The 57671-nt window shown below is 73.4% G+C and carries 44 protein-coding genes and 1 pseudogene (2 of these 45 cut by a window edge); 27 read left to right on the top strand and 18 right to left on the bottom strand.

Annotated features, from left to right (window positions below; genetic code table 11):
- Positions 1-1154, bottom strand: partial view of an ABC transporter ATP-binding protein gene (locus AC6EXY_RS09200; RefSeq protein ID WP_101830561.1) — the 5' portion only. Its footprint begins 766 nt before the window's first position; the window shows 1154 of its 1920 coding nt (coding positions 1-1154); the start codon lies at positions 1152-1154; its stop codon lies beyond the left edge, outside the window.
- A gap of 62 nt (positions 1155-1216) precedes the next feature.
- Positions 1217-2950, bottom strand: a complete 1734-nt coding sequence (locus tag AC6EXY_RS09195) for an ABC transporter ATP-binding protein (RefSeq protein ID WP_101830558.1) — start codon at positions 2948-2950, stop codon at positions 1217-1219.
- 1142 nt (positions 2951-4092) lie between these two features.
- Between AC6EXY_RS09195 and AC6EXY_RS09190 the strand changes: the two genes are divergently transcribed.
- Positions 4093-4995, top strand: coding sequence for a hypothetical protein (locus tag AC6EXY_RS09190; RefSeq protein ID WP_499816579.1), 903 nt, complete (start codon positions 4093-4095; stop codon positions 4993-4995).
- Between the two features lie 81 nt (positions 4996-5076).
- Here the strand turns inward: AC6EXY_RS09190 and AC6EXY_RS09185 are convergent, their stop codons facing one another.
- Entirely contained in the window at positions 5077-5478 is a 402-nt protein-coding gene (locus AC6EXY_RS09185) for a YccF domain-containing protein (RefSeq protein WP_101830208.1), read from the bottom strand.
- Positions 5479-5856: 378 nt separating this feature from the next.
- On the opposite strand from AC6EXY_RS09185, the gene AC6EXY_RS09180 reads away from it, so the two are divergent.
- Positions 5857-7239, top strand: coding sequence for a cystathionine beta-synthase (locus AC6EXY_RS09180; RefSeq protein WP_101830219.1), 1383 nt, complete (start codon positions 5857-5859; stop codon positions 7237-7239).
- A gap of 293 nt (positions 7240-7532) precedes the next feature.
- Here the strand turns inward: AC6EXY_RS09180 and AC6EXY_RS09175 are convergent, their stop codons facing one another.
- Complete coding sequence (locus AC6EXY_RS09175; RefSeq protein WP_101830220.1) at positions 7533-8384, bottom strand: LysR family transcriptional regulator; 852 nt, start codon at positions 8382-8384, stop codon at positions 7533-7535.
- Positions 8385-8566: 182 nt separating this feature from the next.
- Here AC6EXY_RS09175 and AC6EXY_RS09170 point away from each other — a divergent pair, with 182 nt between their 5' ends.
- The 6 genes from AC6EXY_RS09170 to AC6EXY_RS09145 all read left to right on the top strand — a co-directional run bounded on the left by AC6EXY_RS09170 (position 8567) and on the right by AC6EXY_RS09145 (position 14839).
- Positions 8567-9298: an SDR family oxidoreductase gene (locus AC6EXY_RS09170; protein WP_499816578.1), complete on the top strand. Its 732-nt coding sequence runs from the start codon at positions 8567-8569 to the stop codon at positions 9296-9298.
- A gap of 136 nt (positions 9299-9434) precedes the next feature.
- Positions 9435-10619: a cystathionine gamma-synthase gene (locus AC6EXY_RS09165; RefSeq protein WP_101830210.1), complete on the top strand. Its 1185-nt coding sequence runs from the start codon at positions 9435-9437 to the stop codon at positions 10617-10619.
- Positions 10620-10926: 307 nt separating this feature from the next.
- On the top strand, positions 10927-11916 hold the full coding sequence (locus tag AC6EXY_RS09160) for a hypothetical protein (RefSeq protein WP_499816577.1): 990 nt from the start codon (positions 10927-10929) through the stop codon (positions 11914-11916).
- A gap of 719 nt (positions 11917-12635) precedes the next feature.
- On the top strand, positions 12636-13685 hold the full coding sequence (locus tag AC6EXY_RS09155) for a carbohydrate kinase family protein (protein ID WP_499816576.1): 1050 nt from the start codon (positions 12636-12638) through the stop codon (positions 13683-13685).
- 60 nt (positions 13686-13745) lie between these two features.
- Positions 13746-13958 carry a hypothetical protein gene (locus AC6EXY_RS09150; protein WP_101830214.1) on the top strand — a complete coding sequence of 71 codons (213 nt, stop codon included), beginning with the start codon at positions 13746-13748 and terminating at the stop codon, positions 13956-13958.
- A gap of 329 nt (positions 13959-14287) precedes the next feature.
- Positions 14288-14839 carry an NADPH-dependent FMN reductase gene (locus tag AC6EXY_RS09145; protein WP_207770152.1) on the top strand — a complete coding sequence of 184 codons (552 nt, stop codon included), beginning with the start codon at positions 14288-14290 and terminating at the stop codon, positions 14837-14839.
- 100 nt (positions 14840-14939) lie between these two features.
- Here the strand turns inward: AC6EXY_RS09145 and AC6EXY_RS09140 are convergent, their stop codons facing one another.
- From AC6EXY_RS09140 to AC6EXY_RS09130, 3 genes are all read right to left on the bottom strand, one after another.
- A complete protein-coding gene (locus AC6EXY_RS09140; RefSeq protein WP_165818221.1) occupies positions 14940-16157 on the bottom strand; it encodes a hypothetical protein in 1218 nt (405 codons plus the stop codon).
- 113 nt (positions 16158-16270) lie between these two features.
- Entirely contained in the window at positions 16271-17962 is a 1692-nt protein-coding gene (locus AC6EXY_RS09135) for a hypothetical protein (protein ID WP_499816575.1), read from the bottom strand.
- A 69-nt stretch (positions 17963-18031) separates the two neighbouring features.
- Positions 18032-19780 (bottom strand): acyl-CoA dehydrogenase family protein, encoded by a 1749-nt coding sequence (locus AC6EXY_RS09130; protein ID WP_480014305.1) that lies wholly within the window; start codon positions 19778-19780, stop codon positions 18032-18034.
- A gap of 1049 nt (positions 19781-20829) precedes the next feature.
- Here AC6EXY_RS09130 and AC6EXY_RS09125 point away from each other — a divergent pair.
- From AC6EXY_RS09125 to AC6EXY_RS09110, 4 genes are all read left to right on the top strand, one after another.
- On the top strand, positions 20830-24924 hold the full coding sequence (locus AC6EXY_RS09125) for a bifunctional diguanylate cyclase/phosphodiesterase (protein WP_499816574.1): 4095 nt from the start codon (positions 20830-20832) through the stop codon (positions 24922-24924).
- Between the two features lie 122 nt (positions 24925-25046).
- Positions 25047-26000, top strand: a complete 954-nt coding sequence (locus tag AC6EXY_RS09120; protein ID WP_101832392.1) for a ribokinase — start codon at positions 25047-25049, stop codon at positions 25998-26000.
- 186 nt (positions 26001-26186) lie between these two features.
- Complete coding sequence (locus AC6EXY_RS09115) at positions 26187-26573, top strand: response regulator (RefSeq protein ID WP_243407627.1); 387 nt, start codon at positions 26187-26189, stop codon at positions 26571-26573.
- Complete coding sequence (locus AC6EXY_RS09110; protein ID WP_101832393.1) at positions 26570-27262, top strand: histidine kinase; 693 nt, start codon at positions 26570-26572, stop codon at positions 27260-27262. The genes AC6EXY_RS09115 and AC6EXY_RS09110 overlap by 4 nt, the downstream gene beginning before the upstream one ends.
- A gap of 50 nt (positions 27263-27312) precedes the next feature.
- Here AC6EXY_RS09110 and AC6EXY_RS09105 read toward each other — a convergent pair whose 3' ends face one another.
- The 3 genes and pseudogenes from AC6EXY_RS09105 to AC6EXY_RS09095 all read right to left on the bottom strand — a co-directional run bounded on the left by AC6EXY_RS09105 (position 27313) and on the right by AC6EXY_RS09095 (position 31689).
- Positions 27313-29289 carry a PAS domain S-box protein gene (locus AC6EXY_RS09105; protein WP_101832394.1) on the bottom strand — a complete coding sequence of 659 codons (1977 nt, stop codon included), beginning with the start codon at positions 29287-29289 and terminating at the stop codon, positions 27313-27315.
- A gap of 111 nt (positions 29290-29400) precedes the next feature.
- Positions 29401-30711, bottom strand: a pseudogene (locus tag AC6EXY_RS09100) (NAD(P)/FAD-dependent oxidoreductase); the annotation flags it as partial.
- 57 nt (positions 30712-30768) lie between these two features.
- Positions 30769-31689: a phosphatase PAP2 family protein gene (locus AC6EXY_RS09095; protein ID WP_243407628.1), complete on the bottom strand. Its 921-nt coding sequence runs from the start codon at positions 31687-31689 to the stop codon at positions 30769-30771.
- 873 nt (positions 31690-32562) lie between these two features.
- Here AC6EXY_RS09095 and AC6EXY_RS09090 point away from each other — a divergent pair.
- Positions 32563-33324, top strand: a complete 762-nt coding sequence (locus AC6EXY_RS09090; protein WP_499816573.1) for an SDR family oxidoreductase — start codon at positions 32563-32565, stop codon at positions 33322-33324.
- A gap of 66 nt (positions 33325-33390) precedes the next feature.
- Here AC6EXY_RS09090 and AC6EXY_RS09085 read toward each other — a convergent pair whose 3' ends face one another.
- The 3 genes from AC6EXY_RS09085 to AC6EXY_RS09075 form a co-directional block, all read right to left on the bottom strand.
- Positions 33391-33720: a hypothetical protein gene (locus AC6EXY_RS09085; RefSeq protein WP_243407657.1), complete on the bottom strand. Its 330-nt coding sequence runs from the start codon at positions 33718-33720 to the stop codon at positions 33391-33393.
- A 575-nt stretch (positions 33721-34295) separates the two neighbouring features.
- On the bottom strand, positions 34296-35183 hold the full coding sequence (locus AC6EXY_RS09080; protein WP_101832539.1) for a TIGR03854 family LLM class F420-dependent oxidoreductase: 888 nt from the start codon (positions 35181-35183) through the stop codon (positions 34296-34298).
- A 63-nt stretch (positions 35184-35246) separates the two neighbouring features.
- Complete coding sequence (locus AC6EXY_RS09075; RefSeq protein WP_243407658.1) at positions 35247-36470, bottom strand: thioesterase domain-containing protein; 1224 nt, start codon at positions 36468-36470, stop codon at positions 35247-35249.
- A gap of 120 nt (positions 36471-36590) precedes the next feature.
- On the opposite strand from AC6EXY_RS09075, the gene AC6EXY_RS09070 reads away from it, so the two are divergent.
- The 11 genes from AC6EXY_RS09070 to AC6EXY_RS09020 all read left to right on the top strand — a co-directional run bounded on the left by AC6EXY_RS09070 (position 36591) and on the right by AC6EXY_RS09020 (position 48663).
- Positions 36591-36734, top strand: a complete 144-nt coding sequence (locus tag AC6EXY_RS09070) for a hypothetical protein (protein ID WP_165818446.1) — start codon at positions 36591-36593, stop codon at positions 36732-36734.
- The gene (locus AC6EXY_RS09065; RefSeq protein ID WP_423748095.1) at positions 36731-37453 is read left to right on the top strand and encodes a hypothetical protein; all 723 of its coding nucleotides are present in this window, start codon (positions 36731-36733) and stop codon (positions 37451-37453) included. Before AC6EXY_RS09070 ends, AC6EXY_RS09065 begins: the two co-directional genes overlap by 4 nt.
- Before the next feature lie 217 nt (positions 37454-37670).
- The gene (locus tag AC6EXY_RS09060; RefSeq protein WP_115537971.1) at positions 37671-39506 is read left to right on the top strand and encodes a hypothetical protein; all 1836 of its coding nucleotides are present in this window, start codon (positions 37671-37673) and stop codon (positions 39504-39506) included.
- A gap of 115 nt (positions 39507-39621) precedes the next feature.
- Positions 39622-40779, top strand: coding sequence for a TAXI family TRAP transporter solute-binding subunit (locus AC6EXY_RS09055; RefSeq protein WP_499816572.1), 1158 nt, complete (start codon positions 39622-39624; stop codon positions 40777-40779).
- A gap of 86 nt (positions 40780-40865) precedes the next feature.
- Positions 40866-42215: a serine/threonine-protein kinase gene (locus AC6EXY_RS09050; protein ID WP_101831750.1), complete on the top strand. Its 1350-nt coding sequence runs from the start codon at positions 40866-40868 to the stop codon at positions 42213-42215.
- Between the two features lie 133 nt (positions 42216-42348).
- Complete coding sequence (locus tag AC6EXY_RS09045; protein WP_101831749.1) at positions 42349-44361, top strand: serine/threonine-protein kinase; 2013 nt, start codon at positions 42349-42351, stop codon at positions 44359-44361.
- 34 nt (positions 44362-44395) lie between these two features.
- Complete coding sequence (locus AC6EXY_RS09040) at positions 44396-45223, top strand: class I SAM-dependent methyltransferase (RefSeq protein WP_341477220.1); 828 nt, start codon at positions 44396-44398, stop codon at positions 45221-45223.
- Positions 45224-45453: 230 nt separating this feature from the next.
- Positions 45454-45936, top strand: a complete 483-nt coding sequence (locus AC6EXY_RS09035; protein WP_243407477.1) for an OmpA family protein — start codon at positions 45454-45456, stop codon at positions 45934-45936.
- A complete protein-coding gene (locus AC6EXY_RS09030) occupies positions 45933-46835 on the top strand; it encodes a hypothetical protein (RefSeq protein WP_243407476.1) in 903 nt (300 codons plus the stop codon). Before AC6EXY_RS09035 ends, AC6EXY_RS09030 begins: the two co-directional genes overlap by 4 nt.
- Positions 46822-47574: a hypothetical protein gene (locus tag AC6EXY_RS09025; RefSeq protein ID WP_499816571.1), complete on the top strand. Its 753-nt coding sequence runs from the start codon at positions 46822-46824 to the stop codon at positions 47572-47574. The genes AC6EXY_RS09030 and AC6EXY_RS09025 overlap by 14 nt, the downstream gene beginning before the upstream one ends.
- A 12-nt stretch (positions 47575-47586) precedes the next feature.
- Positions 47587-48663, top strand: coding sequence for a hypothetical protein (locus tag AC6EXY_RS09020; RefSeq protein ID WP_101831745.1), 1077 nt, complete (start codon positions 47587-47589; stop codon positions 48661-48663).
- Here the strand turns inward: AC6EXY_RS09020 and AC6EXY_RS09015 are convergent.
- Positions 48641-49819: a 1-acyl-sn-glycerol-3-phosphate acyltransferase gene (locus tag AC6EXY_RS09015; RefSeq protein ID WP_499816570.1), complete on the bottom strand. Its 1179-nt coding sequence runs from the start codon at positions 49817-49819 to the stop codon at positions 48641-48643. The two genes, AC6EXY_RS09020 and AC6EXY_RS09015, sit on opposite strands and share 23 nt — an antisense overlap.
- A 64-nt stretch (positions 49820-49883) precedes the next feature.
- Positions 49884-50750 carry a patatin-like phospholipase family protein gene (locus AC6EXY_RS09010; RefSeq protein WP_499816569.1) on the bottom strand — a complete coding sequence of 289 codons (867 nt, stop codon included), beginning with the start codon at positions 50748-50750 and terminating at the stop codon, positions 49884-49886.
- Between the two features lie 340 nt (positions 50751-51090).
- Between AC6EXY_RS09010 and AC6EXY_RS09005 the strand changes: the two genes are divergently transcribed.
- From AC6EXY_RS09005 to AC6EXY_RS08995, 3 genes are all read left to right on the top strand, one after another.
- Complete coding sequence (locus AC6EXY_RS09005; RefSeq protein ID WP_499816568.1) at positions 51091-52224, top strand: RNA-guided endonuclease InsQ/TnpB family protein; 1134 nt, start codon at positions 51091-51093, stop codon at positions 52222-52224.
- Between the two features lie 95 nt (positions 52225-52319).
- Positions 52320-52883, top strand: a complete 564-nt coding sequence (locus AC6EXY_RS09000) for a tetratricopeptide repeat protein (protein WP_499816593.1) — start codon at positions 52320-52322, stop codon at positions 52881-52883.
- Positions 52884-52953: 70 nt separating this feature from the next.
- The gene (locus AC6EXY_RS08995) at positions 52954-54048 is read left to right on the top strand and encodes an LLM class flavin-dependent oxidoreductase (RefSeq protein WP_499816567.1); all 1095 of its coding nucleotides are present in this window, start codon (positions 52954-52956) and stop codon (positions 54046-54048) included.
- Positions 54049-54301: 253 nt separating this feature from the next.
- Here the strand turns inward: AC6EXY_RS08995 and AC6EXY_RS08990 are convergent, their stop codons facing one another.
- From AC6EXY_RS08990 to AC6EXY_RS08980, 3 genes are all read right to left on the bottom strand, one after another.
- Positions 54302-55159: an SDR family NAD(P)-dependent oxidoreductase gene (locus AC6EXY_RS08990; protein ID WP_243407826.1), complete on the bottom strand. Its 858-nt coding sequence runs from the start codon at positions 55157-55159 to the stop codon at positions 54302-54304.
- Positions 55160-55931: 772 nt separating this feature from the next.
- Positions 55932-56117 (bottom strand): PIN domain-containing protein, encoded by a 186-nt coding sequence (locus AC6EXY_RS08985; protein ID WP_243407305.1) that lies wholly within the window; start codon positions 56115-56117, stop codon positions 55932-55934.
- A 264-nt stretch (positions 56118-56381) separates the two neighbouring features.
- Positions 56382-57671, bottom strand: the 3' portion of a protein-coding gene (locus AC6EXY_RS08980) for a RecQ family ATP-dependent DNA helicase (RefSeq protein WP_101830875.1). The gene runs 852 nt beyond the window's last position; the window shows 1290 of its 2142 coding nt (coding positions 853-2142); the start codon falls outside the window, past its right edge; the stop codon is at positions 56382-56384.

Genomic DNA, 57671 nt, shown 5'->3' with positions numbered 1-57671 from the left:
TCGACCGGGTCCGGCTCCTGCTCGGGGGTGTCGAGCAGCTCGAACACCCGCTCCGCGGACGCCACGCCGGACTGCAGCAGGTTCGCCATGCTGGCGACCTGCGACATCGGCTGGCTGAACTGCCGCGAGTACTGGATGAACGCCTGCACGTCGCCGATCGACAGCGAGCCCGAGGCCACCCGCAGCCCGCCGATCACCGCGACGAGCACGTAGTTGATGTTACCGATGAACATCATCGCCGGCTGCATCAACCCGGACAGGCTCTGCGCCCGCCAGCTCGCCGCGTAGAGCTGCTCGTTGTACTCCTGGAAGGCCCGTGCGGACTCCTCCTGGCGGCCGAACGCCCGGACCAGCGTGTGGCCGGTGTACATCTCCTCGATGTGGGCGTTCAGCCGCCCGGTGACCCGCCACTGGGCGACGAACTGCGGCTGGGCCAGCTTGCCGACCCGCGCCGCCACGATCACCGACACCGGCACGGTGATGACCGCGACCAGCGCCAGCAGCCAGGAGATCCAGATCATCACCGACAGCACGCCGACGACGGTCAGCACCGACACCACGAGCTGGGACACACTCTGCTGCAGGCTCTGGCCGAGGTTGTCGATGTCGTTGGTGACCCGGCTGAGCACCTCGCCTCGCGCCTGGCCGTCGAAGTAGCGGATCGGCAGCCGGGAGATCTTTCGCTGCGTGTCGGTCCGCAGCTGGCTGACGACCCGCTGGATCGCCAGGTTCGTCAGCCGCGCCTGGATCACGCCACACAGCCCGGCCGCCGCGTAGATCACGACGACGAGCAGCAGGACGCGGCCGATCGCGTCGAAGTCCATCCCCCGGCCGGGCGTGACGTCCAGGGAAGCGAGCAGGTCCGCCTGGGTACCGTGCCCGCTGGCCCGCAGCGACGCGACGGCCTCCGCCTTCGACTGGCCGGCGGGTAGCCGCCGGCTGAACACCCCGGCGAACACCAGGTCGGTGGCATGGCCGAGCAGCCGCGGCCCGGTCACGTTGAGCCCGACGGCGGCGACCGCGAGCAGGCCGGCCGCCGTCAGCGCCAGCCGCTGCGGCCGCAGCAGGACCAGCAGCCGCCGCGTGGAGCCGGCGAAGTCCGCGGACTTCTCGACGGCGCCCTGGCCGACGAACATCCGGCCGGGGCCGGCCATCGGGGCCGGGCCGCGCCGCGGGGCCGGCACGGGCGGCCGCTTCGGTCCGGGAGCCTGCGTATTCACGCCGCCTCCTGCTCGGTGAGCTGCGAGAGGACGATCTCGCGGTAGGTCGGGTTGTCCGCCATGAGCTGGTGGTGGGTGCCGACGCCGACGACCTCGCCGCGCTCCAGCACGATGATCTCGTCGGCGTCGCGGATCGTCGCGACCCGCTGGGCGACGATGACGACGGTGGCGTCGGCCGTCTCCTGGGCGAGCGCGGCGCGCAGCCGCGCGTCGGTGGCGTAGTCGAGCGCCGAGAAGGAGTCGTCGAACAGGTAGATCTCGGGTCGGTGGACCAGCACCCGGGCGATCGCGAGGCGCTGACGCTGGCCGCCGGACACGTTGGTGCCGCCCTGGGCGATCGGGCTGTCGAGCCCGTCCGGCAGCGCCTCGACGAAGTCCCGGGCCTGAGCGATCTCCAGGGCGCGCCAGAGCTCCTCATCGGTGGCGTCGGGATTGCCGTAGCGCAGGTTCGACGCGATCGTGCCGGTGAACAGGTACGGCCGCTGTGGCACGATGCCGACGGTGCGGGCGAGCACGGCCGGGTCGAGCTCGCGCACGTCGACCCCGTCGACGAGGACGGCGCCCTCGGTCGCCTCGGCGATGCGCGGGACGAGGCCGAGCAGGGTGGTCTTGCCGCTGCCGGTGCTGCCGATGACCGCCGTCGTCCGGCCCGGGCCGGCGTTCAGGTTCACCCCCCGCAGCACCGGGACCTCCGCCCCCGGGTAGCGGAACCCCACCCCGCGCAGCTCCAGCTGCCCGTGCCCGCGCAGCTCCCGCACCGGGTGTTCCGGCGGGCGCAGCGACGACTCCGTCTCCAGGACCTCCTGGATGCGCTCGGCGCACACCTCCGCCCGCGGGATCATCATGAACATGAAGGTCGCCATCATCACCGACATGAGGATCTGCATCAGGTAGCTGATGAAGGCGGTCAGCGCGCCGATCTGCATGCCGCCGGAGTCGATGCGGTGCGCCCCGAACCAGAGCACCGCGACGCTGGAGAAGTTCACGATGGTGAGCACCAGCGGGAACATCAGCGACAGCAGCCGCCCGAAGCGCAGCGCGACGTCGGTCAGGTCGTCGTTGGCCGCCCCGAAGCGGCGCCGCTCGTGGTCCTCCCGGACGAACGCGCGGATCACCCGCAGGCCGCTGATCTGCTCGCGCAGGATGCGGTTGACCGTGTCCAGCCGCTCCTGCATGCCCCGCCCCAGCGGGCGCATCCGCCGCACGATCAGCCCGATCACGACCAGCAGCACCGGGACGATCGCGACCAGCAGCAGGGACAGCACCGCGTCCTGGTTCACGGCCAGGACGATGCCGCCGAGGCACATGATCGGCGCCGAGACCATCAGCGTGCAGCTCAGCAGGACCAGCATCTGCACCTGCTGGACGTCGTTGGTGGCCCGGGTGATGAGCGACGGCGCGCCGAAGCGGCCGACCTCACGCGCCGAGAACGCCTGCACCCGGTCGAACACGGCGGCCCGCAGGTCCCGCCCGACGGCCATCGCGGTGCGCGAGCCGTACAGCACCGCGGCACCGGCGCAGGCGAGCTGCAGAACGCTGACCCCGAGCATGATCGCACCAGTGCGCAGGATGTAACCCGTGTCGCCGACGACGACGCCGTGGTCGATGATGTTGGCGTTCAGCGTGGGCAGGTAGAGCACGGCGAGGGTCGCCACCAGCTGCAGCGACACCAGCGCGGCCAGGGGTCTGCGGTAGCGGTCGAGATACGCCCGCAGTAGCCGGATGAGCATGCGGTCCTCTCCTGGGCGGTCAGATGGCCGTGCGGCGTCCACCCGGCGGTCCGGGACGGCGCGGACCACCGTCCACCGTCCTGACGCCGACAGGCGGCGGCACCCCCCGGTCCCTGGGCATGCGACGGCCGAAAGGAGTCATCGGCCGGGGCGGCCCGGAGGGCGACGAGTCCCGGACGCGCTGCGACCTTACGACTTCAACCCAACGTGAGGTCAAACCGATTTCGACCGAGCGTCACCAACTCGAGGATGCGGCGAGTGCCCTCCAGCGTGTCACTCTCACCGCACCGATCCCATCCGCCTCGCCCGGTCCCGCCCACCCGACGCAGCCGGTCAGACACCGCCGGCCAGACGCAGCCAGCCAGACGCAGCCGAGCCGACGCGAGCGACCCGGCGCCGGCGGCCGGAACCTGCCGTGGCGGCACGATCCGGCCGCCGGATCGCCAGCAGTTTCTCGATTCCGGCCGCGCGAGGACCCCATCGGTGATTCACTTCCCGTGGCGACATGGCTCCTCGCGATCATCGGGCGCGATCGCCGGACCCGCCCGCCGAGCCGGTCGCCGGACCGATCACCACCCATGACGGCCCAGGGCGGCGAGGACGGGCGATGGCGATCCGGTCACCGAACAGCGGCGACGGGGAGCCCGATCACACCCGGGCACGTCGACAGCACCACCACCCTGATCACATTTCAGTGGCCCGAATACGGCAAGGTACGCGAATTCCGGCTGCTCGCCGAGCGAGCGTGCACATCGTCGATGCCGGATGAACCGCACGCCAGGGTCGCGCCGCGCCGCCAATACGCACCGCCGTTCGGCCTCCCCCGGCTTCGGTCCGCACGTTGTGCCCTCAACAAACCACGGCCGCGCCCGCCGAAGATCCACGGAATTTCTGTCCACAACCCCGTAGACAGGATGGTTGACACTGACCCCGGTTCGCGCGTACTCGTAGTTGCGCGCCTGCCGGTCCCCCCGTCGAAAGGAACCAATAGTGTCGGTGCGAGCATCACGTCGACGGATGGCCCGGTCGTCGTGCCGGATGGCCTGCGGATGGCGGTGAGCGGTGACGATGCCGCATGGGGGATGCGGATCGACGCCAGTTCGCCCGCAGGCGCACCACCACGACGATCGGACGGTACGTCGATGACGCTTTCCGGAGCCAGGCCCCGCGGACCGAAACCGGAACTCGATAACAAGAGTCAGCTCGCGCTCCTCCACCATCTCCACGCGCTCAACCACCCCTATCGGGTGAGTTACGAGATGGTGGTCCGCAAGGTCTGGTCCGACAGCGGCGACGTCAAGATCCGGCGGGCCCGGGCGCGTGATCTCAGCCGCCAGTTCCGCGGCGAGAAGCGGATCGAGTGGGACGTCATCGAGAACTATGTCGAGCTCCTCTACCCGGAGGACCAGACCCAACGCGCCGCGCAGCTCGAACAGTGCCGTCCCCTGCACCTGGAGGCCTTCGGTGAGCCGGACGCGGAGGGTGTGCGGCGGCAGGCGGTCGACCCGGAGTACGTGGCGGAGCTCGAGCGTCAGCTCGACGAGTCCCGGATGCGCGCCACCTTCGCCACCGCGCTGCTGGTGATCGTCCGGTCGGAGAACGCCGTGCTGCGCGGCAAGAACGTCTCGTTCGACTGGTTCCAGACGGGGGCGGACGGCGAGGAGATCGGTGATCCGGTCACCGCGCCGATCCGCCGGCAGGGTCACCGCAACGGCTACCACCATCGACGCGCCGGCCGCCCGATCGTCGCGCTGAGTGATCTGATCGGCGAACAGCCCACGGACTCCCACCGTTCCGGGGCCGCTGCCCGCCCGTCCTCGGGGGCCGTCTCCGCCTTCGCGGGTCCGGGTGGCCCGGGGGCGGGCGCGGCGGCGGGATCCGGCCCGGGCGGCGGGCCGGAGGGGGCACGCCGGCGGTCCGGCGAACCGTCCCGCGCCGGTGCGGCCGAAGGCTCCCGCGGGCGTCGGGGCGGGCGCGGCGGCGCGGGCGAGGCCGACATCCTCGCCGCCGGACCCGAACGGCGCCGCCGCGGCCGAGGACGCTGACACGCACCGTCCGCACGTCAGGCCCGGCGTCCCGCGACCTGTCCCGCCGCCCCGGACCGGCGGCGAGACGGGACGCGCGGGTCAGACGAAGGAGCCGGGGCTGTCCGCGTCCACGATCTCCTTGCCCAGCGGCAGCAGCGACACCGGGATGAGCTTGAAGTTCGCCAGGCCCAGCGGGATGCCGATGATCGTCAGGCACATCGCGATGCCGGTGGTCAGATGCCCGAGGGCGAGCCACCAGCCGGCGAAGATGATCCACAGCACGTTGCCGACCAGGGAGGCGTCGCCCGCGTCCGGCCGCTGCACGACCTTGCGGCCGAACGGCCACAGCGCGAAGTTCGCCATCCGCAGCGCCGCGATCCCGAACGGCACCGTGATGACGAGGAAGAACAGCAGGAAGCAGACCAGCGCCGCCAGCGCATAGCCGATGGCGAGCCACAGGCCCCCGAAAATCAGCCAGATGATGTTGAGCAGGAGACGCACCGCCCACCCACCTCCCCATTCGCAGGACCTCATCCGACCCACGCGACCACGCATGCTCCGCGCGCGGGGGTTGACCCCGCCCGGCCCGGTCCATGAATCATCGCGCGGCGGCGGTCGTGCCGCCACGGCGCGGGAACGTCGCCCAGTGTCGGCCACGCGTCACCCGAAGTCGGTCACCCCGGCGCGACACGGCACCACGGCAACACGCCACCATGGCACCATGGCGACACCGCACCACGGCACCACGGCAACACGGCCTATGACCCCGCTGCGTGACACAGCCGGCGCGACGGGTCGCCAGTCGCTACCGTCGACGGAGGAGGACGCCGGCCTGCCCAGGCCGCCGACCGACCCACGGCTGATTGGTGGATGAACCGGATGCAGGTGTTCGATCACGTCGTCGACCTCGTCGGGGATACGCCGCTGGTCCGGTTGACGCCGGGTATCGAGCGGACGTCGGCACAGGTGCTGGGCAAGCTCGAGTACCTCAACCCGGGCGGCTCGGTGAAGGACCGGGTGGCGCTGACGATGGTCGCCGCCGCCGAGGAATCCGGCCTGCTGCGCCCGGGCGGCACGATCATCGAGCCGACCAGCGGCAACACCGGAGTCGGCCTCGCGCTGGTGGCCGCGCGCCGTGGCTACCACTGCGTGTTCACCATGCCCGACAAGATCAGCGAGGAGAAGCGGGCGGTCCTGCGGGCCTACGGCGCGGAGGTCGTGGTCTGCCCGACAGCGGTGCCGCCCGACGATCCACGCTCCTACTACGAGACGGCCCGCCGGCTGGTCCGCGAGACGCCGGGCGGCTGGAGCCCCGACCAGTACTCCAACCCACACAACCCGGCCGCGCACGTGGCCTCGACCGGACCGGAGATCTGGCGGGCGACCGACGGTCGGGTGACGCACTTCGTCGCCGGCATCGGCACCGGCGGCACGATCAGCGGTGTCGGCCGCTACCTCAAGGACGTCTCCGACGGCGCCGTGCAGATCATCGGCGCCGACCCGGAGGGTTCCGTCTACTCGGGCGGCAGCGGCCGACCGTACCTGGTGGAGGGGGTCGGGGAGGACATCTGGCCCACCACCTACGACAAGACGGTGGTGGACCGGGTGGAGGCGGTCAGCGACCGTGACTCGTTCCTCATGACCCGCGAGCTCGCCCGGCGCTGCGGCCTGCTGGTCGGGGGCTCGTGCGGCCTCGCGGTGGTCGCCGCGCTGCGGGTCGCCCGCGAACTGGGCCCGGACGGCGTGGTCGTCGTCCTGCTGCCGGACTCCGGCCGCGGCTACCTGTCGAAGATCTTCAACGACGAGTGGATGTACGAGTACGGCTTCCTCGAGCCGCCGGCGGAGGGCCCGACGGTCGGCGACGCGCTGCGCCACAAGTCCGTGCAGACCAGCGGTCCGCCCGACCTCGTGCACGTCCACCCGGACGAGACGGTCGGCGCCGCCATCTCCTACCTGCGGGAGTACAACGTCTCGCAGATGCCGGTCGTCCGGCACGAGCCGCCGCTGCGGGCCGCGGAGGTCGCGGGTTCGGTGCTGGAGCGCCAGCTGCTCGCCGCCGTCTTCGCCGACCGCGCCGCCGTCGACGCCCCCGTCACCGACCACATCTCTCCGCCGCTGCCCACCGTCGGCATCGGCGAGCTGCTGTCGCGCATCGTCGCGGTCCTCGGCGACGAGCCGGCCGTCCTGGTCCACGACGAGGGCAGCCCCATCGGCATCCTCACCCGCGCCGACCTCCTCAGCTTCCTCGCCGCCACCCCCTGACCCTCCCCTCATCACGGAGAAGCCTCACGTGGCCGACTCCACCCGCACCCCCACGCGCTTCTAACAAAAGTATTGCTGGAATCCTCGGCATGAGCGGCGGCGACGTCTCGCCAGTGGACCAGGACCCGAGAGTCTCGGTCTCGGTGTCCTCTTCCACGCGAGCGTGATTGCCTCGGTGCGAGATCGCGTGGGTCCGCGCGCCGTCTCCGGGTACGTCGAGGCGGCCGTGCGCCGCCAGATCGAACAGGACAACCTTCGAGAACTGATCGAAGCCAACGCGCCACGAATCCAGGTCACCGCCGGGTGGCGGTGTGGATGAGGGCGGCGAGGGGGCGGGAGCGGCTGTGGGGCGGCCAGGCGATCAGGGTGGTCACCGCGGGCGCGTCGGGCACCGGGACGGTGGCGAGGTCGGGGCGCAGGTTCGTGCGGCAGGACTCCGGCAGGATCGCCGCGCCCCGGCCGAGCGCGATCAGCTGGTAGAGCTGCGTGGTGTCGTGGGCCGGCGGGCCGGGGCCGTCGGCGTACCGGCCGTCGGCGTCGGGCCAGCGGGGCAGCGGCAGATCGAGCAGCGACGCGGCCTCGGCCATGCTCACCCGCGGCCGCGTCGCGAGCGGATGTCCTGCGGGCAGGACCAGGACCTGCCCTTCCGTGTACAGGTCCTCGGTGTCGAGCCCCGTCGTGTCGTCAAACGGCAGATGCAGCAGCGCGACGTCGGCCCGGCCGTCCCGTAGCAGCCGCGACTGCTGGGCGATCCCGCACAGAACCACGTCGACGGGCACCGCGCCGGGCTCGGCGGCATACGCGTCGAGCAGCTTCGCCAGCAGCTCGCTGGACGCGCCGGCCTTGGCGACGAGCACCAGGCCAGGGCCGCCGGTCGAGGTGCTGGCGGCCCGGCGGGTGCGGCGCTCGGCGGCGTCAACCGCGTCGAGGGCCGACCGGGCCTCGCGCAGCAGCACCGCGCCGGCCTCGGTCAGCGCGGCGGAGCGACTGGTGCGCGCCAGCAGCCGGACGCCGCCGAGCCGGCGTTCGAGCCGGGCGATCGCCCGTGACAACGGCGGCTGCGCGATGCCGAGGCGCAGCGCAGCCCGCCCGAAGTGCAACTCCTCGGCGACGGCGACGAAGTACCGCAGCTCCCGCGTCTCCAGACCGCCCGCCGCCGCGAGACCGTCCGTCTCCGCGGGGCCGTTCGGCTGCGCGGGACCATCCGTCTCCATACCTCCACGGTATCGACGTGCTGGAGGAGGAGTTCCCATCAATACCCGGAAGACATCAACGCGTACCTGCTTGGTGTTGGAGAGCGGCCCGCGCCGCTCACAAGATTGACGGCATGAGTGAACAGACGATCGCGCTGGTGACCGGCGCGAACAAGGGAATCGGCTATGAGATCGCGGTGGGCCTGGGTGCTCTGGGCTGGGCCGTCGGCGTCGGTGCCCGCGACGGCGCGCGCCGCGAGGCCGCCGTCGAGAAGCTTCGTGCGGCCGGCGTCGACTCCTTCGGCGTACCGCTCGACGTGACCGACGACGCCAGCGTGGCGGGTGCCGCGACGCTGGTCGAGGAACGCGCCGGCCGTCTCGACGTCCTCGTCAACAACGCCGGCGTCACCGGTGGCGGGCAGCAGATGCCCAGCACGATCGACCTCGACATCGTCCGGACGGCCGTCGAGACCAACGTGCTCGGCACGATACGCGTCACGAACGCGCTGCTGCCGCTGCTGCGCCGCTCGCCGTCGCCGCGGATCGTGAACATGTCCAGCGGCGTCGGCTCCCTCACCCGGCAGTCCGCGTCGACGGACGAGTCCACGGTCGGACCGATCTCGGCCGCGTACTCGCCGTCGAAGACGTTCCTCAACGCCGTCACCGTCCAGTACGCCCGGGAGCTGCGCGGCACGAACATCCTCATCAACGCCGGCTGCCCCGGCTACTGCGCGACCGACCTCAACAACCACAGCGGCTGGCGCACCCCCGAGCAGGGCGCGGCGATCGCGATCCGGCTCGCGACGCTGCCCGACGACGGCCCCACCGGCGGCTTCTTCGAGGACGCCGGCGTGATTCCCTGGTGAGCAGCTGCCAGAGGATCATCAACGTCGGACCGGCGCGCGGTGGGATCACATTGGTATCGTGATCTCGTGTCGGCCGGGCGCGCCGCCGGCGGGGGGCTGCCGGCCGGGCTGGTTCGGTGGCCGTAGCGTGACGGTCATGGATGACGAGCTGCTCGCGGCCGGGTTCGAGACGATCGCGATCCATGCCGGGCTGGAGCCCGATCCGCTGACCGGCGCGGTGGTCCCGCCGTTGTACCTGTCCTCGACGTTCGTCCAGGACGGCGTCGGCAACCTGCGTGCCGGCGACTTCGAGTACGGCCGTTCGGGCAACCCGACCCGGGCGGCCCTGGAGACGAACCTCGCGGCGCTGGAGGGGGGGCGCGCCGGGCTCGCCTTCTCCGCCGGTATGGCCGCGACCGACACCCTGCTGCGCGCCGTGTGCCGCCCGGGTGACCACGTGGTGATCCCCGCCGACGCGTACGGCGGTACCTACCGGCTCATCGCCCGGGTGCTGGGCGACTGGGGGGTCGAGCACACCAGCGTCGACCTCACCGACCCGGAGGCCACCCGGGCGGCGATCCGGCCCGGCGTGACCCGCCTGGTGTGGTGCGAGACGCCTACCAACCCGATGCTCACGATCGCCGACATCACCATGCTCGCCGGCCTCGCCCACGACGCGGGCGCGCTGCTCGCCGTCGACAACACCTTCGCCTCCCCCTACCTGCAGCAGCCGCTGTCGCTCGGCGCGGACGCGGTGGTGCACTCGACCACCAAGTACCTCGGCGGGCACAGCGACGTGGTCGGCGGCGCGGTGGTCGTGAACGACGCGACGCTCGCCGAGAAGCTGCGCTTCCTGCAGAACGCGGCTGGCGCCGTACCGGGTCCGTTCGACTGCTGGCTGGTGCTGCGCGGGATCCGGACGCTGGCGGTGCGGATGGACCGGCACTGCGCGAACGCCCGTCACATCGCCACGGCGCTGGCGACCCATCCGGCGGTCGGGTCGGTGCGCTATCCGGGGATGCCGGGCCATCCCGGCTACGGGGTGGCGGTGAAGCAGATGCGGGACTTCGGCGGAATGGTGTCGTTCACGGTGCGCGGCGGCGAGCGGGCGGCGATCGACCTGTGCGGGCGGACCAGGCTTTTCACCCTCGCCGAATCGCTGGGCGGGGTCGAGTCACTGATCGAGCATCCGGCGAGCATGACGCACGCCTCGGTCGCCGACTCGCCGCTGGCGGTGCCCGCCGATCTTGTGCGGCTCTCCGTGGGCATCGAATCCGCGGATGATCTCGCCGCGGATCTGCGGGCCGCCCTCGATGGCGTCGCTGCGGGCGGTAACGGGTAACAGCCGGCAAGTAGGGAGGGTCCGGACCGTCCGGGCGATCAGACGGTCCGGAGCAGGCATGATCTGAAATGCCGGTGAGCAAAGACCAGTCCGGATAGGCAGCCCCATCCGGAAGGAACCCCCCACTTCGGGGCGGTAATGGCCGACGAAAGTCCCGATCTTAACGGTCGGGCCGACATAGCGATGCTTAAACGGTTATCGTTGGCTAACTGCGTTGGGATCCCGGGCGGAGAAACATCATGGCTGCACGTTCGGGTATGCCGGGCCCGCCCCCGGTCCGCCAGACCGCGACCGTCAGGAGTACCGCATGGACGCCTCGGCGGACCGCCGGACGCTGGTCACCACCGGGGCGATCGCCTGCGCCCTCGCCGCTGTCGGGGCGGTCGAGGTGACCTCCGCGACGACCGACAGCAGGGTCGCCCTGGAACAGGTCGAGTTCGGCCTGGAAGCGCTCGCCCGCCGCTGGGAGACGACCCCGCCGGCCGAGATCGTCGAGCGTCTGGGCGTCCTCGAGCACCATGCCCGCACGATCGGCCGGTGGCGGCTCGGCTCAGCCCTGCGGCTGGAGTGGGTGCGCGCCCACGGCCGGATCCTGCTCATGACCGCCGTGGCACAGGGGGACAACGGCCAGCCGGCGCGGGCGACCACCTCGGCTCGGGCAGCGCTGGTCCTCGCCAGGCACGTGCGGGACACCACCACCGCCGCCCACGCCGGGGTCGTGCTGGCCGAGCTCGCGGCCTACTCCTTCCAGAGCACGGGCGACGGCCTGGCACTGGCCCGGGCCGCCCGGGCGACGGCGCCCCGCGCGCACACCGCGATCCTCGCGATCACGACCGAGGCGCACATCATGGCCGCCCGCCAGATGCCCACCGACAGCGTCGTCGCCGCCCTGCGCTCGGCGGACCTGATCGCCGCGAAACTACCTCCCGGCGCGCCGGGATACAGTCTGGACGGCATTCATCCGGGATATCTGCCGACATTCGGCGGGGCGGCGCTCGTAGCCGCCGGCGCGTTGGACGAAGGGCAGCACCGACTGTCCGAGGCCGCCGATCTGTTCGACCGGTCCGCGGCCTCCGGAGCGCTCGCCGCGATTCGGCTCTACCAGGCCTCCGCCGCGATGCGCGGACGTGATCTGGACGAGGCGGAAATCCTCGCCACCAGGGCGCTGGCCGCGTCCGCGGTGCGGCCGAGCAGCTGGTTGTCGAACGGCATTCTCAGCCTGGCCCAGCGAGCCAGAGGCCAGGGCGCGGACTGGTCCGGCCTGGTCATCCAGGCGCGGGAATGGTCACCGGTGTGACCGGCGCCGGACGCCCGGCGCACGTCGGCGAATCCGGCAGCGACGGCGACTCCGCCGGCATTGCCGAACACGATGCCACAGACCACCTCGACGACACGGGTGGCTTCGGCGGCTGCGGTGAATCCGCCGGCCCGGCGCCGGGCCCGCGCCGCGGCCGGGACGCCGCCACCGGGCCACGGGGCCCGGCGGGTTCCGGCCGGGCGGCGGTACGCCCTGGCCCGCACCGCGCGGGCACCCAGCAACACGGCCGTCACCAGCGCCAGAACGGCCGCGAACGACAGGAAACACAGGAAATCGGAATGATGGGCAGCATTCACTGATCCGGTGTCGACCGGCCGTGAAGGTGCAATGTTCGGAACGATCGACAGTGGCGGCGGGGTCGCCCGTGCGGCGACCGGATGGGGAATGGACACGGCGCCACGGTATCGGTCGCCGAACAATGCCCTGCGGGCCGGGCCGGGCAGAAAACACGACACCACCCGGCCGGCGGAACAATAATGAAGTCCCGACCGGACAGCGGAACGGCAGGAGCCGAATAGAAGGACCACATCCGGGTCACGTGACGCACTACTCACCCGGGGCTCATCCGTGGTCTGAATATCTACGCTGCCGACGGCGTCGGCACCAAGTGCACACCGACTGCACGTCCGGGGCGCGACCGGCCACGCCCCGGCGGCCCCGGCGGGACGGCCCGCGCCGCGGCACACCCGACGACTACCGTGAGCCCCGTGGGCGACGCGGGCACGACGACCACCCCGTCCACCGGGAGTGTGGTGGTCGTCGGCGCCTACTGTGCCGACTGCATCGTCGCCACCGACGTCCTGCCCGGCTGGGGCGACGACCTCCGGGTCGACGGCGTGCGGACCAGGCCGGGCGGCAAGGGGCTCAACCAGGCGGTGGCCCTGGCCCGCCGCGGCGTACCGGTCCGCGCCGTCGGCGTCGTCGGCGCGGACAGCACCGGGCGCGACCTGCTGGCCGACCTCACCGCCGAGGGCGTCGACGTCACCGCGATGACGGTGCGCCCCGGCGCGGCGACGCCGGTGTGCGTCGTGCTCGCCCACTCGGACGGCCGCACCGCGTTCCTGTACCGCTGGGCGCCGGAGGCGGAACTCGCCCTCGCGGACCTGACGGTGGCCCGGGCGGCCATCGTCGACGCCCGGGCCGTCATCGTGACCTTCGACCCACCGCCGGCCACGGTTCGCGCGACCGTCGACGCCGCGCTGGACGCCGGCGTGCCACTGCTCATCCATCCGGCGCCGCCGACGCCGGGCGCCGCCGCGGAGCTTCTCGACCTGCCCTGGCACCGCGTCGCCGCCCTGACCCCGAACGAGACGGAGGCACGCCTGCTGCTGCGCGCCGCCGGCGATCCCGCCGCCGACGGTCCCGGGCCGGCCCTCGCCGGCGCGCTCGGTGCCCGGCTCGGCGCCCCGCTGGTCTGCGTCACCCGGGCCCACCACGGGGTGGCGGTGTGGGACGGCGCCCGTGGCTGGGAGCGCCCCGCCCATCCGACGACCGTCGTCGACACCACCGCCGCCTCCGACGTCTTCACCGCCGCACTGGCCCACGTGTTGTTCGCCGGCGCAACCCGGTCCGCGGGCCGGGTCGGGCGGGCCGGTCTGGTGGAGGCCGCGGTCGAGGCGGGGCTCGCCGCCGCCGCCTGGACGGTCCGCCACCGGGGAGCGATCGACGCGCTGCCCCGCCTCGCCGAGCTGTCGTCCCCCGCCGGCGGAACATTCGTCACAGGAAGGAACGCGTCAACGGACGTGTAGCGGGACAGATTGCGGGTAATCCACCGGCAGCCACGGATCTCCCCGCATAAAGGAGCCATCATGACCACCCGGGTTCGGGCCAGAACCTACAGCAGCGTCAGCCTCGGAACGCTTCTCTATCTCATCGTCGGAGTGGTCATCACCGCGAGCCAGCACTACTGGGATTTCACCAGCTGGGACGGCCACGCCCTGAGCAGCTTCTTCACCGCACTTGTCGCGACCCTGCTGTGGCCGCTCGCCATCTTCTACACGTTCGCGCTGCACGCACGCTGACCGACGGCCGACAGGAGGCCCGCGTCCCCGTTCACCCCGGGGTCACCCGCCGGCCCGCGCCATTCCGTCAGCGGATATTCGCCCGATTGCCAGCCGCGGCGTCGACCATCCTCGCCATCTCGCTCCTCCGTGATGTGTGCGATGGTCGGCCCGCGGCTGGCAACAATGCGGCAACGGATCCGCCACATCATCGTCACGCGGCTGCCACGCAACGGAAGTGATGCGTCCGGGTCCCCTGGTGAAAGGTGTCGTGCCCCGGCGTGGGCGCGAATAGGCGGATAGACTGCGGCGGGCCAGGCCAGGGCCGGCAAAACCAGGGAGGCAGCCCGATGGAACCGTGCCGGATCGTCAGCGTCATCGGGAACCCCAAGCCCGCGTCCCGCACCAGGCAGGTCGCCGAGGAGGTGGCCGCCCGGGTCGTCACCGCGCTCGCCGCCACCGGCTATCCGGCGCAGACCGAGGTCATCGAGGTCAGCGAGCTCGGCGCCGGGCTGCTCGGATGGGGCGACCCGGCTGTCGCGGCGGCGCTGGGAACCATCCGCGGCGCCGACGTCCTGGTGGTCGCCACCCCGACCTACAAGGCGACCTACACGGGCCTGCTGAAGCTTCTGCTCGACCAGATCGGCGGCGGGGAGCTCGCCGGCCTGCCGACCATTCCCGTCCAGGTCGCGGCCGCACCGCAGCACGCGCTGGCCGTGGAGGTACACCTGCGGCCCGTCCTCGTCGAGATCGGCGCCGCCTGCCCGACCACCGGGATCTTCGTGCTCGACTCGCGGCTCGCCGACCTTCCCGCCCTGCTCGACGCCTGGGGCTCGGTGAACCTGCCCGCGGTCAGCGCGCTCGTCGCGGCCCGCCGCGCGATCGCCGCCCCCTCCGCCTGACCGCTTCCGCTTGGGCGCTTCTCCCTGGGCGTCGCGCTGGGCCAGGCGCGCCACCGGCCCGCCCGCTCTTCTGGTCGGCGGCGGCCCTGCCCCGGGGGCCTCAGCCGCCGCAGCTCGCGCCGCCGGAGCCGAACGGGTCGGCGACGACCAGCGGAGCGGGGCCACCGGCGGCCGAGCAGCCGCCCACCGCCCGCGCCGCCCCGCCGGTGGGCCCGCTCTCCGGCTGGTCCAGGTCGACCCGCACTTCGGGCGGCCACCCCGCGCCGAAATCCGACCGGCCCCACGGCGCACCGGAACGTCCACCCACACCACCGCCGGACCCGGTGCCCGCACCACCGCCGAGCCGGGTGCCCACGCCACCGCTCCGGTCCGCCGCGACACCCCCGGATCCCGTGGCGGGACGCGGCCCGCTTCCCCCGCGCCCGCCGACCGCACCCGCGGCTGGCCCGCCCGCCGGACCGGTCGGCGCCGCGGTGACCGGAACACCCGCGCCCGCACCCCGGCGGCTGACCGCTCCCGTTCCGCGGCCCTCGGTCGACCCGCCCGCGCCGCCGTACCCCGGCGACCCGCGATAGCCCGACACCCCACCGCCATGTCCGGATCCACCGCCATATCCCGACGGCCCGTCCGACCCGCCATAGCCGCCATAGCCGCCATAGCCGGACATCCCGCCGTACCCAGACGACCCACCGTTGCCGGAGGTCCGGCCGTACCCGGACGACCCACCGCGGCCGGGGGTCTCGCCGTACTCGGACGACGTGCCATGGCCGGCGGTCCCGTCATCGCCCTGCTCCTCGCCGCGGCCGCCCGAGTCGCCGGGCGCCGCGGACCAGTACGGCGCGGACCAGTACGGCGCGTCGGGCCGCTGCTGGTCTGTGGCGTCGCCCAGCTCGGCGGACGGTCCCGCGGGGCCCGCCGCTCCACCCAGCGGGCCCGGCGTCGTGCCGTCGGCGGGCTGACCGAGCGGAGGGGAGGGGACGGCACCGGCGATCCCGTCGGCGCCGTAGATCGCGTCGGGATACGGCGGCAGCGTCGGCACCGGGGACTCCAGGTCCGCGCCGGGCCGGTTCCCGGCGGACGGCGACGCCCGGGGCGCGTCGCGCGTTCCGGTGAGGGCATCCGCGCGCAGGGCGACATCGTCACGGTCGACCCCGACTGGAACGGCGAAGCCGAAGCCGATGACGGCGACGGCGAAGCCGCCCGCCGCGACCATCAGCCCACGGCGCCGGTCATGGATCCCGATCCGGTCGACGCGCCCGCGCAGGGTTCCGAAGATCCCGACGAACATCACCATGACGGCCATCAATGCCATGATCATGGCGAACTCCGGCATCGGGCCCCCAGGTCGCGACGACTGACCGAGCCCCCGAACGTTAACTCACCGAGAGTTACTTGGTCGATACCCTGCGGACCTTGCGGAGTGTCGGCGGCTCACCAGGCGACGGAGCCCGCATACGCGGGGGTGTACACGGGGCTGTTGCCCGCCCACCCGCCTTCCGCACCGGGCCAGGCACTGCCCTGCTCTCTCACGCCGTATACGCCCGGGCCGTCGTACCCGCCCGGGCCAGACCCGGTCGAGCCGCCGCCCGCCGAGCCGTACCCGACGTCGGCATAGCCGGGGTCGGTGCTGACGGCCCGGCCTGGCCACCACGGGTCGGCGCCACCGCCGGAGGTCGGCGAGCCGCCCGCCGTCTCCCGCGGCGTCGCCGTGGCCGGCACCCGCTGCGGCGGAGAGACCGGCGTCCATGGCCCGCCATCCGACCCCCCTGGGGAGGAGTCACCGACGGACGAGCCGGTCGTCGACGACCCGCCGAGGCCCGGGAGGGTGGGGCGCCCCGGAGAGCGCGGACGCGTGGGTCCGGTGGACGGGCGGTCGTCGTCGTACCGGCCCGACGACGCGCCCGTGGAGGGATGGCGCCCCTTGCCGTCACCGGAGCCGGAGTCACTCCCACCGCCCGGCGACGCGGAATCTCCGGAGCCCTCCGAATCGGCCGCACGGCTCGGCGTCCCCGGACGGCCGCTCGGATGACTGGGGTTGCTCGAATGGTTCGAGCCGCCGGGCCTGCCCGGACTGTTCGGCTTACCGGAGTTGCCCGGCCTGCCCGAAGAACCAGGCCTTCCCGGATTGTTCGGCTTGCCGGGGGCGTCCGGCTTGCCGCCGTCACTCGGCTTGCCAGGAGAACTCGGCTTGCCAGGAGAACTCGGCTTGCTGGGAGTACTCGGCTTGCTGGGAGTACCCGGCTTGCTGGGAGTACCCGGCTTCCCAGGAGAACTCGGCTTCCCAGGAGTACCCGGCTTGCTGGGAGTACCCGGCTTCCCAGGAGTACCCGGCTTCCCGGGAGAACTCGGCTTCCCGGGAGAACTCGGGTTGCTGGGAGAACTCGGACGTTCCGGGGTTCCTGGCTGGCCGGTTCCGCCAGGACGGCTCGGCTCCTGGGTGTGACCCGGCACGCCCTCGCCGGATCCAGAGCCGCCGCCACTGGAACCGGCGGGCGGCTGGGCACCGCCGGCTCCCCCGCCCCGCGGCGGCGACGGACGCACCGTCGATCCGCCTGGGCGCGGCGGGCTGGGGTGGGCGGCGGAGGTCCGGCCGTCGGAGGCCGGCGGCGCGCCGCCCGGCGTGGGAGCCGTCCCCGCCGGTCGGGAGACACCGGACGTCCCGCCACCGTCCGAGGAGCCCGACCCGTGGCCGCGAGACCCGGTCGATCCGCCCGCCACCTGGGTGTCGGCCAGCTCCTCCGGCGTCTCGCGATGCTCCTGGCGGCCGCCACCACCACCGGCACCACCGGCCGGATCCAGCGGGCTGGAGCCGTCGGGATGGCCGGGGGGCGCCCCGCCGCCGTCGCGCACGGGCAGGCCGGGCCGCCCGAGACGGCCGGGAGTGGCCGAGGCCGGCGGCACGAGGATGATGCCGTTCGAGGCCGGCTCCCGGTCGCCGCCGTCGCCGGTGCCGACGCCGTGCGCGGCGAGCAGGCCGAACGCGACAAGCGCCACCGACCCGGCGCCGGTGACCATCCCGGCGCGACGGCGGTCGTGAATCCAGGCCCATTCGGCCTGCCCGCGGACAAGCCCAAGAACTCCGGCGGTCAGTATCAGCCCGGCGACCGCCAGGCAGAAGAACATCATGGAAACCCCCCGGGCGCAGTCGCCGACCAGACTAGGGGCGATCCATTGCTGTTTGTTGCACGGGAACTACGAAGCGTTTCTATCCTGATCTGACACGTGACGGATATCGCCGACCGAATCGGCAGGTGCACCCACCGACGCAATCCGATCGAGGATACCTGGGATATCAATCCCGGCAGGCAACGTGCCGAAAGCGAGACCGCCGTCACCGGCGATCCGGGTCGCACAGAATGCGTCGGCGACCGCGGCCGGCGCGTGCCGGACGAGCAGGGAACCCTGCATGACGAGCGCGAGTCGCTCGACGACCCGCCGCGCCCCGCCCGGATCGCCCGCCGCCGTCGCGAGCCCGCCGCGCAGCTCGTCCCAGGCCCGATCGAGCCGGGTGTCCCCGCCCCGGGCCCGCTCGATCTCGGTGGCGAGCGCGTCCACGGCGTCCGGCTCGCGGCCCACCGCCCGCAGCACGTCGAGCGCGTTGACGTTGCCGGAGCCCTCCCAGATCCCGTTGAGGGGCGCCTCCCGGTACAGCCGGGGCATGCCCGACTCCTCCACGTACCCGTTGCCACCGAGGCACTCCAGTGCCTCCACGACCACTCCCGGGACACGCTTGCACACCCAGTACTTCGCCACCGCGGTGGCGATGCGGCGCAGCGCCTGCTCGGCCGGGTCACCGCCGACGGCCCGGTCCACCGCCCCCGCGACCCGCATGACGAGGGTGGTCGCCGCCTCGGACTCGACGGCGAGATCGGCCAGCACGACCCGCATCAGCGGCGCGTCGATCAGCAGGGTGCCGAAGACCCGCCGGTGGCGGACATGGTGGGCCGCCGCCGTGACGGCGGCCCGCATGCCCGCGGCCGACGCCAGCGCGGCGTCGAGACGGGTCAGGGCGACCATGTCGATGATGGTCCGCACGCCGCGGCCCTGCGGCCCGACCGGCCAGGCCACCGTGTCGTCGAACTCCGGCTCGCCGCTGGCGTTGCTGCGGTTGCCCAGCTTGTCCTTCAGCCGCTGGATACGGAAGGTGTTGCGGCTGCCGTCGGGCAGCACCCGCGGTACCCAGAAGCAGGACAGCCCCGCCGGGGCCTGCGCCAGGACGAGGAAGGCGTCGTTCATCGGCGCGCTGGTGAACCACTTGTGCCCCCGCAGCCGCCAGGTGCCGTCGGCGCGGGGCGTCGCCGTCGTCGTGTTCGACCGCACGTCCGAGCCGCCCTGCTTCTCGGTCATGCCCATGCCGGCGAGCAGACCGGTCTTGCCGTCAGGCGGGCGCAGGCCCGGGTCGTACACGCGGCTGGTGAGCAGCGGCTCGTAGCGGGCCGCGAGCGCGGGCGCGGCCCGCAGCACCGGGACGGCGGCGTAGGTCATCGACACCGGGCACAGATGTCCCTGCTCGACGGTGCCCCAGACCAGGATGTTCGCCGCCCGGGCGACATGGGCGCCGGGCCGCGGGTCCGCCCACGGCGCGCCGGCCATTCCCTCGCGCACGGCGACATCGAGCAGGGCGTGCCAGGCCGGGTGGAAGTCGACCTCATCGATCCGATGGCCATAGCGGTCATGCGTGCGTAGTTCGGGTGGGTTGCGGTCGGCCTGCTCGGCCCAGCGCAACGCCTGCTCGGAGCCGGCCAGGCGGCCGAGCCGGCGCAGATCGGCCAGATGCCAGCCTGCGCCCTCCCGGTCGAGCGCCGCGAGCAGCGCCGGGTCCTCGGACCCGTCGTGGCCGACAAGCGGCGGGGGCTGGTTCGTCACCTCGTGCGTCGGGCCGAGGTCGGACCGCGGCACCGCCGCCTGCGCCCGCGCTCCAGCCGCCGAGCTCGTCGTCACCGCGCCACCCGCCCCTTCCCACCGTCAACGCCACCCGCCGATGACGACCGCCGGCGCCACCAGCCGATCACGCCCGCCCGTGACGGCTCCCTCGATCGGTTCGGCGCACCGCGCGCCCGTCCGTCAGGACGATGCCCGCCCGCCACCCGGATCATCCCTCGACTCCCGGCCTTCATCGGCCATCGTCGCGGAATCAGGGGACGGACATCCGGGATAGCCCCCGGCGCGGCGTCCCGACCGGCCGGCAAGGCGTCGAAGGTGATGCCCAACATGGCCGCGACCGTTCACGCCGCACCCGGTGGAATTCATCCGGCGTTGCGCCCGGAGAGCGAACCCACAATCGGAATCCCGACTCCGTCGACGGGCCCACGCGTTTTGTTTCGGCCGTCTGCGGCCCGGCCGCGGGCGGCGGGCCGACCGGGCCCGCGGGCGACGCGAGGACCGGCCGTGGACGGACGGCGCGCGACACGGCGCCATCGAGGCGTCCATACCGTCACGCGGTCGACTGATGATGGTCCGCGATGCCCGAACCGGCCACACCGCACCTCAATGACGCAACGTGCCAGCCGATACCGAAGGTGACAAACATCGCATCGCCCGGATCGCCACCGGTAGCCGGCAGACGACAACGCATCGCACGCGGTCGGCGACCGCGGCGGCCTTCGCGGACCCACCAGCGCACACGACCCCCCGAACCCACCCGCACCGCCCGGACCAGCCCCCCACACAAAGACTCCCACCGGACACCATGCAATCTACATTCCATCCACGGCGACGTGTTCTGGGGGCGAGTGCGGGGCGGCTGCCGGGCTGGCACATTGCGGCCGGTCGCGCACACCACCGGCCCAGGCGCACCCAAACCACCGGAGGAATCGGAAACAGGTACCACCGCACACTCGTATGATCGCCCCCTACCAGTTGCATTCGACCTGCCGGAAAAGAAATCCTTCGCTCGCGGTGAGATCTGTCAAGTCCGGGCAACTGTTGGACGGGGCGCGAACATGATCAGATGTGGCCGGCGCGGCCGACGGCGCCCAACCGGCCGCGCCATGGCCAGGACCGCCCGGTCCGCACCCCGCCGCCGGCTGCCGCGCCTGCGCCTGCCCGCCGGGCTGGCCGCCGTCGTGCTGCTCGGCTCGGTCGCCCTCGCCCTGGGCCGCGACCTGCTCGCCAGGGAGGAGGCCGCCCGGATCGAGGCACGGGTCCAGCTCGTCCACCAGCTCGCGGCGTGGGAATCGGACACGGCGGGGCCGTCGGTGCTGGCCTCGGCCGTGCGCGACCTGCCGCTGGACCCCGGCGATCCCGCGGGCAACGCCGAGCTGCTCCCGCGTCTGACGATCAGCGTGCAGGGCGACGTCTATGAGCCGGTCGTCCTGATGGACGCCCGTGGCACGGTCACCGCGGCCTATCCGCCGGGCGTCGGCGTCGTCCCGGGACAGCTCGGCGCGGCCTGGGCCTCGGCGTGGGCCGGACGGGGCGCGATGTCGCCGACGTTCGGTGATCCCCGCCGCCCGGGCGACCCCGAGGCGCGCAGGCGGGCCACGGTGGTCCCCGTCGGCCCGCCGGGCCAGGTCTGGGCGGTCCTCGTCGCCGTGTCGGCGGACCAGGTCCACTACCAGCTGACGGACGGCGTCGCGGCCATGCTCGGCGCCGGCACCGGCACCGTGTCGACCATCGACCCGAACGGCGTCGTGGCCACCTCGACCGACGGGCCGCTGGTCGGTCGAGCGCTGCCGGCCGCCGACCAGCCACCCCGACCGCCCACCGCCGTGCCGCTGGTCTGGCACACCACCGGGCCAGGCGGGCAGGTCACCCACATCTGCGCGGCGGCGGACAACGGCTATCGCGTCTGCTTCCAGCAACGCACCGCGTCGCTCCACGCCGACCTGCGCGCCCGCGGCGACCGGCGCAACCTCACCCTGCTGGCGGTCGCGGTCACCGCGGTGCTGTCCATCGCGTTCGTCGTGCTGCTGCGTGAGACGTCGGCCTGCCGGTCGCAGGCCCGGCTGCGGGCGCTGTTCGCCGCCGCCCACGACATCGTCCTGGTCACGGATCCGACCGGCCGGCTCACCTTCGCCAGTCCGGCCCTCAGTCCGCTGCTCGGCCATCCACCGGACGGCTGGCCGGGTCGCCCGGTGACCGACCTCGTCCACGCCGAGGACGCGTCCCGGTTGTTACGGCTGATCGCGGACCCGGGTCTCGGCTCGCTGCTCAACGTGCGCCTGGTCGGGCCGGACGGTGCCGCGCGCTGGTTCGACGTCGCCGCCCGGCAGCTGCCCACGGCCGACGGCTCCCTCGAGATCCTGATCACCTGTCACGTCGTCGGCCACCGCAAGCGGCTGCTCGACCAGCTCGGCCACCAGGCCGACCACGACCTGCTCACCGGTCTGCTCAACCGCTCGGCGTTCACGGCGAGGCTCGACGCCGCACTGGCCGCGCTCGCCGGCACCGACCCCGGCGACCCACACGCCCCACGTGCTCCGATCGCCGTCCTGTTCATCGATCTCGACCGGTTCAAGCCGGTCAACGACACCTATGGGCACGCTGCCGGCGACCGGGTGCTCCAGGTGGTCGGTGAGCGGATCCGGGACCGGCTGGGAGCCGCCGACGTCAGTGGTCGCCTCGGCGGCGACGAGTTCGGCATCCTGCTGACTCAGACCGACGAGCCGGCCGCGCGGGCGCTGGCCGCCCAGCTCATCGACGCCGTCAGCCAGCCGGTCGTCGTCACCGACGACGCCACCGTGCGGGTGGCCGCGAGCGTGGGGGTGGCGCTGGCCCGCACCCGTCAGTGCGGCGCCGACTGGTTGCTGCACGGCGCCGACCAGGCGATGTACTGGGCCAAGCGGTCAGGACCCGGCCGCTACGCGGTGGCGCCGCCGGTCGAGCCGACCACCGGCCGCGGATGGGGCGACCAACCGGTCCCGTCCGAGCCCGCCGCGCTCGGCTTCACCGTCGTCCAGCCGCCCCCCTCCGACCCCGGCCGGCGGACCACGGCATCCGCCCACGCCCACGCACCGGCGGCGATGCCCGCCGGCCCGGACACGCGGGCGGCGCCGGCGATCCCGACCTGCGCGGCCGTCCCGCCGTCAGCGCCACCGGCGACGCCAGCACTCTCGGCGCCGCCAGCGCCGCCAGCGCCGTCAGCGCCGTCAGCGCCGTCAGCGCCGTCAGCGCCGTCAGCGCCGTCAGCACTGTCAGCACTGTCGGCGAGGGCGACGCGGCCGGGAGGAGACCCGTCCCGCCGAGCGACCCGGCGGCAGCTGGCCCGCCAACAGGTGGCCCACGCCCGGGTCCAGCTGGTCCGGGCTCTGCCGCTGCTGGTGATCGGCACCATCGTCCTGACCACCACGATGATTACGATCGAGATCGAGAACTCCAACCGGCGGCGCGCCGAGAGCCAGCGCACCGCCGACACCCATGCCCTCGCCGAACGGCTCGCCAACCGCACCGCCAGCCTCAGTCAGCCGCGCAGTCTGATCGACCTGGTATCCCGGCTGCCGTGGTCCCTCACGGACCGCGCCACCGACGACCGGATCGTGCGCTCGCTCGCCGGACCGCAGTTCGCCACCCCGGACACGCTGCTCACACTCGTCGACCTCGACGGCCGGCCGCTGGCGGCGTCCCGACCGGGCCTGCCGATCCCCGTCGGCAGCCCGCTGTGGGCGTCCGCCCGCGGCAGCGGCCTGAACGTCCCGACGTTCGGCGAGTCCGGCAACCTCCACCTGCTGAGTCTGGTGCCGGTCCGGCGCGGCCAGGCGACGGTCGCGTTCCTCGTCGTCGGCCGCCCGATGAACCATCTGCCGACCGACGCGATGGCCGAGGCCTTCCAGGGCGCGGTCGGCGAGTCGTCGCTCGGCATCGTCATCACCATCGTGGACGGGCAGGGCCGGGTGGTCATGTCCAGCGAGCCTGATCTCGGCGGCCGGGTCCTCATCGACCAGCGGGACCTGCACGGCATACAGCCCGGGCGCAGCCAGCGGGTCACGCTGCGAGAGAACGGCGGCGGCGGGCGCGTCGCGGCGGCGGCGATGATCCCCACCGCGCCGATGCCCGCCTACGTCGTCCTCCAGCAGGACCCCTCGGCGGCCCGGGAGGGGCCGCGGCCCGGTCACCTGCCGGGCGACCTGCTCGTCGGGCTGCTCGTGCTCGCGACCGGCACCGGTCTGCTGTGGGCGCTGCTGCGCGAGGACCGGACGACCCGCCGCGAGGGTGCCCGCCTGCAGACCCTGCTGCACGAATCCCACGACATCATCCTCTGCGTCAACCGGGCCGGGTACCTCAACTTCGTCAGCTCGGCGGTCGAGAGCCTGCTCGGCTACCCGGTCGACGAGCTGTTCGGGCGGCCGCTGCTCGGGCTGATCCACCCCGACGACCAGCCGACGACGCGTGCCTTCCTCGCCGCCCAGCAGCACGGCGGCCCCACGTCCCTGCTGGACGTGCGGATGCGGGCCGCCGACGGCAGGTTCTGGTGGTTCGACGTCGAGGCGGGCGGCTCGCAGCACGTCCACGGCCCCGGCTACCTCGACGGTGGTCTGCTGCTGACCTGTCACGAGGTCGGGGAGCGCCGCCGCCTGCAGGAGCAGCTGCGCGAGCGCGCGACCCACGATCCCCTGACCGGGCTGCGCAACCGGGTCGCCCTCGCCGACCGGCTCGACCAGCTCGCCCGGGCGCGCACGCCGTTCACGATCCTGCTCATCGACCTCGACGAGTTCAAGCCCGTCAACGACGCCTACGGCCACCAGGCCGGCGACGAGGTGCTGCGCGTGATCGCGGCCCGCCTCGCCACCGTCACGCGCACGCTCGTGGACACGCCTGGCGCCGAGGTGGGCGGTCTGGGGGGCGGCGCGGTGGGCGGCGTGTTCCGGCTCGGCGGCGACGAGTTCGTGATGGTGCTGCCCGACACCGACGCGGAGACACTGCGGGCCACCGCCCGCGAGGTCCGCGAGGCGGTCGCCGCTCCGGTGACGGTGCGCGGCCACACCATCGCCATGCGGGCCACCGTCGGCGTCGCCTCGTCGCGCAGCGTCGGCGCCGACGGCGGCCAGCCCAGCCCCGACACCGTCGTACGCCACGCGGACCGCCGCATGTACGAGGCGAAGCGGGCCGCCCGGGCCGGCCGGGCGATGGACCCCGCCGCGCGCTGAGCGCCGCACCCGCGCGCCGCCATGCTCACACGCGTCCGGCCGTCCCGTGCGCGCGGGCTCTGCCACCATGGGCTGACCAGCCACCGGGCTGACCGGATGACCAGGTCACAGGGGGTGCGTGGATGGGACGGGTCGTCGTGGTCGGTTCGACGAACATGGACGTGACCACCCGGGTCGACCGCATCCCCCAGCCGGGTGAGACGGTCGCCGGCTCCGCGGTCGTGTTCACCCCGGGCGGCAGGGGTGCCAACCAGGCGGTGGCCGCCAGTCGGCTGGGCGCGCCCACCGTCCTGGTCGGCGCGGTCGGCTCCGACGGCTTCGGCGCCGTGCTGCATGAGTTCCTGCGCGGCGAGGCGATTGACGTCACCTGCCTGGTCCGTCTCGACAGTGTCACCGGCACAGCCGTGACGATGGTCGACGACGCCGGGGAGAACGTCATCGCGATCGTGCCGGGCGCCAACACCGCCGTCTCCGCCGCCGCGTTGGACGGCCTCGGCCTCGGGCCCGACGACGTCGTGCTGCTCCAGCAGGAGATCCCCGCGTCGGCGAACGCGCAGGCGCTGTCACGCGCCCGGGCCGCCGGAGCCCGCACGGTCCTCAACGCCGCCCCCCACCGGCCGATGGCGGCCGACCCGCTGGCGGCCGACGTGCGGGCGGCCGTCGACGTGCTGGTCGTGAACGAGCACGAACTCGCCGGCCTCGTGCCCGAGGCGGCCGGCCTGCCGCACCTCGCGGCGACGGCCGCCGTGGCCGCGGTGCGCGGGCTGCTCGCCGACGGCGCCGGCCCGACCGCCGACATCGTCGTGACCCTCGGCGGTGCCGGCACCTGCGCGCGGATCGGCGACGCCGTCGTCACCCTGGCGGCGCCGCAGGTGCCGGTCGTCGACACCACCGGGGCGGGCGACTGCTTCTGCGGCGCGTTCGGCGCGGGCCTCGCCGCCGGGCTGCCCGCCGCCACCGCGCTGTTCCACGCGAACCTCGCGGCCTCCCTCGCCGTGCAGCGCCCCGGTGCCGGGGCGGCGATGCCGACCCGCGCCGAGCTCGACGCCCTGCTCACCGGGCGCGTCGGCTCGTAAGGACCGACCAGGCCAGGGGTGATCGCGCTCACCCGGCCCCCACCGCGCAGGCAACGACGCGGACCGTCGCCACAACGGTGCATGCGATTGTTCCCCGCCGCCCCCGGTGGCCGGGTGGCTACCGGTACCGTTGCGGCGAAATGGGCCTTCCCGCCGGCGGGACGGCAGCGGAGGCTGGGTGGCGACATGAACGCTCCAACCGGCGGGCCGCGGGTGCTCGTCGTCGACGACAACGAGATGCTGCGCGCGCTGCTGGAGCGGATCCTGCTCGCCGAGGGCTTCCAGGTCAGCGTCGCGGATTCGGTCGACCAGGCGCTGGGGCTGGGCGCCGCCGGCTTCGACGTCATCCTCGTCGACCTGCGCCTCGGCGACCGGCCGGGCACCGACCTGATCGCCGAGCTGTGCCGCGACGACCCGGCGGCGCGCCGCCGCTTCGCCATCCTGACCGGCGCCGCCGGGGTGGATCCGGTGCCCGCCGGCATCCCGGTCGTGGCCAAGCCGTTCACCGCCGACAGCCTGCTGTCCGCCATCCACGAGGTGCTGCGGGCCGCGCCGGGGCCCGACGCGCGGTGACGGCGCCCAGCGGCGACGAGCCGCCCTCCGCCGATACGGCCGTCGCCCGGGTGCACGAGCTGCTGCGCCTGGTGATCGACCTGCAGGAGCGGGCGCAGCGGGCGGCCGCGGACCGGCTGCACGACGGGCCGATGCAGGAGTTCACCGCGATCCTGCTGGAGCTCGCCAGTGTCCGCCGGCGGCTGCCGGCCGGGCCCGCCGAACGCGTGCTGGCCGTCGAGAACCGGCTGCGCCTCACAACCGTGGGGCTGCAGGCGCCGAGCGTGTTCCGCCTCGCCCACGACGCCCGCGCGGCCCTCATCGCTGGCCTCACGCAGCGCGTCGACGGCCTGCTCGTCGACCGGCTCGACACCGAGCTGCGGGTCGAGGCGCATCCGCCGACCCTCACCGAGGTCGCCGTGGTGCTCGGGGCCGTCCAGCTGCTGCTGACGGCGGGCAGCCCGCACCGCCGCGGGGAGCATGCCTGGCTGTCCGCCGAGTCCGGGCCGGACGGGCTCGCCCTGCGGCTGCGTGTCCGCCCGCCTGGTCCGCGACCGGGCTCGGCCGCGGACCAGGACCCCGCGCCCGCCGCCCTGCTGCGTCCCCTCGCCGACCTGATCGGCGCCACCGTGACGGATGATCCCGCGACCACCACCTGGAGCGCCGCGCTGCACGTGCCCCGCCCACCGCGCCCGGCCGCGGGGCGCTGAGGACCGACGGCGGCGACCCGAGCGCCGCGAGGCTGTCAGCCGATCAGCTGTCAGCCGTCGGCAGGGCCGTCGAGGACCTCGCGGACCTTCGCGAGCAGCACCCGCTCGGAGAACGGCTTGCCGAGCAGGGTGAGGCCCGGGTCGAGCGTGCCGTTGTGGGCCAGCACCGGGTAGGCGTACCCGGACATGTACAGCACGCGGATCCCCGGCCGGTGCCGGCGGACGAGCTCGGCCACCGTCCGCCCGAGCACCTGCGGCATGACGACGTCGGTCAGCAGCAGGTGGATCTCCGCCGGGTGGGTGGCGGCGAGCTCCGCGGCGCGGTGGCCCTCGGCCGCGGTGATCACCTGGTAGCCGTTGCGGGCCAGCAGACGGCGGGTCACCTCCCGCATCGCCCGCTCGTCCTCCACGACGAGGATGGTCTCGCCGCCGGTCAGCACGTCGGCGTCCGAGATCGGCTCGGGAGCAGCCACGACGCTGTCCACCGCCGGGAGCAGGATGCTGACCGTGGTCCCCAGGCCCACGTCGGAGTAGATCTCGGCATGGCCGCCGGCCTGGGTGATGATGCCGTACACGGTCGCGAGGCCCAGCCCGGAGCCCTCGCCCTTGCGCTTGGTGGTGAAGAACGGCTCGAAGGCACGGTTGATCGTCTCGGTGGACATGCCGGTGCCGCTGTCGCTGATGCGCAGGTTGACGTGCCGGCCGGGTTTGAGGCCGGGGCGTTCCATCGCGACGTCATCCAGGATGTGGATGTTGGACGTGTCGATGGTGAGCTTCCCGCCGGTGGGCATCGCGTCGCGGGCGTTCACCGCCAGGTTGACGAGCACCTGCTCCAGCTGGCCGGCGTCGGCGAACACCGGCCAGGCGTCCGCGGTGGGCAGGGTGATCAGGTCGACGTGCTCACCGAGGGTGCGCCGCAGCATCTCCTCGATGTCGCGCACGACGTCGTTGAGGTTGAGCACCCGCGGCTGGACGACCTCCCGGCGGCCGAAGGCGAGCAGCTGGTGGGTGAGCTGGGTGGCCCGCTCGGCGGCCCGCTGGACCTGCTCGATGTCGCGCCGCGCCGGCTCCCACTCACCGCCGTCGCGCTCGGCCGCGGCCGCCACCACCTCGGACACGAACGCCGTGTAGTTGATGATCACGCCGAGCAGGTTGTTGAAGTCGTGCGCCACCCCGCCGGCGAGCTGGCCGAGGCTCTCCAGCCGCTGCGACTGATGCAGCTGGGCCTCGATCCGCTTGCGCTCCGCCTGCGCGCGTAGCCGTTCCCGCTCGGCCTGGGCCTCCAGCCGTTCGGTGACGTCGCGGATCGCCGCCGACACGAGCAGGCCCTCCTCCGTCTCCAGCGCGGACAGGGAGATCTCGGCGGGGAACTCGGTGCCGTCGCGACGGCGGGCGGCGAGCTGCATCTGCGCGCCCATCGGGCGTGGCTGCGGGTCGGCGAAGTAGCGGGTGCGATGGCGCGGATGCACCGCCCGCGCCGCTTCCGGGACAAGGATCTCGACCGGCTGGCCGAGCAGCTCCTCACGGTTGTAACCGAACAGCCGCTCCGCCTGGGCGTTGACGAGTTCGATACGGCCGTCGCCGAGCACACCGACGATGGCGTCCGGCGCCGAGTCCAGCAGTGCGCGGAACTTCGCCTCCGCACGCTTGCGGTCGGTGACGTCCCGGACGGCCGCGGTGATGACCATCCCCTCCGGCGCCTGGATCGCCGACAGCGAGATCTCCGCCGGGAACTCGGTACCGTCGCGGCGCCGGCCGGCGAGCTCCATCCCCAGACCCATCGGCCGCGGCTGCGGATCACGCAGATAGGAGGCCCGATGGTCCGGGTGCAGGGCCCGAGCCGTCTCGGGGATCAGGATCTCGACGGGCTCGCCAAGCAGTTCCCTCCGGGTATAGCCGAACAGCCGTTCGGCCTGTGCGTTGACCAGCGCGATCCGCCCGTCCGCGCGGACGCCGACGATCGCGTCCGGCGCGGCGTCCAGCAGGCCGCTGGCCAGGAAGCTAACGCTGTCATCCAGGTGAACCACCCCACGGGGTGAACATCGTGCTACAGACTGACAGATCGTAGCGCCGATCCCGCCATGCCATCATCACCCTGACGGGTGGTACCCCCCGCACCTTCCGGGCTGAACGTGCAGCTAAGAGTGTTCCGTCACCGGATGTCGATCCATCGTCCGGGGGGTGACACCGAGGTCGGCCAGGACCGCCTCGGCGGCGCGGCGCCCCGAGAACAGCGCCCCCTGGATCGAGCTCGTGTCCCGATGATCACCGCAGACGTAGACGCCCGGCGCCGTGCGGACCGACCGGCGCAGCACGTGCGGGCTCGTCATCGCCGGCAGTGCCCGCGCCACCGGATAGCGGGCCAGCAGCGCCCAGCCCCGGGCGTCGGTGCCGTACAGGGTGCTCAGGTGCGTCCGCACCGCCGCCTCGTCCTCGTGCACGCCGAGCGCCGACGCGGCGATCAGCGCCTGCCCCGCCGGGGCGTACGACGGCGCGACCTCGCTCAGAACCACCGTGTTGAGCACCGGCCCCGACCGGCGGCCCGCGGCGGACCGGCGCGGATCGGCGCGGCCCTCCACGACGAGCACCCCGCGGCGCAGCGGCGGCTCGTCCGCCGTGAAGTAGTAGGTGGTCACCCCGTGCCAGGTGGGCTCGGCGATGCCCGGCAGCAGGCGGGCCGCCGTCGTCGCGTCGGTGGCGACGACGACCGCCCGGCAGCGCAGCGACCCGCCGTCCCGGGAGCGCACCCCGCCGCTGGTGACGATGTCCGCCGGGCAGCCGGTCCGCACCGTCCCCGGCCGCAGCCGGGCCGCCAGCTGGCGGGGCAGCGCCGCCATGCCCTCCGCGGGCAGCACCGGCGCCGCGGCGGCGAGACTGCGCCACACAAGATGGAAGAACCGGGCCGAGGTGGCCAGCTCGTCCTCCAGGAAGACGCCGCGCAGCAGCGGTGCGAGCACCCCGTCGACGGCCCGCGCCGACACCCCGCGGGCCAGCAGATCCGCGCGGGTGGGCCGTTCGGGCCCGGCGACCAGCGCCGAGGGCTGCGCCAGTCGGTCGCGGGCGGTCAGGGCGGCGAGCCGGGTGATGTCCGCCAGCCCCAGCGCTCTGCCCGGGACCAGGCCGCCGAGCGCCGCCGGCGTCCCGGCCGGATCGCCCAGCAGTACCGAGCGCACCCCGTCGCGCACCAGCAACCCCCGCACGAACGGCCGCGGCCGCAGCGCCGGCAGGTCGATCCTTCGGCGCACCTCCGGGTAGGCCGGCAGCAGCACCTGGAAGCCGCGATCGAGGAGGAACCCGTCGACCAGGTCGGTCCGCACCCGCCCACCGACGTCGTCCGCCGCCTCCCAGACGACCACCTCCAGCCCCTCGTCAGCGAGCAGCGTGGCCGCCGACAGCCCCGCGAGCCCCGCGCCCACAATCGCCACATCGGCCGTCTGCATGGCCACCCACCATTCCGTGTCCCGCGTCCGCGTCCCCCGTTCGTACCCCGGACAGCGGGTGGATCGCTATCGGGGCGGAGCCGCGACCTCCGGCGAGTCGCGCGCGTCGTCCGACCGGCCGTCGGCGGACTCCTCCGGACGCCGCGGGCAGGGCGCCACGACCTCGGAGGGGACACTCCCCGAACGCTCGCCCTCGACCCGCTTGCCCTCGGACCGCTCGACCTCGACCCGCTCGGCCTCGGCCTGCTCGGCCCGCTGGGCCCACAGCCGGCGCACCCGGTCCAGTACCACGATCGAGATCACCACGAGGGTGCTGCCCACCACCGCGTCGAGCCAGTAGTGGTTCGCCGTGACGACGACGACCATCGTGGTGAGCACGGGATGCAGGACGGCGATCCAGCGGGCACGATGACGCAGGATCGTGATGACCGCCCAGGCCTCGATCAGCGACCAGCCGACATGCAGGCTCGGCATCGCCGCGTACTCGTTGGCGATGCCGCCGCTGCCCTCCCCGTAGGGCGACGGCCCGTATACCTTGCCGGTGTCGACGAGCGGCACATTCAGCACCTGCGGCAGGAACCGCGGCGGCGCCAGCGGATACAGCAGGTGGATGACGAGCGCCATCCCGGTCGTCATGATCAGAATGTTGCGGATCCGCGTCCAGTGACGGCGGTGCCGGACGAACACCCACAGCAGAAGGACGATGACCGACGGGAAGTGGACGACGATGTAGAACCAGTCCGCCGCCCGGATGAGGAACTCCGCGTGCAGCGCCAGGCGCTGGACGGTCGCCTCGCTCGGCAGGTACAGGGCACGCTCCAGGCGCCAGACGTGCCCGGCGGCGGTCAGCGCCGAGCCCTCCCGCCCGGCGGCCAGGTGCCGGCTGAGGCTGTACGTCACATAGAGCAGGGCGATGAGCAGCAGCTGGCTGGCCGCGTACGCCGCCGTGCCGACCACCCGGCGCAGTCCCGCCGCCCGCGCGACCACCGCCGACCCTCCCGACGATGACCCGCCTGGCGCAGACCCGTCCGACGAGGATCCGCTGGTGGCAGACCCGCCTGAGACAGGGCCGCCGGCTCTCGGAGCCCCGCGCTGGGGCGGCGCCACCGGCATCCCCAGGGCATGACGCGACAACGGGGATCGCACCGCCGGTCGCCGCTGGTCGGCCGAGTCCGTAGGCGCAGCCCAGCCCATCCGTACTCCTCCCCACCCGGTGCGAGCACCCCACACGCGCCCCCGACAGCGCCCCCACACCTACCCCCACCGACAACGGCCGGCGACCGTCCGCTATGCCCACGATGTCATGATCATGGAGGGCTCGACGTCATCCCACCGTGTGCCCAGCACGCACGACTGTGCTCCTTCAGGCCACCTGATCGCCATCAGATATGCGCTGTCAGACATTCACGCCATGAACGGCCACGCCCCCGCGGGATCCACGACATCACCGCACCCGGACCATCGCGGCGCCTACCGTTCAGGCCAGGGCACATGCCCGACATACGGAGTCTGCGCCGTTCACCGGCCAACCGCAGTCGTGCTAGCCCCCCAACGCCCACGTGGGGCTGGCCCACCGTCGAGTTGCGATCTTCATGATCGCCGCCGCGGCGGGTCGTGGCAGCGTGATGGCCGCGTCACGGCCGCCCGTGTCGCGAACTCGGGCATGGAACGGACACGCGACGCGGAGTTCGCGGCACAGCGTCGCTGTCCCCCGCGCCCCGACGCCCGCCCGGCCGCGTTCCGCGGAACGCAATCCATCATCAGAGATCTCGGCGCGGACGCTGGGTGCGGGCGGACGCTGGGGTGCGGGCATAGTGGGCAGTCCGTGGGTGGGCGATCACGTGCAGAGATGGGGCGGGGATGGCGCAGCGTCGGGAACGTGGGGTCGCGGTCGTGACGGGTGGGGGTCGGGGCATCGGCGCGGCCTGCGCGATCGCGCTCGCTGGCCGCGGTTGGGACGTCTGCCTGGGCTTTCGGTCGGACGCCAGGGCCGCCGCCGAGGTGGCCGGGCGGTGCCGGGACCTCGGGGTCGCCGCTGGGACGGTCGGGGGCGACCTCGCCAGGCCCGAGGACACCGTCCCGGAGCTGTTCGCGGCCGCGGACCGGCTCGGCCAGGTGACGGCGTTCGTCAACAACGCGGGGATCGTCGCGCCCGCGGCGCGGGTGGCGGAGTTCGACGCGTCGCGGCTGCGCCAGGTCTTCGAGATCAACGTCGTCGCCGCGTTCCTGGGCGCGGGCGCGGCGGTGCGCCGGATGTCGACCCGCCACGGCGGGCGCGGCGGCGTGATCGTCAACGTCTCCTCGGCGGCGGCGCGGATCGGCAGCCCGGGGCTGTACGTCGACTACGCGGCGAGCAAGGGGGCGATCGACACCATGACGGTGGGGCTCGCCAAGGAGGTCGCCGAGGAGGGGATCAGGGTCAACGGCGTGCGACCGGGATTCATCGACACGGAGATCCACGCCCTCGGCGGTGATCCGGACCGGGCGCGGCGGGTGGGGGCGACGGCGCCGCTGGGCCGGGCGGGCCGGGCCGAGGAGGTCGCGGCCGCGGTGGCGTGGCTGTGCGGCGAGGAGGCTTCCTACGTCACCGGGGCGATCCTGGACGTGACCGGCGGCAGGTGAGCGCGGGTGGGTGAGCGGCGCCGGGCGCGGACCGGGCGCGCGCGGGACCGAGGGCCAGGATGGCGCTCAGCGATGCCGCTCGGGACGGAGGATCACGGTCGCGTCGGGGTGGCGGCGGGTGTAGCGCACCGCGGCGCGGCGGCAGGAGCCGCTGGCCCACTGCAGCGACCACTCGACGCCGACCAGGTCGAGCAGGGAGCGCAGGCGGCGTTCGAGCTCGTCGCGGGTCTCCTGCTCGGCGATCCGGGCGGCGCACATGACCGTCTCGACGCCGAAGGCGCAGTACACCCCGGCGGTCCAGCGCGCCCAGCGGGACCAGCGGTCCATCGCCGCGATCAGTACCAGGCGAGCGTCCAGCCGGGCCGCGAGGTCCGCCGCCAGCAATACGTCCGCCATATCCGCCACGTCACCGACGCGAAGGCCGACCACCACATGGCGGTCCGTCCGAACCTGCGACTGCGTTTTCGTGGGCTCCGCCCGTTCCACGTTTCCTCCCGCGGTGCCTTCCCGCTGCCGAACGCCTGTCGGTGTGGACGGGATTGTCTCGCTTCACGGCCTGCGATGTCGGGGTATCCGGCAGGTCATCAGTACCCCTCTTACCTCCAGATCATCTGCGCGGACCGTGATTGGGAGCGGATCGGGTCCAGCTGTCGACGAAAACCTCTGGATGCCGGTTCCACGCGTGCTCACGTGCCGTGCCCGTCGTTCCGTCGATTGTGGCGGTCCGAACCGGAAAGGGGAAGAGCAACATGGCATCCGGTGCGCTGGCGGGCCGCCACCACCAGGCGGGGTCGACCCGCCATGACCGAGCCGACGCGGCTGTTCACCTGAGGTGTCGCCGGGACATGCCGGCGCGCCGATTCGTCACCCGAGAGTGCGTGCGTACCGGCCCGGGAGTGCCGGCACGCACGCACGGGAACCGGGTTCAGAAAAGGAACCGAGTCCAGAACACGAATCGGCGACACATGCCGTCAGTTCTGCAGTGGCATCAGTTCGGCTGCGAACGCGTCCAGGAAGGCCGGCCAGTCATCTGGCGCGGCCGCCGGATGAACGACGAACTTGCTCACTCCGGCGGCGATGTACTCGCCGACCAGCGCCCGGGCCGCCGGCCAGCCGACGGGGAGGAGCCGGGCGGGGTCGACGTCCGGCGCGCGCTGGCGCAGCGCCGCCAGGCTCTGCGCCGACGGCGGTTCGGTGGCCAGCCGCAGGCTCACGCCGTAGTGGTCGTCGTCGATGACCCGTCCCGCCTCCTCGGCGGCCCGGCGGATCTCGGCGATGCCGGCGGCGGCCTGCTCGGGGCCGATCATGCTCGCCAACCAGCCGTCGCCGAGGCGGCCGATCCGGCGCAGCGCGGCCGGCGCGGCGCCGCCGAGCCAGATGTCCACCGGCCGGGCGGGCAGTTCGCCGATGCCGACGTCCTCAAGGTCGAAGAACTCGCCGTGGAAGGTCACCCGCGGTTCGCGCAGCAGCCGGCGCAGCACCGTCAGCGCCTCGTCGAACACGGCACCGCGCCGCCCGGGCGGCACCGGGTAGGCCGGGCGGTCCGCCGGCCGCGCGGGGCCGAGGCCGAACACCGGCAGCACGCGGCGCGGGGCGATCAGCGCCAGCGAGGCGAGCTGCTTGGCCAGCAGGACCGGGTTGCGCCCGGGCAGCACGGCGACACCGGTGCCGACCTTGAGCTCGCGGGTGCGGCCCAGCGCGAACGCCATCCCGCCGAGCGGGTCCACCGCGGGCGAGGACAGGTGCTCGGACAGCCACAGGGAGTCGACATCACGGTGTTCCAGCTGGTCGACCAGCGCCGGGAACGCCGCCGGCGCGACACCCCCGAGCCCGAACCCGATCCCGATGCGGACCTTCATCAGCCCTCCGTCCGGCGTGGCCCGACTCCGGACGCCGGGCTCGTCACCCTTCCATACTGGTTGTCAGGCGCCCACGATGCCGCCGTCCGCCAGGGCCGCGAGCTCGGCGCGCAGGCCGCCCGCGATCTCGGTGAGCAGGGGCTGGCGCAGGACCGTCCGGTGGTCGGCGAGGATCCGGTGGATGGCGGCCGGCCCGGTGAGCACGCCGCGCCATCCCTCGATCTCGTCGTGGTCGTCGGCGAGCCAGACGACGGTGCGCCCGGCGTAGGTGTGCGGGCGGTAGGTCATCGTCAGGATGCGGCCCTGGTTGTGGAACGCCTCGTAGCGGTGTGTCCCGCGGAAGCGGACGAGCCCGGTGAGCGGGAGCTCGACGAGCTGGCGCAGGCGGTCGGCGAGCACCCGCGGGCCGAGGGACGGGCCGTCGTTCGCCGCCAGCGGTCCCCGGCCGTCCGGCCCCGGAACGTCACCGGGACGGTCCGGGTGGCAGCCCTCGATCTGGCTCGTCGGGATGATCGCGCCGGACCGGGTCAGCCGAGCGGTCCCGGGCAGGTAGGTGTCGATCATGGCCAGCAGGGCGACCTCGTGGCCGGCCTGCCGCAGCATCCGGGCGACCTCCAGCGCGATCAGTCCACCGAAGGAGTGGCCGGCGAGCAGGTACGGTCCGGTCGGCTGGAGCAGCCGGATGTCGGCGACGTGCCGGCGGGCCGCGGCGGGCACCGACCAGTCCGGCAGGCCGCGGCGCTCCAGGGCGTGCGCCTGCAGGCCGTAGACCCGGCGTTCGCCGGCGAAGTGGCGGGCGAAGGGCAGCAGCGCGATCGCGGGCGCGCCGGCCTCCGCGAAGCAGAACAGCGGGGTCCCGGCACCCGTGCCGGTCAGCGGCACGACGGTCGGGTGGCGGTCCGCGTCGCCCTGGTGCGCCGCGAGAAGCGTGGCGAGGCCGGCCGGCGTGCGGGCGGCGGCGACGTCGGCCACGGGCACGACGAACCCGAACTCGTCACGCAGGATCGCCGCGAGCCGCTCGGCGGCGGCCTGCCCCCGCCCCGGGCCGGTCACCTCGTCGTGCGCCCCGACCGCCGGCACGCCGAGGGCCCGGCCCCACAGCAGTGACGCCGCCATCTCGTACGGGTCGTCGCCGTCCGGATCCGCCAGCGCCTCCCCCACCGGCGCGTCCGGCGCCAGTTCGGCCATCGCCGGCTCGGCCGTCGGCAGCTCCGCCGGCGTGGCCGGCACGGCGGCGTCCGCCTCGGGCAGCTGGTCGGCCGCTGACGTTCCCAGCAACGCAATCACCCCACAGGACTATGAGAAGGCCACATTGAACACCAGACGCTGACTAGCCCGACACGCCAGGAGGTGCCGGGCCCGCGTCCAGCCATTGACGGGATCGGATTCGGCGCCCACCGTGGACGCGTGGGTGATGTGGGCAAACCGGAACGGATCGTCGAGGACGAGCCGATCAGCTTTCCCGATGTCGAGCCGCTGACCATCCCGGCCGAACCGGTCGCACCGGCCGAACCGTCACGAGAGCCGGTGCCCGAGCCGGTGCCGGGATGAGTCTGCTCGGCTGGCGTCAGTGGGCGGTCGACGGCCACGGTCAGCTGCGCCCGGCGTGGACGCCGTGGTCTCCCTTTCCCCCGGGCATGCTGCTCTGGCGGGCCGATGGGATCACCGAAGCGCGCTGCCTGCTGATGGAGCGCCGCCGGATGGAACGCGGCCGGACGACGGAGCGCGACCGGGCGACCGACCACAGCGAGGCGAGAGAGCCCGGCCTGGCGAGAGAGCCCGGCCTGGCGACGGAGCCCGGCCAGACGACGGAGCCCGGCCTGGCGACGGAGCCCGGCCTGGCGACGGAGCACCGGCAGCCGGCGGAACACGGGCGGCCGGCGGAACCTGCTCTGGCCATGGAGCACGGGCGGGGCCTGGAGCTCAGCCAAGGCGTGGAGCTCAGCCAGGGCGCGGAGCTCAGCCAGGGCGCGGGGCACGTCCGGGTGCCGGATGAGCACTGTCTGTGCGGACTGTATGCCTGGCGCACGCCGGAGATCCTCGCGGCGGCCCGCCGGCCGCGGTGGACAGCATTGCCCTGCGTGGTCGGAGCGGTGCGGCTGGGTGGGCGGATCGTCATCGGCGAGCGTGGCTATCGAGCCGAGCGAGGCTTCCCGGTCGCGGTCGTCGACCAGGACGGCGTGGTTGCGCCCGAGTACCGAATAGCGAGATATCGCACGTTCTCAGCCCTGGTCGAGGAATGGTCACCGAACCCCGAGGCAGGCCCGTAACCTCGACCGATCCGTCATCGGCGAGGGCACAAGCCCCCGTGGCGGGTATCTCCTCCGGGCCCCACTTCGACCACGTGGGTCACGCTGCGCACCGCCGCCTTCGCTATTTGCCCTGAATTAAACGCGACGCGGCGGATATTGTCGCGAATGTTCCACGACCGCGGCCGTCCGACGGCGGACGCGCCGGGTCGCGGGGCGCGCGAGGGGGGGAACCGTCGTGACCAGCTCGGATATCAGAACCACCAGCGTTCGGACCTCGACCGCGTGGTCCGGCCTGTGGCGCGGCGCCGACGTGGCCCGTCCGCGCCGCCGCCGGCCGGCCGCCCTTCCCCTGGTCGCGCTCGGGTACCTCGCGCTGTCGTGCTGGCTGTTCCGGGCCGGATGGCGCCACCTCGGCGAGCTCACCTACGGCGGGAACGACGCCTACCTGTTCTCCTGGTTCCTGCGCTGGACGCCGCACGCGCTGGCCGGCGGCCTGGACCCGTTCGTCACCCACCGCATCAACGCCCCGGCGGGCACGAACGTGCTGTGGAGCACGCCGGTGCCGCTGCTCGGCCTGGTCGCAGCGCCGATCACCGCGCTCGGCGGCCCGGTGACGACCCTGACGGTGCTGCTGACCCTCGCCCCGGTGGCGAGCGGCCTCGCCCTGTTCGTCGCCCTGCGGCGCTGGGTGCGCGACGGGCCGGCCGCGCTCGCCGGCCTGCTCTACGGCTTCGGCCCCTATCTGGTCGGGGCCTCCTACGGGCATCTGCACCTCGCGTTCGCCCCGTTCCCGCCGCTGCTGCTGATGCTGCTCGACGATCTGGTGGTGCGCGGGCGGTCGCCGCGGCGCACAGGCGTCCTGCTCGGGCTCGTCGTCGCCGGCCAGGCGCTGGTCGGGGAGGAGGTCCTCGCCACGTCGGCGCTGGCGGCGGTCATCGGGCTCGGGGTGCTCGCCGCCTGGCATCGCGACCAGGTGCGCGACCGGCTGGGCCCGGCGCTGCGCGGGTTCGCGACGGCGGGGCTGGTCGCGGTCGTGCTGCTGGCCTGGCCGCTCGGCGTGCAGTTCCTCGGGGCGCAGCGGGTGCACGGCTCGATCCAGCCGTCCGGTATCGCCGTGAGCGATCTGTGGACCTTCCTCACCCCGACGCCGATGCAGCGGCTCGCGCCGGACTCCTCGGTGCGCGGCAGCCTGCGCTTCACCGGCAACGCGGTGGAGGTCGGCGGGTATCTGGGCCTGCCGCTGGTGCTGCTGTCGCTGGCCGGCGCGATCGGCGCGCGGCGTCATCCGCTGGTCCGGGTGCTCGCCCCGCTCGGCCTGGTGATGGCGGTGCTGTCCCTCGGCGACCACCTGCACGTCGGCGGGCGGGTTACCGGCATCCCGCTGCCGTGGCTCGCCGGCGAGCGGGTACCCGTGCTGCGCAACGCCCTGCCGTCCCGGTTCGCCCTGTACGTGATGCTGTGCGTGGCGGCCGTCGCGGCCGTCGGCCTGGACCGGCTGGCGGACCGCTGGGCGGGCCGGCGAGCGGGCGGGCACCGCGGACCGGGGACCGTCCGGTCGGGAGCGCTGACTCTGGCCGCCGGCGTGCTGACGGCGGGCGCGCTGGCCGCGCTCGTGCCGGCACCGCTGCTGACCACACCGGCCCGCACGCCGGCGTTCTTCACCGGTGACGGCGTACGCCAGCTGCCGGCGGACGCGCTGACCCTCGTCGTCCCGTACCCGCGCCCGACGCGGGCCGAGGCGATGCTGTGGCAGGCGCGAGCGGACTTCCGGTTCGTGATGCCCGGCTGCTACTGCACCGTCCCGGGTCCGGACGGGCGGGCGGCGTTCCACGGGCCGGGTGACGCGCTGACCACCGCGCTGATCGACGTCGACGACGGGACGACGAGCGCGACGGCCGCCGCCGGGTCCCCGCCGGTGCGGGCGGCCTACGCGCGCCTGGACCCGGACGCCGTCGTGCTGGGCCCCACCCACCGGTCGGATGAGCTGCGCTCGCTGCTCGCCAGTCTGGTCGGCTGCGCGCCACGGCACGTCGAGGGCGTCGATCTGTGGCTGCCGGACCGCTGTCGCTGATCGGACATCTCGCTTCCTTCCAGGTGACCGCCCGCCGGCCGGTCCCCCGCGAGAAGCTGACGGCAGCGGCGACCTACGATTCGGCGTCGACCCTTCGAGCGGGGGAGGACGCGCGGTGCCGACGCAGCACCCGGGTGGGCGGGGCGGGCGCGGGTTGACCCGCCGGCAGCGGGTGACGACCGGTGTCGTCGTCCTGCTCGCGGTCGCGGTCGCCGTCGGCCTCGCCGTCACGGCGGACCGGTCCACCGCGGCCTGGCCGCCGGCCGGTCGCTCGGCGTGCCGGTCGGTGCAGATCTTCACCGGCAGCGTCGGCTCGCCGTACAACCAGTTCGCGGGCGTCCTGCGCGCCCGGCTGCAGGCCGCCCCCGAGCACTTCGACGTCGACGTCGTACAGACCGCGGGCTCCACCGACAACCTCTACGACCTGCAGTCCGCCGACCCGCCGCGCTGTGCTCTCGCGATCGCGCAGCTCAACACCACCGTCGACGCGGCGGAGGGGGTGAACCAGTTCGACCCGACCCGCGGCGGCCAGAAGGTGACGGGCCTGCGAACCCTGGGCCCGGTGCACCAGGATCTGCTGCACGTGATCGTGCGGGATCGGCCGCGCGGGCCGGCGGACGCGCCCGTGCGCGGCCTCGCCGACCTGTGCCACCGCACCATCGCCGCCGGCGAGGCGAACTCGGGGACGCGGCAGATCGCCGACGTGCTGCTGCGGGTCGGGCTGCCGGGCTGCCATCCCGACCTGGATCCGTCGAACCTGGACAACGCGCTGCGGTTGCTGGGCGCCGGCCGGGTCGACGCGGTGGTCTGGGCCGGCGGCCCCGGCACCCGGCAGATCCGTGCCGCGATCAACGGCGGCGCCCGGCTGCGGCTGCTCGACCTGTCGGACCAGCTGGCCGGGATCACCCGCGACTGGAACGTCTTCTACGGCGGCCGGGAACGCTCCTACCCCGGCGCGGTGTTCGGCGCCGGCGGCCTGGGACCGGCGGACTACCCGGGGATCAGGCCGATACGAACGATCACGATTCCCAACGGCCTGATCGCGCGGGTGGACACCGACCCGGTCCTCGTTCGGCGGGCGACCGCCGAGCTGTTCCGCCGGCCGGCGGATTTCGCCACCGCGCTGTGGCAGACGAATCCGGCTCATCACACCATTCCGGACGCGCTCTCGATTTACGAAGGGCCGCTTTTTTGTTACATACCTCTTCATCCGGCCGCGGCGGAGTACTACCTTCGGCAATTCCGACGCGCGCCGAGCTGCGGCACGACATGACCGGATCTCGGTGACGTGACCGAGACGCGGGGGCGGCAGAGTGAGCGCCGACGGAGCCGCCGGGACCAGGGGCTGAGGGGCGCGCCATGCTACGACCACTGATCGACACCGATCCGGCGGTGATCGGCCCGTACCGGCTGCACCAGCGGATCGGCTCGGGCGGCATGGGCGTCGTCTACCTGGGCTACGGCGCGCAGGACCGGCCGGTCGCCGTCAAGGTTCCGCACGAGTACGTCGCGAGCGACCCGGCCTTCCGGGCGCGCTTCCGGGCGGAGGTCGCCGCCGCCCGGCACGTGCGCGCACCGTCCGTCGCCGCGGTGATCGATGCCGACGTCGACTGCGTCCGGCCGTGGCTGGCCACGGAGTACGTGCCCGGACCCACCCTGCACGCGGCCGTGCTGGAGCGCCGTCCACTGGTGGACGGGCAGCTCGACGACCTCGCGATCGGCCTGGCCACGGCGTTGGCGGCGATCCACGACGCCCAGGTCGTGCATCGCGACCTCAAGCCCGCGAACATCGTCATGTCCTGGGAGGGGCCGAAGATCATCGACTTCGGCATCGCCCGCTCGGCCGACTACAGCGGGTACACCCAGGCCGGCGAGCTCGTCGGCACGATCGCCTGGATGTCCCCCGAGCAGCTCGACGGCCACGTGGCCACGGCGGCCTCCGACGTGTTCGCCTGGGCCTGCTGTCTGGTGTTCGCCGCGACCGGCCGGCGGCCCTTCGCCGGCGAGACCCAGGAGATCGTCGCGCTGCGGATCACCGCGACCGAGCCGGACCTCGACGGCGTGCCCGACCGGCTGTGCGACGTCGTCCGCCGCTGCCTGCACAAGGAACCGGACGAGCGACCGACCGCCGCGGCCCTCGTCGACGTCCTCACCTGCGCGCTGCGCCCGCGCGGCACGCCCGACCGGCCGGGCGAGCACGCCGCGCCCGTGGCACGCGAGGACGGCTCGGCGACGCAAGCGCCTGATCACGACGAGACGCGGCAGTCCCCCCACCCGCGACCGCTGACCACACCGCCGCTGACCACACCTCGGCCTACGCACGGGCCGCCCACGGTCCGGCCCGCGGCGGCGCCCGCGCCGCTCGTGGCCGGGCTGGTGCTGGTGCTGGTGCTGGGGGGCCTGCTCGGCGCGGCCGGTCTGTGGGCCGCGGGCACCGGGCACCCGCACCCGGACGTGGTCGGGGTGGCCGCGGCGATGCTGGTCGGCGCGGCCTGCGCCCAGATGCTGTTCCCCAGCGGCCAGGTCACGGGCACGCTGGTCACCGTCCTGGCCGCGTTCACCGGCGCGGGCGGCGGCGTCGTGCTGGCCCGGGCGTCGGGCGTCGATCAGCCCGGGCGGATCCTGCTCGCCGTGGCCGCGACCCTGCTCGTGGCCACCGGATGCGCGTTCGCGATGGCCCCGTCAGCGCCCGGACCACCGCCGCCCTGACCGGCGCCAGGCACCGCGCGGTCCCATGACCTGGGACGACTCGCCGGCCCGACACAGGCATGGGCGCAGCTCGTGACATTTCGGCTCAGCTGGGAAGCTGGCCTGCGACAATAGACGAAGCCAAGGGGGTGTCGTGGCTGCCGTTCCGGTAGGCAACCGCATGGTGGCGGGCCGATACCGTCTCGTCGCGCGGCTGGGTGCGGGTGCGATGGGAACGGTCTGGCGTGCCTTCGATTCCGTCCTGGAGACGGAGGCGGCGCTCAAGGAGATCGAGTTCGCCGGCGGGGTCGCCGACGCGGAGCGGGCCGACCGGGTCGAGCGGGCGCTGCGCGAGGCGCGCCATGCCGCCAAGCTGCGCGCTCATCCGCATGTCGTCACGATCCTCGACGTCGTCCTCGATGACGGCCTGCCGTGGATCGTGATGGAGCTGGTGCCGTCCCGCTCGCTGTTCGAGGTCGTCCGGGATGACGGCCCGTTGCCGCCGGCCGAGGTGGCGCGCGTCGGGGTGGCGATGATCGACGCTCTGGTCTCCGCCCGCGACCACGGCATCGTCCACCGCGACGTCAAGCCGTCCAACGTGCTGATCGGGTCGGACGGCCGGATCGTGCTCACCGACTTCGGCATCGCCACCGGCGACGGGGATCCCACCCTGACCGTGACCGGCGTGCTCGGCACGCCGCTCTACATGGCCCCGGAGCGTCTCAACAACCATCCGGCGACGTTCGAGGCGGACCTGTTCAGCCTGGGCGGCACGCTGTACTACGCGGTCGAGGGCCGTCCGCCGTTCGAGCGGGACAGCTTCGGCGCGATGCTCGCCGCGATCGTGCTGCACCCACCCGGGCCCACCCGGCACGCTGGCGCCATCGGCCCGGTGCTCGACGGTCTGCTGGAGAAGGACCCGGCGCTGCGGATGACCCCGGACCGGGCCCGCGACCTGCTCGAACAGGTCGCCCTCAGCCGGGGCCGGGTCGGGGTGAGCCGGGCCGACGGCCTGTCCTGGCGCCTGCGGTTCTCCGATCCGCACGGCCGCGACGGCACCGGCCGCACGCTCGGCCCCCCACCGCCGTCGCCGCGTTCCGCGCGGGATGCCAACGACGTCGACGACGCCGACGCCGACGCGGAGACCCGGCTCTCCCCGCGCGCCGCCGAGCAGCCACCCCCCACGCCGCCGGCCCGCCCCGCGGCACCGGCCGAGATCCCCGCTCCGCCGAGCGAGCATCCCTCCGCGCCGGCCGCGGAGCCCGCCGCGCCGGCCGAGCTCACCGCGACGGAGCAGGACGGCGCGGTGCTGCTGCGCTGGACGCCGTCCGCGACGCCCGGCGTGTCCTACCGGGTCTGCCGCGTGCTGGCCGACCCGGCCGCGCCGAACGGCCGCCGCGAGCGCAGCCTCGGGATCACCGCGGCCACCGAGCTGTTCGACGCCGGCGTCCCACGCGGGGTCGAGCACTGGCACGAGGTGGTCGCGGTGCTGGCCAGCGACGCGGGGCGGCTGCGCTCGGCGCCGGCGCGCAGCGGGCCGCGGACGCTCGCCCCGACGGTGACGGCGCTGCGGGCGAGCATGGCCGGCGACGCGGTCGAGCTGTCCTGGCGGCCGATGGCCGAGCACGACGAGGTCGTCATCGAGCGGACCTTCGCCGAGACGTCGCCGCTGTCCGGGGCGAAGCGGCGGTTCCGCGGCGCGGGCGGCCATTTCCTCGACGAGGACGCGTCGACGAGCGCCGTCTACCGCTACCGGGTGTGGGTGCCCTCGCCGGACGGCAACGACGGCTCGGACGCGCTGGCCCCTACCGGCGCCGCGGAGATCATGGTGCGGGTCGTCGCCCGGCCGCGGGCGGTCCTCGACCTGGAGGCCCGCGGCACCCTCGGTGGCACGGTGCTGCGCTGGACGACCGTGCCGGGCGCGGTGGTGCGCATCTACGCCACCTCGGCGCCCACCCAGTCCGGGCTGGCCGGCACCGGCCCGTTCGGCCCGGCGGACCACGAGGTCAGCGCGGGCTCCCTGCAGGGCCGGGCGCGCCTGGTCGGGGAGAGCCGCCGCGGCCGGCTGGTCGACCGGGAGCCGGAGCCCGCCGTCGTCTACACCCCGATCACGGTCGCCGACGACCGCGCGGTGATCGGCGCCGCGGTCAGCCATACCGCGGTGTGAGCCGCCGCGGGCGGGGATGCGAGCATGCGGTCCCGTGACCGACGACGTGACGGGCGCGCCACCCCCCGCCTACGGCTACCTTGACATCGACGCCGACACCGCCCGGTCGGCCAGCCGCATCTACTGGGACGACGCGGCCGCCGAGTACCAGGCGGAGCACGGCGAGTTCCTCGGGGACAGCGACTTCTGCTGGAGCCCGGAGGGACTGCGCGAATCGGACCTGCGCCTGCTCGGCGAGGTGGCCGGCCGCACGGTACTGGAGGTCGGCTGCGGCGGCGCGCAGTGCGCCCGCTGGCTGCGCGGGCAGGGTGCCCGAGTGGTGGCGTTCGACCTGTCCAGCGGGCAGTTGGCGCAGGCCCGCGCCTACGCGGCGAGCACCGGCGTCGACGTCCCGCTCGTCCAGGCCGACGCGATGGCGCTGCCGTTCGCCGACGCGAGCGTCGACGTGGCCTGTTCCGCGTTCGGCGCCGTCCCGTTCGTCGCGGACAGCGCGGCGGTGATGCGGGAGGTCGCCCGGGTTCTGCGACCGGGCGGGCGCTGGGTGTTCTCGACGACGCACCCGTTCGTCTGGTGCCTGCCGGACGACCCGGACGACAACGGCCTGCGGGTCTATCACAGCTACTTCGACCGGCGTGCCTACACCGAGCACGACGACCAGGGCCGCGCCGTCTACACCGAGACGCACCGCACGATCGGCGACCGGGTCCGCGAGATCGTCGCGGCCGGGCTGGTCCTGCACGACATCATCGAGCCGGAGTGGCCCGCCGGCCAGGACCGGACGTGGGGCCAGTGGGGCCCGCGGCGCGGCGAGTACGTGCCGTCCACCTCGATCTTCGTCACCAGCCGCCCACCCGCCCGCTGAGCGGACGCCGAACGGACAGTACGCGACACCCGGGGAACGAGCCGCTCAACGGGTCACCAGCTCGTCCCACTATGCGCACAACACCCCCGGGCGCACGGAAGTGCCCCAGACACCCCCGTTATGGTGGGCCCCGCATTCGCCGTTGGGGGCAGACCGTGGATCACGTTCACTCCACACCCGGAGATGCCACGTCCAGGCGCGGCAGTCCGGGGATTCGTGCGTCCGCGAGCGTGGCGCTCGCCGTGACGCTCGGCCTGGCCGCCGGCTGCGCCTCCGGCAGCGCCGGCAGCGACTTCACCCCGGCGCCGCACGCGACCCGCAACGCACCCCAGATCAAAGCCGACCCGCTGCCGCCGCTGAGCAAGTTCGTCATCCAGGCGGACGGCAGCCAGGTGTCGACGGTCAGCGCCGACTACCTGTTCGACTCAAACAGCAGCACCCTGTTGCCGCAGTCGGTGACCACGCTCTCGCAGATCGTCCCGGCGATCCGTGAGCACGCCGGCCGCATCGCCGTCGTCGGGTTCACCGACGGGGTCGGGCGCCCCGAGGACAACCAGAAGCTGTCGCTGGACCGGGCGAAGGCCGTCGAGGCGTGGCTGGCGACGCAGAACATTCCCAGCTCCGTGCTCGATGTCGAGGGCCGGGGCGAACAGGGCGCGCGGGACGGCGTCGCCGACGCGAGCCGACGCCGAGTGGAGATCGTTCTTCGATGACGTGCGACGTTGAGGCCGCCCGAAACGGCCGCCGCTGGACCGACCGCGCCCGGACCGCGCTGGCCCGGCCCCGTGGGGGACGCGGGACCGGCCCGGAACGCCGGTTCGGCACGGACCGCCGGGCCCGGGTCGCCGGGGTGGCCGCCGCCGCCATGCTCGCGACCACCGCGCTCGCGGGCTGCAACGGCGGCCTGCTCGGCACGGCCAAGGCGAGCGGCCCACTGGACTGCGGCAAGTACGAGGAAAAGACGCCCGAGTCCGGCGCGCCGCTGCTGCTGGTGCTGCTCGACGTGAGCGACAACTCGCCGGCCACGGCGCAGCGGGTCGAGGCGCGCCTGCAGCCCTACCTCGACACCGCGCTGAAGGACGGCTCGTTCATCCGCCTCGTCGCCAGCGGCGGCGGCCCGATGACGTACTCGGACTGCTTCCACGGCGACCGGATGTTCGAGATCAAGCGGAACAACAGCCGCCGGGCGGAGAAGGACCGCACCGCGGCCGCCAAGGCTCTGGGCACCGAGGTCAGCCACATCGTCCAGGCTGAGAAGGTCAACCCGGCCGGCAGCGTCACCGGACTGCTCGGCGGCATCAACGACGAGGTCACCTCCGCGCGCTCCACGCCGGGCGTGAAGGTCACCGACGTGACCGTGCTCGTGTGGACCGACCTGCTCGGCACCGGCCAGGACGCCGACTGCCTCAACACCGAGGGCAAGACGGCGTCGCCCTCGATCGCCGAGGGGCTGGTCAAACGCTGCTTCGAGACGGGGCAGATCGCGTCGGCCGGCGCGGCGAAGGTCCGTTTCCTCGGTGTCAATGAAGGCACCGCGGACCGTCCCCAGCAGGAGCTCGCCCGCTACCTGCGGGCCGAGCTGTGCCGACGGATCAGCAGTGACTGCAGCTAACGCACTCACGGATCCGCCGGCGCCGGCCGCCACGCCGCCCGTCCAACTCGTCCTGACAACGCCCATCCAGACCACGCCCATCCAGACCACGCCCGTCCAGACCACGCCCGTCCCCGTCCCGCCCGCGTCCGACGGCGCGGCGCCCCACTCCCCGGAGCCCGCCGTCCGTACCCGTCGCGGCCCGCACCCCGCCGATCCGTCCCAACCGCTGCCGACCGCGGCCCCGGTGCAGCCCAAGCCGAGGAGGCATCCGATGGGGATCCTGCACGAACCCGAAGAACAGCACTTCAGCCCAGCGCTCATGCGCTCGACCGTGGTCATCCTCACCTGTCTGGCCCTGCTGGCGGTGCTGGAGATCTGGGTGTGGCTGACCCTGTCGTCGCCGTTCGCCCGGGTCTCGGTCACCGGATCCATGATCGTGACAGCGGTCAGCTTCTTCATCGCCGGCAACACGTTCCGGCTCCGCGACATCCGCCGCCGGGTCGGCAACCAGGCCCGGGCCGGACGCATCGCGCCCATCGACGCGCTGTCCAAGCTGCCACCGCGGGAGACGATCCAGCGACGTTTCCTGCTCGGCGCGGTCGGCGCGATCGTCGGCGTCGGCACCCTGGTGCTGACCATGGTCTTTTCCGGTGACGAGCAGCAGGGCGCGCGCGAGTCGATGGTCGCCTCGGTGCTCGGCATCGTCTGCGCGATGCTCTGCTTCGTCGGCGGCACCTTCGCCCGTCCGATCGACTAGGAGCCTGAAACGGTGCTGCGCAGGGGAAACGCGCCAGGGCGTCTGGCCAAGCAGCTCATCCGCAGGGTGGGGGACGCCGACGTCGCGCTGGCCGGCGCGGAGACGCGCCCCAAGGTGCTCAAGAGCCTGGAGGACGCGGAGGTACAGGATGTCCGGGCGTCCGTGCGGGCCGACGGGCGAACGCTTGAAGAGCTGATCGCCGAGCTCCGGATGGAGATCGACTCACGGGCGGAGCGCCGGGAGCGGCGCACCGAGCTGATCAAGAACAAGGTCGAGCAGGGCCGGCTGTGGCGCAGCGTCGGGGTGCAGGAACGCATCCCGCAGATGGCGCTGGCCGGGCCGGCACGGGCGGCCGTGCTGACCGTGCTGGCGGCGCTCGACTTCTACGTGTTCGCCCAGTCGTACGCCGTGCTCGCCGACGTCGGCGGCTACGGTCCGGAGTGGTGGCTCGGTGGGCTGCTCGGCGTCGCCGTGTTCATCGCCGGGGTGGCGCTCGCGCACGGGATCAAGGCGTCGATCCTCGCCCGGGCGCAGCAGCAGATGCTCGTCGACGCCGACGCCGGCCGACTCAAGATCGACCCGGACACTCGGGAGCAGCTGGTCGAGTCCCGCTCGTCGCCGCTGGCCCTGGGCCTGACCACCGCGATCTTCCTGCTGCTGTCGATCGCCGGCGTGCTCGTACGCAGCCAGGGCACGGCCGGGGAGACGACCGGCGGCGCCGTGATCCTCTTCCAGGCGCTGATCCCGCTGGTCGCCGTCGCCGTCGAGCTGTACCTGCACGACCCGACCGAGCGGGACGAGCCGCTGCCCAACCTGTTCGACCGCCGGCTGGAGCGGCGCCTGGCCAAGGCCGAGCGGCGGCTGCGCATCGTCGCCGCGCAGGTCGAGGCGAAGGTCTCCAAGATCGAGAAGCTGTACCGGGTCGAGGAGGCCATCCTCGACGTCGAGCAGAAGGACATGGGCCTACGGCACACCACCGACCTGGTCCTTGGTGGCGGTCACATCCCCACCGTGCCGACCAACGGCCGCGTCGCCGAGGTCGACCGCGACCAACTGGAGAAGACCATCAAGATGGCCCGTCGCTCCTGACCGCGGGCACCGTCGGGACGGCGGCCTCCGACGGCAACGCGGCGGCCGCCGGCCATTCGGCGTCGGGTGGATCGGCCGCGTCGCCGTCGCTGGCGGGGTCGGCCGCGTCGGCGTCGGGATGGGCGGCGTCACTGTCAGGACCGGCCTTCTCGACGTCGGCGTCGGCGCGGCGGGCGTCGATCCAGGCGTTCATCACCGCCCAGTGCATGGTCAGCCACTGCCGGCGGCCCGCGGCGGAGTCGGGGATCTGCTCCACCGGAGCCCACCACCAGCGCAGCAGCAGCGGAGCGGTGAACGGCACTGCCCGCCAGACCTCCCCGGGATCGTTCAGCTCGTCGAGGCCGGCATGCGCGACGATCATCGTCGCGGTGATCGTCCCGGCCGCCAGCGCCGCCAGCACCCCGGCCGGTCGCGGCGGCAGCACCGCGTCGAGGTCCTCGGCGACCGCCGCCCGGTCCCACTGGCCGCGCGCCCGCAGCCGGGCGATCAGCCGGCGCCGGCGTGACGGGGTGAAGTTCGCCCCCTCCGGGAAGATCACCAGCGCCTCGTCGGCGCCCAGCCGGCCCGCGAGCTCGCCGATCCGCGCGGCGGCCTGATCGTCCGAGCCGTCGTTGCGCACGAAGCAGGCGCCGAGCCGGCCGAGCAGGATGTCGATCGCCGGGTCGAGCTGAAGCCGGTCGATCAGCACCACGCGCGGGAGCAGCCGGTAGTGGCTGAGCAGCAGATGTACCAGCACGAACGAGTCCCCCGGCCCCCCGTGCCGGCTCAGCACGAGCACCGGCGGGGTGCCGCCGCCCGGGGCGGGCCCGACCGGCGGTTCGCCGATCTCCAGCCGGAATCCGACGAGCCGGCGCGCCGCCGCGATCAGCTCGTCGAGGGCGCGGCGCAGCAGCCACACGTGCGCTCCCTCGTAGCGGCGGCCGAGCGCCGGGCGGGCGAGCCACAGCCCGAAGGCGCTCACGATCACCACCGCTTCGGCGGTCAGGTAGGCCGCGGCGAGCAGGGCCGCCCGCGTGACCCGCAGCCGCCGGTCCAGCGGGGCGCCGAGCAGGCCGAGCGCCGCGACGACCAGCCCGACCACCGCCCCCGCCGCGGCGCGGGGCACGAACAGCGGATCGATCACGAACCGGCGCACCGGCCACGGCGGAACAGCCATCACGCTCCCTCCTCCGCGCCACCCCACGTCCGCACCGACCCCGTGTCGGCACCGACCTCGCGTCTCAGCCGACGTCCACCGAACGCGTCCGACCCTCGGTGGCCGCGTCGAGATAGGCCGCGGTCGCCGTGCGGGCCAGCGCGATGCGCCGGCGGAGGCCACCGGTGGAGCGGTAGCGCAGCGGCACGAGCGGCGCCCCGCGATCCCCGGCCGGCAGGACGTGCACGGCGACACCCGCCGGCAGCCGCGCCATCGCCTCGGTGAACCCGCGGCGCCGGGCGATCTCGAACGCGACCAGCCCCGCCTCCCACGGCCACCGCGGCGGCCGCAGCGGCCGTTCGATCCGTCCCACGTGCAGCACGTACACGGTGCGCGCGCCGAGCTCGACCGCCCGTCCCACCGGGTTGGAGTCGACGATGCCGCCGTCGATGAAGTGCTCGCCACCGATGTGCACCGGCGGCAGCAACGCCGGCACCGCGCAGGAGGCCAGCACCGCCTCGACCAGCGGACCCTGGTCGAACCAGTGCGCCGCCGCCCGCTCGATGCTCGCCGCCACGCACTGGAAGGGCACCGGCAGATCCTCGATCGGAACGGCCGGCAGATGGGTGCGCAGCAGCGCCCGCAGCGGCGCGTTGGAATGCAGATGCCCATGTTGGACGACGGACGCGAGCCGCCGAGCCGGCCCGCCCCCGAACACATCGGACACCCCCAGCTGCGACCACAGCTCGGTCAGCCGCTCGATCGTCGCGGGCGACGGCTCGGCCGCCACCGCCGCCCCGTTGATCGCCCCGACGGACGTCCCGACGACCAGATCCGGCAGGACCCCCGCGTCGAACAGCGCCGCGAGCATCCCCACCTCGCTGGCCCCCAGAATCCCCCCGCCGCCCAGCACGAACGCCACCCCCGCCTGCCCGGCGGCCTCCTGCGCCATCCACGCCTCCCACCCGGCACCGATCGGACGACCACCCCCGCACACCCTGCAGCCCCGCGCGTCCTGCGCTCCCGCGCACCCTGCCGCCGACCGCCCACGGTCTCTCCGCGACCGGCCGATCATCTCCTTCCCCGATCCGGGGCCGCCGACGCGTCCGGGCACGTTCCGGATGTCGCGGCCGTCCGCGTGACGCCGGCAAGATCTCCCCCAGACCCGCGCCGCGAGCACGGTGACCAATGAATGTTGCGCGCAGGCCCCGTCCTTCAGGGCGAGTTAGCGCATCGACTCCGGTGTCATGACGACAGCGGCATGGTGTATTGTTTCGGGTATGGGAAGTCGGGTGGTGAAGCGCGCATATCGTTACCGTTTCTACCCGACACCCGAACAGTCCAGGCAGCTCGCGGAAACGTTCGGCTGCGTGCGCTACGTGTACAATCGTGCGCTGGCCGAACGGCACCGCGCATGGTCTCGGGAGCGGCGTCGGATCGCCTATGCCGAAACCGGTCGGATGCTCACCGGCTGGAAACAGGATCCGGAAACCCGATGGCTCGCCGAGCCGTCGAATGGCCCCCTTCAGGCCGCGCTGCGGAATCTCCAGACCGCCTATGTGAACTTCTGGCGGAAGCGCGCGAGGTACCCGACTTTCAAGAAGAAGGGCAGGACCACCGATTCGGCGACCTACTTCCGGAAATGTTTCACTTTCCGGAACGGTCAGATCACGCTGGGGAAGCAGGGTGCGCCGCTGGCTGTCATCTGGTCGTGTCCGCTTCCCGAGGGCGCCGACCCATCGCAGGTCACCGTGTCGCGGAACGCGCGCGGCCAGTACCACATCTCGATCCTGATCGAGGAGCCCATCGCCGTGTTCCCCTCGTCGCGAGGGCGGGTGGGGATCGACGCGGGCATCACGTCGCTGGTCACGCTGTCGACCGGGGAGAAGGTGGCCAACCCGAAGCACGAACGCCGGGATCAGGCCCGGCTCGCCCGCGCACAGCGGGACCTGTCCCGGAAGATGAAAGGATCAGCGAATCGGGCGAAGGCCCGGTTGGACGTCGCCCGGGTGCATGGTCGGATCGCCGACCGGCGCCGGGATCATCTGCACAAGCTGTCTACTCGACTTGTTCGCGAGAACCAAACGATCGTTGTCGAGGATCTCACTGTTCGGAACATGGTCCGCAATCATTGTCTTGCCCATGCGATCTCGGATGCGGGCTGGCGGGACCTGCGGAGCATGCTGGAGTACAAGGCTGGCTGGTACGGCCGTGAGGTGATCGCGGTGGACCGCTGGTATCCCAGCTCGAAGACCTGTTCGTCCTGCGGGGCGCTGGCCGAGAAGCTGCCGTTGGACGTCCGGGAATGGGCCTGCCGCCGCTGCGGCGCAGCCCACGATCGGGATGTGAACGCGGCACGGAACATTCTGGCCGCGGGGCTCGCGGTGTCAGCCTGTGGAGACGGAGTGAGACCACCCCGCTCCTAGAACGGGGAGGCGTCTGTCGGTGAAACAGGAAAACCCGACCGCGAGGAAGGGATTCCCCGTCCTTCGACGGCAGGGAGGATGTCACAATGGCACGCATGCTTACCGAGGACGACGTGGACGAGATCGCGTTCCGGGCCGCCGCCGACGGCGACCACCGCGGCGCGGCGGCCACCCTGGAGACGCTCGCCGAGAGCTCCGACACCCACGGCGAGACGGTGACCCGTGCCTCGCTGCTGGTCGACGCGGGCAGCCAGTACGGGCTCGCCCAGGACTGGGACGAGGCGGTGCGCTGCTACCGGGCCGCGGTAGCCGACAGCAGCGGCTGCCCCGTTGATCCCCGGGTCTGGCTGCACGACGGGCTGTTGCGCCAGGGCAAGGCCGAGCAGGCCGCGGCGCTGCGGGCGGAGCTGAAGGCGGCGCGGCTGACCGACCCCGCCGTGTACGAGGCGGTCGCGGAGAGCCTGGAGGCCGTCGAGCTGCTCCAGGACGCCCACGTCTGGTTCACGATGGGCTACCACCGCTGCGAGAACGCGCCGGTCCCCGACTTCCTGCTCGACCTGCTGCTCGTCGGCCGCCGCCGGGTGCGCATCGCGCTGGGCCATCCCGCCGACGCCCTCGACGAGGTCGCCGAGGACTACATGGAGACCGTCGGCGGCTGACGGACGTCTGCGACCGGGAAGAGACGCCGCCGGCCCCGTGTTGCCCGCTGTCGTGAGTGGGAGTCGCAGCGTGCCCCTGTCCGTGCTCGATCTGGTGCCCGTCGGCACCGGCGTGACCGCCGCGCAGGCGCTGCAGGGGTCGCTGGCCCTGGCCCGGCGGGTCGAGGACCTCGGCTACAGCCGGTACTGGCTGGCCGAACACCATGGCATGCCCGGCATCGCCAGTTCCGCGACCGCGCTGCTCATCGGCCAGATCGCCGCCGCCACCGGCACCATCCGGGTCGGCTCCGGCGGAGTGATGCTGCCCAACCACGCGCCGCTGGCCGTCGCCGAGCAGTTCGGCACCCTCGGGGTTCTGTTTCCCGGCCGCATCGACCTCGGCATCGGCCGCGCCCCCGGCACCGACCCCGCCACCGCCCGGGCGCTGCGCCGGGGCGCCGGGGTCGTCAGCGCCGACCACTTCCCCGAGCAGTTGTCGGAGCTGACGACGTTCCTGGCCGGCGGCTCGTTCCCCGCGGACCATCCGATGCACGGCGTCGCCGCGTTCCCGCAGGCTCCCGCTCCGCCGATCTGGCTGCTGGGGTCGAGCGGCTACAGCGCGCAGGTCGCCGGCATGCTCGGCCTGCCGTTCGCCTTCGCCCACCACTTCAGCGCGGCGAACACGCTGCCGGCGCTGGACCTGTACCGCCGCTCGTTCCGCCCGTCGGCGGGCCGGGAGCGCCCGTACGCGATCGTCGCCGCCGCCGCGCTGTGCGCCGAGGACGACGAGCGGGCCGAATGGCTCGCCGCGCCCGTCCGGCTGGCGATGCTGCGGCTGCGCGGCGGCCGTCCCGGCGTGTTCCCCTCGCCGGAGGAGGCGGCCGCGCACGCGTGGACGCCGCAGGAGCGGGCGGCGGCGGAGAACATCACCGGCTCACACATCGTCGGCTCTCCGACGACCGTCCGCGCCGGCCTCGACGCCCTCCTCGACGCCACCGAGGCCGACGAGATCATGATCGTCACCAACACCCACCAGCCCGCCGACCGCGTCCGCTCCTACGAGCTGATCGCCGACCTGGCCGGCCTCACTCCCGCCCCCACCACCACGACCGGCCTCATCACCGCGACCGGCCCCATCACCGCGACCACGACCGCAGACGCCGCCGCGACCCTCGCGAGCTCGTGATCGCGAAGTCATCCAGCTGGACGAACGCCCCCTATGGGAGGCTCGTCGCGCGGGAAGGTCGACGTTGTGGTCCCCGCCGACGGATGATCACCGTAGTGGCGAGACACCGCGGTGCCGCGGGACCGCGCACGGCGCACCGTTCGGTTCGGCGCCCCGCAGGTGGCACCGGAGTGCCAGCCGATCCCGCGCGGTCCCCGCGCGACGGGGTGGCCTGACCGGATCCGTCACCAACCGGTCCGGGGGATGGTCCCGGTCAGGCGGCTCGCCGTGCGCCAGGACGCCGGGCTCGACGCCCGGTGCGCTTCCGACCGGCGCCGGCGCCGGCGTTGCGGATCGCGGCCAGGGAGCCGCGGCGCAGCACCCGCTCGGTGATCCGCGCGACGAAGCCGCGGGGCAGGAGCCGGGAGGCGTTGGACGTCAGGTAGTTCAGCCGTCCGTCGATCACGTACGCCTGGCCGCGGTCGAGCGCACGGAACGCGGCGGCGACGACCTCGTCGGTGGTGCGCAGCCGCCCACCGGCGGACATCCGCGAGCCCATCGCCTCGAAGAAGCCGGTGTCCGTCGGCCCCGGACACAGCCCGAGCACCCGTACGCCGTGGCGTCGGCCCTCGGCCCACAGTGCGATGGACAGCGACAGCACGAACGCCTTCGACGCCCCGTACACCGCCATGTAGGGCACGGCCTGGAACCCCGACGTCGACGACACGTTGATCACCGTGCCGCTTCCCCGGGCCACCATGCCCGGCAGGAACAGGTGCGCGACCCGCTCGATCGCCACCACGTTCAGCATCACCTCACGGTGGTCCCGGTCCGCCGACAGCTCGTGATAGGGCCCCCGGGTCCCGAAGCCGGCGTTGTTGACCAGGACGTCGATCTCCACGCCGATCTCGGCCACCGCCTTGGCCAGCTCGTCCGGCCCGCTCTCCTCGGCGAGGTCGAGCGCCACCGTGTGCACCTCGACGTCATGCTCCGCCCGCAGCCGCTCGGCCACCTCGGCCAGCCGCGGCTCACCCGGCGCCACCAGCACCAGCCGGGCCCCGCGCCGCGCGTACGCCTCCGCGAACGCCGCGCCGATGCCCGACGACGCCCCGGTGACCAGCGCCGTGCTCATTGTCAGATCCGCTTGGGCGGCCATGGTCCTCCCTGTTCGGCCGCGCACGTGACCATGCTCGGTTCCGCGCACGGCACGCGACGATGCCCGCGGTGCGACGTCCACCCGCGACGCCCACCCGCGACATCCTGGAACATCCCGCAACGGAACGCATATCCGACTTCAGCCTACCGCCACCCCGACACTGCCCCCCAGAAGTGCCCACCTACGCATCGCAGCCGAATCTTTACGACTTGGTAGCTTCCCCCCACCCACCCCCACCTTCCGTCAATCCACCGCTCCAGCCGCACCCGGTGGGCACCCAGACCACCGAAGCCCCAGAGCCAGACCCCCGCCTCCACTCCACTGGGGATCGGCCCCCGGCTCACGGTCGGATATCCGATATCGAGACCTCGCGTCCGGTCTCGATCACCGTTTCGTACCAGTCAGGAACCCGTTCTGGTGCAATCCGCGACGGAAACCGTCTGATCTTTACGGATTCTCGTTCGCCCACCTTCAGTGCGCCGCCTCTGCCAGGTAGGTCCTCCCGGATCAGCCAGCCTTCGGGGAACTCCATCAGCCACCACTCCGTATCATCCTTGGAGCGGCCAAGCAGCTCCGTCGCGAGTGCGACGGCGGCAGGCGCTGGAGACCGGACTGGGGGGTCCGCGTCACGCAGGGGGCCTTCGTGGTACGGACAGATCGTCCCTGAGGCTGTGCCACCAGTGCCGGCCTACCCCGGTGTCGGGGCGGCCTCGCAGCGCACCCGCGGTGAAGCATCTGCCGGGAATAATCACTCCGACGGGGATGAGCTCCCGAGCCTCCGCCACGGGAAAGGCGAGGTCGCTGTCGTGCTGATGACAACAGCGGCGGTGATCCGCTGATGGAGCAGGTCGAGAAGAAGATGGGAGGCGACATTGACGTCCGAGCCCTTCTCCTCCCGCTGGGCGACGGACACGAGGAACCGAGCCTCGGGCACCGGTTTCCCATCCGGATCCTGGATCATTATCGGCCACGCCGAGGTGGCCAGGATCACCTGGCCTTTCGGGCCCTGCACGGCCAGCGGAGCCTTGACAAGTTTGGTTATATAGCGCCCCGACGCGCAGGGGTGCTTTCCTCGACCGCCGCGTTCTTCGTGCTCACATCACTCCTCGTCCACGCCACGCGATGGGATGCTCGGCAGCGCCGGGTGGGCCCTGGTCCGCCGTCGTCGGAATACCCGGTGGGCTGCGGGGCCGCGTGGTCAGGGGGTGCTGTCGGCTGGGCTGGGGTGCTGGTCTGCGCGGGTGAGGAGGTGGCGTTCGTGGACGGTGGTGACGGACAGGGTGCGGTAGCCGACGTCGTCGAACAGGACGATGATCTTGTCGTCCTCGACGCGGACGACCTGGCCGTGGCCCCACGCGACGTGTCGGACCGCCGAACCCGCCGGGAACGGCGTCTCGGCCGCCTGATCGGCCGATCCATCGCCATGCACGCCGGTCGTGCTACCACTGACCGCGCCCGCCGACGACGGCCCCGCACCGCTGGCGGTCCCGGTCGCCGTGCCGGCCGACGTGCGGGAGTCGGCGGGGCGGCGCTGGTCTGGGAGGCCGGCGCGGCAGGTGTCGCAGTTGTCGCAGGGGCCGCAGGACGGCTCGCCGAAGTAGGCGAGCAGGAACGAGCGGCGGCAGTCGCGGGTCTCGGCGTAGCCGCGCATCATCTCGACCCTGGACCGCTCGATCTCGATGCGGGCGTCGGCGACGGCGAGCGCGCGCCGGGTGGCCTCGCCTGGATCGGCCGCGCTGGCGGCGGGACCCGCGGAGGCGGCCGCGCCGGCGGCGGAAGCGGCGGGCTCGGTGCCGTCGGGGCGGATCTCGAGGCGGCCGTCGTCGTGCACGGTCAGGACGTCGGCCGAGGTCAGCAGGTCGACGAAGCGGGTGAGGGCCGTGTCGCGGACGTCGGCCTCGTCGGCGAGCGCGCGGGCGGTGACCGGTTCGCCGGCGTGGCACAGCAGGGTCGCGACGCGGCGCAGTGCCGTCTCGTCGACGCGGCCGGAGGCGAAGAAGCGGCGCAGGCCGAGGTCCTCCGAGCGATAGAACAGGCAGGCGACGGCGGGCTGGCCGTCGCGGCCGGCGCGGCCGATCTCCTGGTAGTAGGAGTCGAGCGAGTCGGCGACCTCGGCGTGGATGACGGTGCGGACGTTGGGCTTGTCGATGCCCATCCCGAATGCGGTGGTCGCGACGACGACGTCGCAGCGGTCGGCCATGAAGTCCGCCTCGACCTCCCTGCGCCGCGCCGCCCGCAGACCCGCGTGATACGGGTGGGCGGCGAGGCCCAGGTCGGCGAGTTCCTCGGCGATCTCCTCCGTCACCCGGCGGGTCGCCGCGTACACGAGCGCCGGTTTCGCCTCCCCGGCGATCCGTTCGATCAGCGCCGCCCGTTTCGCCTTCTCGCCGGTGAACGTCGTCACCGACAGGAAGATCTCCGGTCGGTCGAAGCCGCGGACGACCTCGACCTCGTCGCGCATCCGCAGTCGCTCGCGGATCTCACGGCG

This window comes from Frankia sp. RB5, assembly GCF_059816245.1.
This window is presented reverse-complemented; position numbering and strand designations above follow the sequence as displayed.

What these genes read in the sequence shown, in the direction of transcription:
- AC6EXY_RS09115 (WP_243407627.1), top strand. Translation starts at nt 26,187, where the DNA reads ATGAACGCTCCAACCGGCGGGCCGCGGGTGCTCGTCGTCGACGACAAC.
- AC6EXY_RS09190 (WP_499816579.1), top strand. Translation starts at nt 4,093, where the DNA reads ATGACGCTTTCCGGAGCCAGGCCCCGCGGACCGAAACCGGAACTCGAT.
- AC6EXY_RS09150 (WP_101830214.1), top strand. Translation starts at nt 13,746, where the DNA reads ATGACCACCCGGGTTCGGGCCAGAACCTACAGCAGCGTCAGCCTCGGA.
- AC6EXY_RS09145 (WP_207770152.1), top strand. Translation starts at nt 14,288, where the DNA reads ATGGAACCGTGCCGGATCGTCAGCGTCATCGGGAACCCCAAGCCCGCG.
- AC6EXY_RS08990 (WP_243407826.1), bottom strand. Translation starts at nt 55,159, where the DNA reads ATGAGCACGGCGCTGGTCACCGGGGCGTCGTCGGGCATCGGCGCGGCG.
- AC6EXY_RS09195 (WP_101830558.1), bottom strand. Translation starts at nt 2,950, where the DNA reads ATGCTCATCCGGCTACTGCGGGCGTATCTCGACCGCTACCGCAGACCC.
- AC6EXY_RS09065 (WP_423748095.1), top strand. Translation starts at nt 36,731, where the DNA reads ATGAGTCTGCTCGGCTGGCGTCAGTGGGCGGTCGACGGCCACGGTCAG.
- AC6EXY_RS09160 (WP_499816577.1), top strand. Translation starts at nt 10,927, where the DNA reads ATGGACGCCTCGGCGGACCGCCGGACGCTGGTCACCACCGGGGCGATC.
- AC6EXY_RS09015 (WP_499816570.1), bottom strand. Translation starts at nt 49,819, where the DNA reads ATGGCTGTTCCGCCGTGGCCGGTGCGCCGGTTCGTGATCGATCCGCTG.
- AC6EXY_RS09080 (WP_101832539.1), bottom strand. Translation starts at nt 35,183, where the DNA reads ATGAAGGTCCGCATCGGGATCGGGTTCGGGCTCGGGGGTGTCGCGCCG.
- AC6EXY_RS09120 (WP_101832392.1), top strand. Translation starts at nt 25,047, where the DNA reads ATGGGACGGGTCGTCGTGGTCGGTTCGACGAACATGGACGTGACCACC.
- AC6EXY_RS09050 (WP_101831750.1), top strand. Translation starts at nt 40,866, where the DNA reads ATGCTACGACCACTGATCGACACCGATCCGGCGGTGATCGGCCCGTAC.
- AC6EXY_RS09180 (WP_101830219.1), top strand. Translation starts at nt 5,857, where the DNA reads ATGCAGGTGTTCGATCACGTCGTCGACCTCGTCGGGGATACGCCGCTG.
- AC6EXY_RS09010 (WP_499816569.1), bottom strand. Translation starts at nt 50,750, where the DNA reads ATGGCGCAGGAGGCCGCCGGGCAGGCGGGGGTGGCGTTCGTGCTGGGC.
- AC6EXY_RS09030 (WP_243407476.1), top strand. Translation starts at nt 45,933, where the DNA reads ATGACGTGCGACGTTGAGGCCGCCCGAAACGGCCGCCGCTGGACCGAC.
- AC6EXY_RS09170 (WP_499816578.1), top strand. Translation starts at nt 8,567, where the DNA reads ATGAGTGAACAGACGATCGCGCTGGTGACCGGCGCGAACAAGGGAATC.
- AC6EXY_RS09085 (WP_243407657.1), bottom strand. Translation starts at nt 33,720, where the DNA reads ATGGCGGACGTATTGCTGGCGGCGGACCTCGCGGCCCGGCTGGACGCT.
- AC6EXY_RS09000 (WP_499816593.1), top strand. Translation starts at nt 52,320, where the DNA reads ATGCTTACCGAGGACGACGTGGACGAGATCGCGTTCCGGGCCGCCGCC.
- AC6EXY_RS09135 (WP_499816575.1), bottom strand. Translation starts at nt 17,962, where the DNA reads ATGTTCTTCTGCCTGGCGGTCGCCGGGCTGATACTGACCGCCGGAGTT.
- AC6EXY_RS09125 (WP_499816574.1), top strand. Translation starts at nt 20,830, where the DNA reads ATGGCCAGGACCGCCCGGTCCGCACCCCGCCGCCGGCTGCCGCGCCTG.
- AC6EXY_RS09140 (WP_165818221.1), bottom strand. Translation starts at nt 16,157, where the DNA reads ATGATCATGGCATTGATGGCCGTCATGGTGATGTTCGTCGGGATCTTC.
- AC6EXY_RS09165 (WP_101830210.1), top strand. Translation starts at nt 9,435, where the DNA reads ATGGATGACGAGCTGCTCGCGGCCGGGTTCGAGACGATCGCGATCCAT.
- AC6EXY_RS09090 (WP_499816573.1), top strand. Translation starts at nt 32,563, where the DNA reads ATGGCGCAGCGTCGGGAACGTGGGGTCGCGGTCGTGACGGGTGGGGGT.